We start from the raw sequence: 55699 nt of genomic DNA on the forward strand, positions 1-55699 counted from the left end.
GAGGCGGTGCCGGTCGGCTACGTGTTCCTGCTTGCCATCAACGACAAGGACAAGCAGATAGATATGCTTCAGGAAATCATGGACACCATCCAGAGCGAGGCGGCACTTGCCAGCCTCAGCAACGCCAGGTCGATCGAAGACATCGGCGCAGTGCTCGGCTAGCCATAGGAAGGGATTTACTCGATGGCCAAACAGAAGACCGTTCTCTTTGCCTGTGGCACCGGCGTCGCCACCTCGACGGCGGTCAACGCCACCGTCACCGAAGCCATGAAATCGCGCGGGCTGATCTTCAACGCCATGCAGTGCAAGGCGACCGAAGTGCCGAGCCTCGCCGACAATGTCGACCTCATCGTGTCGACCACGCCCATTTCGGCGTCGGTGACTGTCCCTGTCATCAAGGGGCTCGCCTTCCTGACCGGCATCGGCAAGGACAAGGCGCTCGACGACATCGAGGCCGAGCTGCGCAAGTAGCTCCACCTCCGCGAGCAAGCAAAAAGGGCGCCTCGCGGCGCCCTTTTCGTTTTCCGGCAACGCGTTCAGCGGACCAGGATGTTGCGGAACTGCCAGGGGTCTTCCTTGTCGAGATCCTCCTCGAACAGGCCGGGGCGGCCTTCAAGCGGCGTCCAGTCGGTGTAGTAGCCGTTGACCGGTCCGAGATACTGCTTCTGCACGTCGAGGCAACGCTTGTAGTCGACGTCGTCGGCTTCGACGATGCCGGCTTCCGGGTTTTCGAGCGCCCAGACCATGCCGGCGAGCACGGCTGACGAGACCTGCAGGCCAGTGGCATTCTGGTAAGGCGCAAGCTTGCGCGCCTGTTCGAGCGTCAGCTGCGAGCCGTACCAGTAGGCATTCTTGTCGTGGCCGTAGAGCAGCACGCCGAGTTCGTCCGAGCCGTCGACAAGTTCGTTTTCGTCAAGCACGTGATGGACGGGCTGTGCCTTGCCGGCTGCGCCGAACATCTCGTGCAGCGACAGCACCGCGTCGTTGCAGGGATGGTAGGCGTAGTGGCAGGTCGGGCGGTAGGTCACCTTGCCCTTCTTCGAGCGCACGGTGAAGAAGTCGGAGATCGAGATCGCCTCGTTGTGGGTGACCAGGAAACCGTATTGCGGGCCGGGTGTCGGGCACCAGGTGCGAACGCGGGTGTTGGCGCCGGGCTGCTCGAGATAGATCGCCGCCTTGTTGCCCTTCTTGAACTTCTTGGCGTTCTTGGGCTTCCAGGTCTCGTGGGTGCCCCAGCCGAGCTCTGCCGGCTGCAAACCTTCCGAAATGAAGCCTTCGACCGACCAGGTGTTCCAGAACACGTTCATCGGCTTGGGATTCTTGGTGCGCTGGGTGTCGCGCTCGGCGATGTGGATGCCCTTGACGCCGGCCTTCTTCATCAGCGCGGCCCAACCGTCACGGTCGTTGGTCGCCGGTTCCTCGAAGTCGAGGCCGAGATCCCTGGACAGGTTGACCAGCGCCTGCTTGACGAACCACGAGACCATGCCGGGATTGGCGCCGCAGGTCGAAACGGCTGTCGTTCCGCCCGGGTGCTTGCGCCGCTCTTCAAGCAGCGTCTCGCGCAGCGCGTAGTTGGTGCGCTCGCCATTGTCGGCGCTGTTGTCGAAGTAGAAGCCGAGCCACGGCTCGATGACGGTGTCGACGTAGAGCGTGCCGAGCTTGCGGCACAGATGCATGAGCTCCACGGAACCGGTGTCGACCGAGAGGTTGACACAGAAGCCCTGGCCACCGCCATTGGTCAGCAGCGGCGTCAAAAGCGCCTTGAAATTGTCCTTGGTTACCGCCTCCTGGATGAATTTGATGCCACGCTCATCCGCGAGTTTTCGGTTTTCGTCGCTGGGATCGATAATCACCATGCGCGACTTGTCGAACTTGAAATGGCGTTCAATGAGGGGGAGCGTTCCGCGGCCGATCGAACCAAAGCCGATCATCACAACAGGACCAGTAATCTCACCGTAAACGGGCCATTTTTCATTCGCCATTTTTTATGGCACTCCTTCTCACACTACCAGAGCCGGGCCCCGATTGACCCGGCTTCAACGGCTAAACCATACATGCTTGTCACAATAAAGCGAATCCAGTTCCCACATCCTGTAGGAACCGGACGTTATGCCGCTATTCTTAGCCGGCGGAGGCGATGCCGTTGAGGAAACCGACCAACCTGTCGCGGTCGGCGGTCAGGCCCTTGTAGTCGAGCTGATCCCGGTCGAGGCTCATCAGTTGTCCGGCGAAAGACGGGGCCAGTTGGGCCCTGTCGGGATTGCGCGCAAGCACCGCCAGCGGGTCGAGATAGATGCGGATGGTGAAAAGGATATCACTTGAGATGGGCAGCTTGCGCAGGGTCTGGCGTTCGACGCGGATGAAGGCGTGGGCGGCGACGTCGGCACAGGGAAAGGTCGAATCCGTTTCCGCCGAGCGGGCTAAACGCTGACGATCGGACAGCGGGTGATAGAGCTCGCCATTGGCCTGAACCGACCAGTTGAAGCGCTCGACCAAGACCGCGAGCTTGTCGAACATGCGGGCGATCAGCTCGTTCATGCGAGTGCCCGGCCCGAATCCGGGGACGGGGCCGTGAATGTCGTGGATCGCCTTGCCGAACTTCTCGGTCAGCCGCCACGACGAGGGAAAGCACAGCGAACCGGCGGCCAGCCTCCAGCCATTTTCACCCTGCCGCATCAGGATCAGGTCTTCCTGGACGAGTTTTGACGCGGCAATCAACGGGTTGTCGCCAGCGTTGGTGACGTCGACGGAGCGGCCGGAGCCTGCGATCACACAGCGCCCGCCTTCGAGGCGATAGGTCTCCGGATAGCGCTCGACCAAGTGCGCGACCAGAAGGTCAAGCACCTCCTGCTGGGCCGCACGCGTCTCAGGCTCGGCGACGAAGACCTTGTCGGGGATCTCGGCGTAGAGCCGGTCCTTCTCCGCGAGATAGGCTTCGAGATGCTCGTCCAGCTCGATCCAGTCGCGCGCTTCGGCCTGTTTCAGTCCGATGGCGAAAGGTTTGGAGGTGCCGTCGTAAGGCGTATGCGCAGGGATCACAGGGTGGTCGGCCACTGCGGCGGGCGATTGCGCCTGGTGTGGTAGACACGCAGCACTTCTATGTTGCCGTCCTTGACGCGGTACGGAATGAAGTAGGGCAGGTCGGGCACCGCACATTCGCGTACGGACTCGCGACCGGCGGTCGGGCGCCCGATGTCGGGCCGCTCCTCGATCAGCCGCAGCGCCTTGATGATGCGCTCGCCGACCTTCTGCGCCATTTCTGGGTCATCAGCGGCAATGGTCGTGCGGAGCTCGGCGAGATAACGGACGGCGCGGGGAAGGATGCGTAGCGTCATGTCTCGGCGGCGCCTGCTTCTGGAGCTGGCAGTTCACTCTCGGATCCCCATGACGCCAGCCAATCCGTCACGGTTTCTCCCAGCACGAATGTGCCTTCGTCGGCCTCGCGTTCGGCCTCGCGCACGCTGGCGAGATAGGCCTGCTGGTCTCCGACATAAGCGGCCACTGCTTCCTTGATGATGAAGGCGCGCGAACGTCTCGTCAGCGTTGCATAATCGTCTACTTCGCAGCGCAGATCGTCGGGCAGGCTGATAGAGAATTTGGATTCGCTGGCCATGTTCAGGCTCTACAAATGCACCTGGGAACAATGTAGTCGACTATCGCGGTGAGTCAAACCTAACCTCGCACCAGCTTTGCCGGTATCAACCCGCGTAGCGAATTCCCGACCCATAGTCTTGATGCCCCGCCAAGGTCATCTAAGCTCAAAATGGTCTCGACGGCTTCGCCGCGCTCAAGCATTTCGCCGCGCAAAACCCCGGCAAGCAGGCCGCAAGCAAGTGCAGGCGTCCTGAGTGGTCCACCCTCGCCAAGATCAACAAAGATGCTGGTGATGGTGCCTTCGCAGACGTTTCCCGCCTGGTTGAGCAGGATCATCTCGTCGGCTTTTTCGCGGGAAAACTCGGCGCGGGCACGGTCATAGGCTTCGCGGCGCGTGGTCTTGTGGCGCAGCAGCAGATTTGAGCTGTCGAGACGAGTCGCAGCGATGCGTATCGTCCACATGGCATCAGGCGCAAGCGCTGCGAATGGCTGGGTGGTGACGTCTGTGCTGCCGTCGGCGGCAAGGGCGAGCCGGACCCGCAAGGCAGCGTCGCCGGTGGCTGCACGTTTCAGGTTTTGCCCGACAATTTCGCGGTCGAAGCCGAAGCCAAGGGCTCGCGCTGAAGCTTCGAGCCGGCCGAGGTGCAGATCGCCGCGGAGGAAACCGCCAGCCGGCTCCCAGCGCATCGTCTCGATCAGGTCGAAGCCGGAACCGTGCCCGTGGCGAAGCGTGCTTTCAGAAGACATTCCGCATACTCCGCTTCCGCAGTCGAATCGAACACCACGCCGCCGCCGACATTGTAGACGGCCTCGCCGTCCTCATGCAGCGTGATGGTGCGGATCGCCACCGAAAAGCGCATCGTGCCGCCGGGCGCTATCCAGCCGATGGCGCCGCAATAGACGTCACGTGGGGTGCTCTCCAGTTCGCGCAGGATTTCCATCGCGCGGATTTTCGGAGCTCCGGTGATCGAGCCACACGGAAACAGAGCCGCGAAGACCTGCTCGATGCTGAGATCGGGCAACAGCTTCGCCCGCACGGTGCTGACCATCTGGTGCACCGTCGGGTAGCTCTCGATGCGAAACAGCTCGGGAACGTCGAGTGTACCGACTTCGCTGATCAGCGAGATGTCGTTGCGCAGCAGATCGACGATCATGCGGTTTTCCGCCTGGTTCTTCTCGTCGTTGTGCAGGAATTCCCTGAGGGCGGCATCCTCTTCCGGCGTCTTGCCGCGCGGAGCGGTGCCTTTCATCGGATGGGTCTCTATCCAGCCGTCGCTGTCGATCTCGAAGAAAAGTTCGGGCGAGCGCGACAGCACCGTGGGGCCGCCGAGCGAGACCAGCGCGCCATATTTCACCGGCTGCCGGGCAATCAAGGCGTCGAAGGCGTCTAGCGGGGTGCCCGACCACTGCGCCTGGACCGGAAAGGTCAGGTTGGCCTGGTAGCAGTCGCCCTGGCGCAGGTGCTGGTGCAGCTTGTTGAAGCGGCGCTCATAGTCCGCTTCCGACCATGTCGCCCGTGCATCGAAGATCGGCCCGTTGGTGACGGCCGCGCGCGATGCCGGACGGTCGTTGTCCGACGGCTGGTCGAACACGCCGAGGCAGACCAGCGGCGCGCGTCGGCTCCCGGGAAGCAGCGGCCGCAGCTTCGGTTCGAGCAGGTAGCCGGCCTCGTAGGAGAAGTAGCCGGCGAGCCACTTGCCCTGTTCGTGCGCCTTCTGGGCTGCCTGCAATGCCGGGAAAAAATCCGCAGCGTCCTGGGCAACGATGATCTCGCGCGGTGCCTCGAACAGCACCTCGCGGCCGGCGGGGTCGTCCCTGAACAGGACGAAGGGGGAGTGGGGACCAGTCATGACAGTTGCCTGGGGACGCGATCAGTCCAGCGCTTCCAGTTCGTCGATGAGGCTGCTGATGACGGCAAGCCCCTTCTGCCAGAAGGCGGGATCGGTGGCGTCGAGCCCGAACGGTTTCAGCAGCTCCGAATGATGCTTGGTGCCGCCGGCGCGCAGCATCTCGAAATACTTGTCCTGAAAGCCGCGCTCGGCATTCTGGTAGACGGCATAGAGCGAATTCACCAGGCAGTCGCCGAAGGCATAGGCATAGACGTAGAAGGGCGAGTGGATGAAGTGCGGGATGTAGGACCAGAACACCTCGTAGCCTTCGCGCAGCTTGATCGCCGGCCCCAGGCTCTCGGCCTGAACCTCGAGCCAGAACTGGCCGAGCTGGTCCGAGGTCAGCTCGCCGTTCTTGCGTTCGGAATGGACCTTGCGCTCGAATTCGTAGAAGGCGATCTGGCGCACGACCGTATTGATCATGTCCTCGACCTTCTGCGCCAGCATCGCCTTGCGCTCGCGCTTGTCCGTGGTGCGGTCGAGCAGCGAGCGGAAAGTCAGCATCTCGCCGAACACGCTTGCCGTTTCGGCAAGCGTCAGCGGCGTCGAGGCCATCAGGGCGCCCTGGCCGGCTGCAAGGACCTGGTGCACGCCGTGGCCGAGTTCGTGGGCAAGGGTCATCACGTCGCGCGGCTTGCCCATGTAGTTGAGCAGCACGTAGGGGTGCGCCGACGGCACCGTCGGGTGGGCAAAGGCGCCCGGCGCCTTGCCGGGGCGGACCGGGGCGTCGATCCAGCGGCGGTCGAAGAAGTCACGCGCGATTTCGGCCATTTCGGGCGAGAAGCGCTGGTAGGCGGTCAGCACCGTATCCTTGGCGTCGTCCCAGCCGATCGTCGCCTGCGGCGTCTCGGGCAGCGGCGCGTTGCGGTCCCAGTGGTTCATCACCTCCATGCCGAGCCACTTGGCCTTCATCTTGTAGTAGCGATGCGACAGGCGCGGGTAGGCGGCGCGGACGGCTGCCGCGAGCGCGTCGACGACCTCGCGCTCGACGCGGTTGGCGAGGTGGCGCGAGTCGGCGATGTCCTCGAAGCCGCGCCAGCGGTCGGAGATTTCCTTGTCCTTGGACAAAGTGTTGGTGATCAGCGTAAAGACGCGCTGATTCTTGCGGAAGGTCGCGGCAAGCGCGTCCGATGCCGCCTTGCGAACCTCGCCATCGGGATCCTGGAGCATGTTCAGCGCCGGCTCGAGCGCCAGCTCCTCGCCACCGATGTTGAAGCGCAGGTCGGTCATGGTCTCGTCGAACAGCCGGTTCCAGGCGCCGCGCCCGGTGATCGACTTTTCATGGAACAGCTGCTCGACGCGGTCTTCGAGTTGGTAGGGCTTGTCCTTGCGGAGGTCGAGCACCCAGGGACGGTAATGGCCGAAAGCCGGGTCGGCATCGAGCGCCTTGAGGATGAGGTCGTCATCGACCAGGTTCAGCTCGAGCGCGAAGAACAGAAGATGCGCGCTGGCATCCGTCATCTTTTCCTGCACGTCGCCATAGAGCTTCGAGCGCTTGGGGTCGGAGGTGTCGCCGGCATAGACGAGCCCGGCGTAGGAAACGACGCGGCCGACCAGCTCTTCCAGCGCCTCATAGGTGCGCATCGCCTCGCCGAGCTTGCCGGCGCCCCCGCGCCCGGCCTCGATGGCAAGCGTACCTTTCCAGCGCGCCTCGAAGGCAACGGCATCGGCCGAGGCTTTCTCGAGGTCGCGGGCAAGCTCCGGCGCGTCCATGCTGGAATAGAGGTCGGCAAGGTTCCATTCGGGCAGTTCGCCCAGCCCTGCCGCGCTCCCGGCGGAGGCAGTGGCCGACATCTGTTGCCCGGAATTCCAACGCATTGCGTCTTCCTTTTCACTGACTTTGACCGGTTGGATTCAATCCTAAGGGATTCGTTCACCGGCTTTCTTGAAACCTTATTTAGAACCCTGTGCCAGGATGATCCACATCCAATCAGCAGCTGCGAGCATATTGCGGACATTCATGGCAGGTTCGATTCTCATAGTCGATGACGATCCCGTACAACGTCGCCTCGTCGACGCCGCGGTGACGAAATTCGGCCACACCGCCATAACTGTCGACGGCGGCGAAGCCGCGCTGCGCATGCTCGACGGACCCCGCGCGGGCGAGATCTGCGTGATCATCCTCGACCTGTCGATGCCCGGGCTCGACGGCATCGGCGTGCTCAAGGCGATGCGCGAGCGCGGCATCGCCCTTCCGGTCATCGTCCAGACCGCCCAAGGCGGCATCGAAACCGTGGTTTTGGCGATGCGCAACGGCGCCTTCGACTTTGTCGTCAAGCCGGCCTCGCCGGACAGGCTGGCGGCGGCAATCGACAACGCGCTCAAGGTCGAAGCGGTCGAGGACCAGGTGCGCCGTACGGCACGCCGCGGCAGCGGCTTGCTCACCTTCCGCGACATGGTCACCCGCAGCCCGGCCATGGACCGTGTCATCCGACTCGGCCAGAAGGCCGCAGCTTCCAACATCCCGATCCTGATCGAGGGCGAATCGGGTGTCGGCAAGGAGCTCGTGGCGCGCGCCATCCAGGGCTCCGGCGACCGCCGCTCGAAACCCTTCGTCACCGTCAATTGCGGCGCCATTCCCGACAATCTCGTCGAGAGCATCCTGTTCGGCCATGAGAAAGGCTCGTTCACCGGTGCGACGGAGAAACATCCGGGCAAGTTCGTCGAGGCCAACCACGGCACGCTGTTCCTCGACGAGATTGGCGACCTGCCGCTCGACGTGCAGGTCAAGCTGTTGCGCGCGGTGCAGGAGGGCGAGGTCGACCCGGTCGGTGGGCGCGCCACGGTCAAGGTCGACATCAGGCTGATTTCGGCGACGCACCGCAATCTTCTGCAGCAGGTCAAGGACAGCAAGTTCCGCGAGGACCTTTTCTACCGCCTCAACGTCTATCCGATCTTCGTGCCGCCGCTGCGCGACCGTCGCGACGACATCCCGCTTTTGGTCAGCCATTTCATCTCGCGTGTCGCGCCCGCCAGTCCGCATGGCCGCATACCGATGATCTCGGAAGGTGCGCTGGCGCTGCTTCAGGCCTATGACTGGCCGGGCAACATCCGGCAGCTCGAAAACGCGGTGTTCCGCGCCTGCGTGCTGTCCGAGGGCGATATCCTTACCGAGGACGAGTTCCCGCAGATTCGCGCCCAGGTCGAAGGCGTGGTCGATCTTGGCGGCAAAGCCGTGCCCGCGGCAGCCAAGATCGTCGTGGACAGGCCGACGTCTGCCGCAGCCCTTCAGCCGCCGGCACCGGAGCGGCTTCGGCCGGGAATGCTGCGTGCGCTCGACGAGCGCGGCAATGTCCGGGCGCTTGCCGATGTCGAGTTGGAGATGATCCGGCTCGCCATCGATCACTACAACGGCCAGATGAGCGAGGTCGCTCGGCGGCTGGGAATCGGCCGCTCGACGCTGTATCGTAAACTCAAGGAATACGGCATCGATCCCGAGACCGGTCGCAGCGAGCGGTTGGCCTCTTGAAATTTTGTTGCCGCTGATTTTGATTTAAAGCTTGCGTGTCGCTTGCGGGGCGCAGCGCACTGCAGTTTCGTGCGTATTTGCTCAGTAGTGTTTTTGTGGTTTAAACCAGTGGTTTACCATGAAAAGGTGCGATTCCTTTTTGCTGGGATATCGCCATGGTGTTACCGCATTTCGCCTTCAATAAGCAGTGATTAACCATTAGGATCGATATTCGGACGCGAATCCGTAAGCGTGTCCGGGCTTCAAATCCGGGGACAGATGGCAGCCTAACAGGGCCTTTTGATTTGAATAGGATCGAGAACACCGAAGGGCGTCGCTCGAAATCGAATGGTTGGCAGAAGTGGCTTACAGCCGCGATGCTAACGTTTGGTTTCCTGACAGCCTCTCAGGCGACAGCCTCCGCCGAAACGCGGACACTCAAGCTGTACTACACCCACACGGGTGAGCGGGCTGAGATCACGTTCAAGCGCAATGGCCGCTATGATCAGGCTGGCCTCAAGAAGCTCAATCAGTTCCTGCGCGACTGGCGCCGCAACGAGCCGACCAAGATGGACCCGCGTCTGTTCGACGTGGTCTGGGAGGCCTATCGTTCCTCCGGTGCCCGCGACTACATCCACGTCGTCTCCGCCTATCGCTCGCCGGCGACCAATTCGCTGCTGCGCAGCCGCTCCAGCGGCGTTGCGGAAAAAAGTCAGCACATGCTCGGCAAGGCGATGGACTTCTTCATTCCGGGCGTGCCGTTGAAGAAACTGCGTGACGCGGGCCTGCGTGTCCAGGCCGGCGGCGTTGGCTATTATCCGCGTTCCGGTTCGCCCTTCGTCCACATGGACGTCGGCAATGTGCGCCACTGGCCACGCATGAGCCGCAAGGAACTCGTCGCGGTGTTCCCATCGGGCAAGACCTTGCACGTGCCGAGCGACGGCAAGCCGCTGCCCGGCTTCGAGCAGGCTTTGGCCTCCTATCAGTCGCGCAAGGCGAGCGGTGACTTCGTGCTTGCCAGTGCGACGCCTGCCAAGCGTAGCGGCGGCCTGTTTGCCGCGCTGTTCGGCGGTGGCGCAGACGAGGAAGAGGATACCGGCGAAATCGCAGTGGCCGCCGTTCAGCCCAAGAAGGCGCCGACCAAGGCCATATCAGCGGAGGCACCGGTTCAGAAGTCGCTGCCCGGCATCCAGATCGTGGCGCCCGAGAATGCGCAGCGCGCCGAGATCCCACAGATGGCCGAAGAGGCACCTGACCAGCAGGCGCCCGAGACCATCATCGCGGCCTTGCCGGCGCGCAGCGTTCCACTGCCTGGTGTAGCCCCGCGGCCGCAGGCCGAGGTTGGCATGGCGACCGCCGAGAACGTGCCGTTCGGTGCTGCTTCGGCACCGCTGGCCGAAGGTGAGCAGCCGACCGCCGTCGAGCAGCAGATCGCAGCCAATGTGCCGCTGCCGACCTGGCGCCCGAACCACACTCCGCCGGCCGAGCTCAAGCCCGAGAGCCAGAACGTGCTGATGGCGTTGGCCTCGACGGATGACGCGCCTGCAATTGCCAGAGACGTCAACGCACCGCTGCCGTCGGCCCGTCCGCAGGACATGACCGTTGAAGCTGCCCTGGCCGCTGCGAACGACATTCCCGCCGAAGACGAGTCCGCCCAGGACGAACTTGAGATCGCCTCGCTTGCGCCGCAGCCGGAGCCGCGTTCGGTCTTCGACCAGCCCGAGGCAATTGCAACCGCAACTCCTGCAGCTGCAACGCCCAAGAACGCGATCACCACCGCCTCGGCCGGCACCGACCCTGCCGCGGCCGTCGGTGGCAACGTCAAGACGACGCGCAAGTCGGCCCGCCCGTTGGCTCAGGAAGCCAAGCCGGATCCCAAGGCCGTGGTCGTTGCCGCTGCGCCCGACGCCGCACGCTGGGCACTGCGCAGCGGCACGCAGGTGACGACGGTCACGACCAACACCAAGGCACCCGGCTTTGCCTACAACATGGTTCGGACGGCTCCGACCGAGGTTTACACGGCGGGCTTCCAGCAGGGCGACCAGTCGGCAAGTGCCCACAAGTTCTCCGGCACAGCCGTGAAATTCCTCTCGGTGGCCCGGTTCTCGACGAACTGATCGACATCCAGACAATCAAAAAGCCGCGCGGAGAAACCTGCGCGGCTTTTTTGTTTTTGGTCTCACCTTTTCCCGCTGGGGGCTAGAGCGTTTCCGCGTTTCTTCGAATCGTGGAATCTCTCTATCTTCTTGTTTTTGTGCATTGCGGACGGAAAACCGCTGCACACTTTTCCTGGAATTGCTCCAAGGCAAGAAACTCAGTTCTTGCGCAGCTTGTTCGCTTCGGCGGCAAGCGCCTCGATGCCGGCCCAGTCGCCTGCCTTGACCATGTCGTCGGGGGCGACCCACGAGCCGCCGACGCAGACGACGTTCGGCAGGCTGAGATAATCCCTGGCGTTCTTGGCCGAGATGCCACCGGTCGGGCAGAATTTTACTCCGGCAATGGGCGAGGCCAGTGCCTTGAGGAACGATGCGCCGCCGGCCTGCTCGGCGGGGAAGAACTTCAGGAAGTCGAGCCCGGCTTCAAGCGCGCCCATGATTTCGCCCGGCGTGATGGTGCCCGGCAACAGCGGCACGTCACTTTGCGCGGCGTGTGCTGCCAGCTCGCGCGTCAGGCCGGGGCTGACGATGAATTTCGAGCCGACGGCGACGGCTTCGTCGAAATGGCGCGCGCTGAGGATTGTACCGGCGCCGACGATGCAGTCCTCGACCTCGGCGGCGACACGGCGGATGCATTCCAGTGCTTCATCGGTCCTGAGCGTGATCTCGATCGCCCGGAGACCGCCTCGCGCCAGCGCGCGGGCCAGCGGCACGGCGTCGGCGGCGCGCTCGATCTTCAGCACAGGAATGACCGGCTGGCCATCCAGCAGCGCAAGCAGTTTCTGGGTTTTGCTGGTCATGGCATCTCACTCCGCTGTCAATTTTCAACCGATTTAACAGACCCGCCATTCCAAGTCCACGAAGCCTTTGGCGACATGGTGTTGCGCCCCGAATGAGCGCGGTGGGTCGAAGGCCGTCGCTGTCGCCGAAGCCCTACGCCTTAGAGCGCAAGCAGTCTATGCCTGGCGGAAAATGCCGGCCAACCAGCGCTTGAGGCTCGACCACAAGTGGCGGTTGCCAAGAGACAGAGCCTGGATGATGGCTGCCTGGGTACGCTGACCGGCGATGCCATCGGCGCCCAGGCCATGATCAGCCTGGAAACGCTTGACCTGGGCTGCAGTGCCCTGGCCGTAGATGCCGTCCGTGTCGACGGGATAGCCCAGGGCAACCAACGCTTCCTGCAGTTCGGTGACCAACTCACCGCGCGTTCCGACCATCATGGTGAGGTCGCCGGGGGCAGGGCCGTCGATCTGCCGCTTGTAGGCCTCCGCCAGCTTGAGATGGTAGCCGTTCTTGCGGAAGCCGGGTCCGTTGTAGCCATGGCCGACCGCTTCCCAGTCGTGATCGTTCAGCGCACTTGTCAGCCCCGCCTTGTCGAGATAGCGCGTCATCAGCCGGGCCTGGCCGGCGGCGCCTGAACGTGCCTCGGTCACAAGCGCATCGACATCGTCAAAGCCGAGCCATTGCCAATGCGACCCCATCACCTGACCGAGCCCCCAGGACGTCGATTCATAGGCGGCCTGGTGGTCGATGGCGGCTGCCCGTTCGAGCATCTGCCACCGCGCTGCCTGGGCGCGCGGGTTGGCGACTGCACCCGCATTCGGTGAGGCCAGCCCTTCGGCGCGGGCACGCTCCTGCGCTGCGCCGGAAAGCCTGCGGTCGAAATAGTGCCCCTCGAAACGGATCAGCGGTTCGTTGCGGCCGTCGATCTTGGCGAATACCTGGCCGGCGCTCTCGATCTCGGCGATGGCCAGCAGCGCCGCCGGCTCCAGTCCGAACTCGCTGGCCGCCTTTTCGATTTCCGTTGCCGTTTGCCTGCTGAACATGCGCGGTCTTCTCCATATCCAGGCGTCCGGTGGAAAAAGATATTACCGCTGGGCGCAGGGCGAATCGACAACAGACTGTAATCGTTCCGCTTTCAGCTGCACGTTGAAAAAAAATGGCCAAAGCGTTAGTGGCTCGGCGATGAACCTGTCTACACCGCAGTCTCTTTTCCGCGTTGCCGCCCTCTACCGCTTCTGCCGGCTCGAGGGTTACGAGGCTTTGCGCGCGCCGCTCGCCGCCTTCTGCTGCGGCCGTGGCATCAAGGGGACGCTGCTGCTCGCACGCGAAGGCATCAACGGCACCGTCGCCGGCACCGCAGAGGCGATCGCCGAGCTGATCGCCCATCTCGAGGCCATGCCGGAATTTTCCGGTCTTGAGGTCAAGTACAGCACGGCTGGGGAGATGCCGTTCCACCGCATGAAGGTGCGGCTGAAGAGCGAAATCGTCACCATGGGCGTCGAGGGTATCGATCCGCTCGCCAGCGTCGGCGCCTATGTCGAGGCGAGCGACTGGAACGCGCTGATTTCCGATCCCGACACGATCGTCGTCGACACCCGCAACGATTATGAAGTGTCGATCGGCACCTTTTCCGGCGCTGTCGATCCGCGGACAAAGAGTTTCCGCGAGTTCCCGGCCTGGGTCGAAAACCATCGCGGCGAGCTCGAAGGCAAGAAGGTGGCGATGTTCTGCACCGGCGGCATTCGCTGCGAGAAGGCCACGGCATACGTCAAGTCGATCGGCCTTGATGATGTCTTCCACCTCAAGGGCGGCATCCTTAAATATCTCGAGGACGTGCCGGCCGAAGAGAGCCTTTGGAAGGGCGAGTGCTTCGTCTTCGACGAGCGTGTGTCGGTGTCGCACGGGCTTGTCGTAGGGGAGGCCGAGCTGTGCCGCGCCTGCCGGCATCCGCTGATGCCGGAAGAGCTTCTGTCGCCGGCATTCGAGGCGGGCGTGTCCTGCCCGCATTGCCATGATGCCCGCACGGACGAAGACCGCGCGCGCTATGCCGAGCGCCATCGCCAGGTGGAATTGGCGGAAAAGCGTGGCTCCAGCCCTCATATCGGCAGTTAGCCCTCCGCTTCCGGCCGATCTCGCCAAATTGACGGCCGTGCCAAATTGACGGGCGTCATTGTAATGTCTTGATCGTCCGCCTACCTCTCGGCGACCGATATTCCAACCGGAGGCATCCATGTTCGACCCCAAAAAGCTGCTCGACGATCTCCTCGGCTCCAAGATCCCGGGAACCGGCTCCACCGTGCGCGACAAGGCCGGGCAGGCGACCCAACTCGCCAAGGACAATCCGCTTGCGGCCGGCGCGCTGGTTGCCGTGCTGCTCGGCACCGGTGCCGGCCGCCAGGTTGCGGGCACGGCGCTTAAGGTCGGCGGTCTCGCGGCCATTGGCGGCCTGGCCTACAAGGCCTACCAGAACTACAAGGCCGGCAATGCGCCCGAGCAGGCAACTGCCGCCCCCGATGCCGAGCCGCAGCTTTTGCCGCCGCCGTCCGACAATTCCTTCCACCCATCGCAGGCGCCACAGGGCGAGACCGAGTTCGTGCTGACGCTGATCCGCGCCATGATCGCCGCCGCCAAGGCTGACGGCCATATCGACGATGACGAGCGCAAGAAGATCGGCGACAAGCTCAGCCTGTCGGGCATCGGCTCCGACGCCGAGCAGTTCCTGATGGAGGAGCTCAATTCGCCGCTCGATCTCGACGCGATCGTCGCTGCGGCCCAGACCGAGGCACAGAAGGTCGAGCTCTACACCGCCTCACGCCTGGCCATCGATCCTGACACCCGCGCCGAGCGCGGCTATCTCGACCTGCTCGCCGGCCGGCTGCAGCTGCCGGACGCGCTTGTCGACCACATCGAGGCGACGGTTTCGAGCGTCAAGGTGCCGGTCGTCGAGGCATCGGCCAATCCGCAAGTCAACCCGCGCTGGTAACAGACCGGGAGGCGCCGGGCGGTGCCTAAAAGGCGTTTTTTCGCGTTAAGGATTTGTTAACCGCCCGGGCGCATCATTTTCTTACTCGGATCGGCTCTCCTCCTCCCAAGCACGGTTCGATCAAAGACTGGGCGGTCGCCAATGACCGCCCTTTTTGTGTGTCTTCTCCTCACCAACGCACCCAATCCTCGATGACCGACGCGCAGGTCCGTTCTGGCCCTTTGCCAACGGCGCGCCGTCTATTTCGATTTTCGGGGCCGTGCTTTAGACTGCTCGCGCTACCAATGATCTGCCGCCGGCGATCGGTCATGCGCAGGGAGGAGCTTCATCATGGCAAGCAACAGGGTTGCGGTGGTTACGGGCGCCGGCAAGGGCATCGGCAAGGCTGTGGCGACGGCCTTGCTCAAGGAGGGCTGGAACACCGTCTTCTGCGGCCGCAGCAAGCATGCGCTCGATGAAGCGATCCGAGACGCCGGCAAGACAGACGCCAAGGCGCTGGCCATCGTCTGCGACGTGACCAGGCCCGACCAGGTCGACGACATGTTCGAGACCATCACCGAGGCCTTCGGCCGCGTCGACCTGCTCTTCAACAATGCCGGCATGGGCTACAAGGCGTCGACCATCGACGAAATCCCGGTCGAGGCCTGGAACGAGGTCGTGTCCGTCAATCTCACCGGCACCTTCCTGTGCTCGCGGGCAGCCTTCGCGGCGATGCGACGACAGGAGCCGATGGGCGGACGCATCGTCAACAACGGCTCGGTCTCTGCCCATGCACCGCGCCCCGGCTCTGTGCCCTACACCGCGACCAAGCACGCCATCACGGGTCTCACCAAGACGCTGGCGCTCGACGGCCGCCCGTTCGACATCGCCTGCGGCCAGATCGACATCGGCAATGCGTTGACCGAGATGGCCGTGCCGATGTCCGTGGGCGTGCAGCAGGCCAATGGCTCGATCGCTGCGGAAGCCGTGATGGACGTCGCCCGTGTCGCCGAGGCCGTCGTCTACATGGCCAGCCTGCCGCTTGACGCGAACGTGTTGTTCATGACCGTCATGGCAACCAAAATGCCCTATGTCGGACGCGGCTGAGGCGGCCGGTCAAATCCCGACAATCCCCCGGTCCGTCGCAAACAGCCGTTAACCCAGAAGTAGTACACAACGGTGCTTACGCGTCGAAGTGGCTTCTGAAGGCGGATTTTGGCATGCAATTGAGCGATCTGGTGGATCTGAAGGCGCTTCTCATCATCGCGCTGATCTTCATCCCCCTCGAGCAACTGGTCCCGCATCACGAGGAGCAGAAGACGCTGCGCCGCCATTGGCTCAACGACGTCTTCTACCTCCTGTTCAACGGCATCGTCATCAAGATCGGCCTGCTGTCGGTGATCGCACTCATGATGGTCGGCCTTGGCTACATCGTGCCGGGTAGCGTAGGCGCGGCAGTCCGCAGCCAACCAATCTGGCTCCAGACGATCGAGGTGATCATCCTCGCCGATATCGGCTTCTATCTCGCCCACCGCACCTTCCATGCCGTGCCGTTCCTGTGGCGGTTTCATGCCGTCCATCACAGCATCGAGGAGATGGACTGGCTTGCTGGGCACCGGGTGCATCCGGTCGACCAGATCCTCACCAAGTCGGCGTCCTATCTGCCGCTGTTCGCGCTCGGCTTCTCGCCTGCGGCCATCGTCATCTATGCGGTGATCTACCAATGGCAGTCGGTGCTGGTTCATTCCAACACCCGCATCGGCTTCGGCCCGTTGAAGTGGATCTTTGCGTCGCCGAAGTTCCATCATTGGCACCACGCCAATGAGCGCCAGGCTTATGACAAGAACTTCGCCGGCCAGTTGCCGTTCCTCGACGTGATCGGCGGCACGCTCTACATGCCCGACCGCATGCCGTCGAAATACGGCACCGACGATCCGGTGCCTCAGCTCTATCACGAGCAGCTGGCCTACCCGTTTGTGGCCGGAAAGCCGCTCGACGACGTCAGCCTGCCTTCCGCAATCGGAGAGACCCAGAAATGAACAGCCGCCTGGAAGATGTGGCCGGCAAGGGCCTGATGATTTCGATCTTTCTGTACCTGGCGATCATGCAGGCGGTTTCGATCATCGCGACCGTCCATATGCGGGAGCAGATCGATCTCTGGGGCTTCGTGCTCGCGTCGCGCGTCGCGGGCCTGGTCTTCCTTGCCCTGATCGTGTTCCTCACCGTCATCCGGCACGCGCCGAAGAACGTATCATCGGGCATCGAACCTCGCCTGACGGCGATCGCCGGCACGTTCTGCCTGATGTTCCTCGTCGTCCTGCCGACCGGAAGCCCAGGCATCGGCCTGCGCATCTTTGCCTCATGCCTGATGGTTGCGGGTACTGTCTTGTCGATCTGGTGCGTGATCTATCTCGGACGTTCGTTCTCGATCATGGCCGCCGCCCGCCAACTGGTCGTCCAGGGGCCGTATGCGATCGTCCGGCACCCGCTTTACGCTGCCGAAGCCGTCACGACGCTCGGCGCGGTTGTCGCCGGCTGGTCGATCTGGTCTGCCCTGCTCTTCATCCTGTGGTGGGCATTGCAGTACCGCCGCATGGTCAACGAGGAACGCATCCTCCGCGCGACGTTCCCCGAGTATGAAGACTATGCCCGCCACGTTCCGATGGTCATCCCGACGCTGACGCCGTACCGGCCCGGCACGGCAGCGACGCCTACGCTGCCGGCCGAGTAAGGCGTAGATCGAAACGCCCGGCTATTTCGCCAGGAACGCCTCGATGCGTTCCAGCGCCCGCAGGATATTCTCTTCCGAGTTGGCGTAGGACAGCCTGATGTAGCCTTCACCCAATATGCCGAAGTCCGGCCCGCCGATCAGCGCTACGCCGGCGTCCTCGAGCAGGGCCGAAGCCAGTTTCTTGGCCTTCCAGCCGGTCTGGCTGATGTTGGGGAAGGCGTAGAAGGCGCCTTTCGGCGTGACGCAGGAAATGCCCGGTATGGCGTTCAGGCCTTCGACGACGATACGGCGCCTGTTGTCGAAGGCGCGCATCATGCGCTCGACGTCGTCCTGAGGGCCGTCGATGGCGGCAATGCCGGCGAACTGGCTCGGCGCGTTGACGCAGGACCAGCAATTGACGGCGAGCTTGCGCACCTTGTCGTAGAGGCGGCCGCCTACGGTCGCATTCGGCCAGATCGACCAGCCCATGCGCCAGCCGGTCATCGCCCAGGTCTTGGACCAGCCGTTGAGCACGATCAGCCGGTCGCGGATTTCAGGGAAGGTCAGCAGCGAGACGTGGCGTTCTCCGTCATAGGTCATGACGTCGTAGATCTCGTCCGACATGATTGCGACATGCGGATGGGCTTCGAGGCCCTTGACCAGCTTGGCGATCTCGACGCGCGGCGTCACCCCGCCGGTTGGATTGGCCGGCGAATTGAGGATCAGGAGCCGCGTCTTTGGCGTGATCAGTGCAAGCGTCTCCTCGGCCGAGAAGGCAAAGCCGTTGGCCTCGCGCATCGGCACCGGCACCGGTGTTGCGCCGGTGAACTCGATCATCGAGCGGTAGATCGGGAAACCCGGGTCGGGATAGAGGATTTCAGCCCCCGGTTCGCCGAACAGCAGGATCGCGGCGAACATCGTCGGCTTGCCGCCGGGCATGATCATGACGCTCTCCGGCGACACCTCGACGCCTGTCGTGGCAAGGGTGCGCCGCACCACCGCCTCGCGCGTCGCCAACAGGCCGTTGGCCGGCGTGTAGCCGTGATGGCCATCACGCAAGGCCTTGATCGCGGCCTCGACGATATGCTCGGGCGTGCGGAAGTCGGGCTGGCCTATGCCCAGGTTGACGATATCGCGCCCCTCATGGAGCAGGGCCGTGGCGCGGGCCAATACGGCAAAGGCATTTTCTTCGCCGAGGCGGTCGAAGGCGGCAATCGTGTGGAGCATTCCGGCTATCCGTCTGGTTCTGTTGGGGGCACCGGATTTTTGCGAGAGTTGGGGCGACCATGTCAAACGAATTGGAGACGTCCTTGTCCGAGAACCTGCAGGACTGGAAGCCGCGGCCGCGCCCCGAGCGCATAAATCTCGAGGGACGGTATGTCCGCCTGGAGCCGCTAGACGCCGCAAGACACGGCGAACGCCTGTACGAAATGGCGACCGCCGAAGATGCCGAGGGCCGCTTCCGCTGGCTCTTCGACACCAAGCCGCAGACCCGCGCCGATTTCCAACCCTGGCTCGAAAAATCGGCGGCGAGCGAGGACCCGCTGTTTTTCGTCGTCATCGACAAGGCCAGCGGCAAGATGGCCGGGCGGCAGACCCTGATGCGCATCGACCCGAATTTCGGCGTCATCGAGATCGGCAACATCTACTGGAGCGACATCGTCTCGCGCAAGCCGGCGGCAACCGAGGCCCAGTTCCTGTTTGCGCGCCACATCTTCGAGCTCGGCTATCGGCGCTACGAGTGGAAGTGCAACAATCGCAACGAACCGTCCAAGCGGGCGGCCGAACGTTTCGGCTTCAAGTTCGAGGGCATCTTCCGCCAGCACATGGTGACCAAGGGCGAGAACCGTGACACCGCCTGGTATTCGATCATCGACAAGGAATGGCCGGCCTTGCTCAAGGCCTACGACGCCTGGCTCGATCCGGCCAATTTCGATGCCGCAGGCCAGCAGAAGCGCAAGCTTGAGGATTTCCGCGCCGAGTTCGGCGCCTGAAGGTGCCCACGGGCGCCTTTGGGCCCCAACAGCTATGCGTGCGACAATCGAACCGGTGATGGCGCGTTGGCTGAAACGGCAACGGGCGCTATGTAGCTGAACTTGCCGGCATCGGTCCGGACGCAACGAGATGTTAGGGCCACGCCGATGGACACCAAGACCCGCCATGCCGCCGTCGCCGCCGCATGGATCATGATCATCTTCGGCGTCGCGGCGTTTTTCCTGCCCAAGGTGATGCTCGCCGTCGGCAACTATTCGACCGCCGCCGCCGGTGTCATCGCGGTATGCTTCGTTCTTGCCTTCTTCGGCGTGTTCTGGCTGCGCGGCCGCAGCCAGCGCAAGAACGGCAACTGAAACAAGTTGATCCTATCCGACCGCTGCGGCCTTCACGGTTCCGGCCAGCGGTATCTTAAGCTCGGCGCGCAAGCCGCCGCCGCTGCGGTTCTTGAGGACAACGTCGCCGTCAAAGCGGCGGGCAATGTTGCGGGCAATCGTCAGGCCGAGCCCGAAGCCGCCGGTCTGGCGGTTGCGCGAACCTTCGATACGGATGAACGGGCGGAAGATGGTTTCCATCTTTGTCTCCGGAATGCCCGGGCCGGAATCGTCGATGGTGAGCAGCACGTGCCCGTCGACCTGCGACAAGGCCAGGCGGGCCTTGCCGCCATACTTCACCGCATTGTCGACGAGATTGGCCACGCATCGGCGCAGCGCGATCGCCTGGCCTTGGCAGACGAGCCCACGGGCGTGGTGGCGAGCGCCGTCGAAGACGACATGCGGATTGCCGTCGGCGATCGAATCGACGAGCGACCAGAAGTCGATCCGTTCCAACGCCTCGTCCCTGGCCTCGTAGGTGGCGAAGTCGAGTACGGAGGCCGAGATCGCCTCGATGTCGGCCAGATTGTGCATAAGCGCGGTGCGAAGCGGCGAGTTGCGCAGCAATTCCAGGCGCAGGCGAATGCGCGTCAGCGGCGTCCTGAGATCATGCGCGAGCGCGGCCGCCAGCAATTCGCGGTCCTCGACATATTCCTTCAGCCGCGCCTGCATGGTGTTCACCGCCCGTGCCGCCGACTTGTATTCACTGCTGCCGCGTTCATCCAGAGGCGGGCTTTTCAGGTCTGCGCCGATCCGTCGGACGGCACTTTCGAGCGCGCGATAAGGTGCCGTCAGCCGGCGCAGCGACCAGATCGACAGCGCCACCACCAGGGCTGCCACCGATCCGTAGAGCGGCAGACTGTCGCTGTTGAGGACCGGACTGGGTGGCGTCGCCTTCATGGTGAAATTGAGCCACTGGCTGTCCTTGAACTCGATCGACGCCACCAGCGTGTCGCTGTTGGTGATGTCGGATGACAGGTCGAGCAGTTCGCGTTCGACGCTGCCCACGCTCTGGTCGGGTTCCGCTGAATTCTGGCTCGGCCGTGCCTTCGGCATTTCGCGGCGCACGCGAGCTTCCTGGATGCCGTATTTCGACAGCCTGCCCACGATGATGTCCTCGAGCTCTGCCATTTCGTCATCCGCGGGAATGACCGAGCTGACGGCAGGCGCATCCGAAGTGGTCAGCACATGCGGCGGAACGGAGAGGCCGGCGGCGATGCGGGTGCGATCGAGTGGCTGTTCCGCATACATCAGCTTTGCCAGCGACAAAGCCCGGTCGTTGAGGCGAAACAGGTCGAGGATATTGTTGGAGGCAACGCGTTCGCGCGAGACGATGGAGAGCGTCGAGACCTGGATGGACAGCAGCCCGGCGATGACGATCAGAAGCACCCAGGCCGGCAGCGACCGTGGCAGGAGCCATCTCATTCGGCTGATACCTCGGGCACGAACTGATAGCCGCCGCCGCGCACGGTCAGCACCAGCTTCGGCGCGCGCGGATTGTCTTCCATCTTGCGGCGCAGGCGGCTCACCAGGATGTCGACGCTGCGGTCATAGCTGTAGTCGCCGTTCTGGTTGGAGAGTTCGACCAGCTGCTCGCGGCTGAGCACGCGCTGGGCGCTGCGCACCAGCGTGTGCAGCAGGTTGAACTCGGCGGTCGTCAGCTCGACCCGGATATCGTCGGGCCTGAGCAGCCGGCGGCGGGAGGCATCGAGCGTCCAGCCGGCGAATTTGTAGACTTGCGGCACCGGCCGGTGCGTCGTTCCCGCGGCACTCGGCCGGCGCAGCACGGCGCGTGCCCGGGCCAGCAGCTCGCGTGGGTCAAAGGGTTTTGGCACGTAGTCGTCGGCGCCCATCTCCAGGCCGACGACGCGGTCGATGGTTTCGGTGACCGCCGTCAGCATGATGATCGGGATCCTCGAATGCGTGCGCAGGTCGCGGCAGATGTCGAGGCCGCTTTTGCCGGGCAGCATCACGTCGAGGATGATCAGGTCGACAGGGGCGCGGCGCAGGGCTGCCTGCATCTCGTCATCGTCGCGCGCGCCCGAGACGCGCATGCCGTGCTTGACGAAGAATTCCTGGAGCAGGTCGCGGATTTCCCTGTCGTCGTCAACGATCAGGACATGGGCATCGGTCTTCACTTTTCGCACCTCAGGTCGATGCGAGCGGCATCGGCGCGGACCTTGGCGAAATGAGGTCGAACCAAGGTTTTGACCAGAGAACACGAGAACTTGAGCGCCTGAGGCGGCAGTTACAATCCAGAAACAAAACACTGCAAACCAGAAAGAAACCCGACAAGTCGGTCGGCGATAACAACCGTGCTGCTTCAACCACGGGTGCTGGAACCGACATGCGAAAGTTAGTGACCAGTTCGATGATCGTACTGCTCGCCGCACTTTCAATTGGCGGAGCCAGCACCCAGCCGCAGGCAAAGGGAACAGTCACGAGGACCGATCGCTGCAACAGGCTGCAGCAGCAATTCACCGATGAAATCGCTGAACATGCCGAGGCGAAACGGGCCGCCGAAGCGAAAGCCCTTCAGAAAAAGGCGATGAAATTCTGTGCCGGCAACCAACAGGCCCAGGGCATCCGCGCCTATGCGACAGCACTGAAGATGCTTGGAGCGCAACCGATCGAACCCTGATCGGCAAGCTCAAGAAGGCCCCCAACAATGCACTTGTGCAAAGGAAACTGATCATGAACGTCAACAAGACCCTGCTGACCGCTCTCGGCATGACCGTCGCCATGGCCTTCTCGGCCCCGGTGCTCACCGCCAGCTCGGCCAACGCTGCCGGCTACACGGTAGCGCCGGCCGCTGACGCCACGACCACAACCAAGACGGTCACTCCGCTGGTGAAGAAGGTCGCGAGCAAGAAGCCGACGCACAAGAAGGTCAAGAAGCACAAGAAGCACGTCGCGCCGGCCGCCACGACCAAGAAGACCACGATGTAAGCACCCGACGCCACGCAGGTCGTGGTTCATAAGAAATCCGCCCTGGCAGCCGCAACTCCAGGGCGGATTTCTTTTGCGCGCAGATTGGCAGTTCAGGACGTCGCGGGCGCCAAGCCCGCTCAGGCCTTCAGGCTAGCGGCCAGCAACACCAAGCCAAGCAGCATGACGAGTGCCGCGCCGCCGATCTCGATGGCATTGTGGACGCGATTTCCCGCGCGGCCGTCGCCGGCAATCGCAACGGCCCAGTTCTTCGCCGTCACTGCCATGATGGCAAGTGACGAGACGGTGATGGCGGTTCCGAGCGCCATGGCGAAGACCGACAGGATGCCGCCGGCCCAAAGTCCGTTGAGGAAGGCGAAGCTGAGCACGATCAGCGCGCCGGAGCAGGGGCGGATACCGACCGCTGCAACCGCCGACCATGCGGTGCGCCAGTCGAAATGCTTGCCTTCGAGCATCCTGGGATCCGGCGCGTGCGAGTGGCCGCAGGTCGAGCAGACTTCACCCACGGCGTGAGCGTGATGGGCGTGAGCATGCTGGCTGTGCCCGTGTTCATGATGCGCGTGGTTGTGGGCTTGGTGAGCGTGATCGTGATTATCGTGCGCATGATCGTGGCTGCACGTGGCGTGGTCATGATGGTCGTGCGAATGGTCATGGCCTGAGGTGGCGTGGTCGTGATCATGATGACCATGCGCATGGACATGGGCTGCCGACAGGCTGTGTACCGGAGCCGCACCTGCCAGGAACGCCATCGGCTTGAGTTTCTTCCACAGCAGCCAGGCGCCGAAGGCGGCGATCAGGGCGTAGCTCACCGTTTCCAGGAACCAGGTTGCGTTGGTCATCGACACCGATGTACCGCGCAGGACGAGGAACACCAGCGTCATCAGCACAACGGCAGTCGCCCCCTGGAGGAAGGCCGAGACGAAGGACAGCATCACGCCGCGGCGCAACGCCACTTCGTTGGCGAGCATATAGGACGAGATCACGGCCTTGCCGTGGCCGGGGCCGGCGGCGTGGAAGATGCCATAGGCGAAGGACAAGCCGACGAGCAGCCAGATGCCGCCGCTGTCGCCGTCGCGCATCGCCTTAAGCGAGCCGGTCAGCGAGCGGTAGAACTGCTGCTGATGAACGTTGATCCAGTTGAGCAGCTCGGAGAAGAGGCCGGTCGACGGCACCATCGCTTCGTTGGTGCCGATGCCGAGTGAACTCTGGGCATGCGCCCGGACCGCGAAATGGCTGAGCACATAGCTGAGCGCCAGAAGCGCGAAAATCACTCGGATGGTCGTCTTCTTCACTGCATCACCCCTTGGCTGGGCAGTTCAATTCCAGGCGCGTGGCAAAAATCTTGCTCATGTCGGTGCCCGACGGGTCGTTGAAGAACGCATCGGTCAGCTTCGACTGGTTCTGCGCGATTGCTTCGTCCGGGTCGGGCCGGACCACTGTCTTGGTACAGATCGGGGGGAGGTCCGCGACGCTCAGATTGGCATCTTCGGTGAAATCGATCGCCGTGTAGAAGGTCGGATCGTAGACGCCGAAATCGATCTTGCCGGCAAGCTTCAGCGGCTCCTTCGGCTCGGTCTCGAACAGGATGATGAGCTGCTGGTCCTCGAAATTGGCGACGAGATTGGCCGGCGGCTTCATGGCGATGTCCTTGCCGTCGACTGTCACGACCTGGAAGTAATTGTACTCGCCGATCGATTCGAACACCGTCTTGGAGACCTCGGCCAGTTCGCTGTCGTCGAGCTTGAGGTCGGAGTTCTTGTCGAACTCCATCAGCACCGTGCTGGAAAACAGGTCGTCGAAGCGCCAGAGATGCCTGAGCGATTTCACGGTCTTGTCGGGATTGAGCACGACGTCGAGCCGCGCTTCGGCGAAGACGTGCGGGTGAACGCTCGCCGGCACCGTCATGGTCAGCAAGGCCACTGCCGCGGTGGCCAGCGTCGTCTTGGAAATCTTCAGAATCATTGCTCCGGCGGCCCGACATGTTGGGTGATGCCGACAATTATCAGAAACCGGGCGAAAGTGGGACGGCGGCCGTTCAACTAAACGGCATGATTGCAGGGGTTGGTCTTGAACCATTGCACCAGGAAGTCGACGAAGACCCGGATCTTCGCCGGCAGGTAGCGCCGGTGCGGGTAGACGGCGAAGATGCCGCCGCCGCCGAGGCGGCGGTCGTCGAGCACCGGTACCAGCCGGCCGGAATCGAGATCGGGGGCGGCGATGAAATCGGGCAGGATGGCAAAGCCGAGTCCGGCAACGGCCGCGGCCCGCGCCGCCATCGGGCTGTTGACCTCCATCGGACCTGAGACCGATACGGTCATGACGTCACCGGTCTCGCCGGAGAATGGCCAGTTCGACATGTATCGGCCATTGGTGTCGATGATGCAGGGCACGTTGGCGAGATCCGCCGGTTTTGTCGGCATGCCGTATTTTTCGATCAGCTCGGGCGAGGCGCAGACCCGGATGCCGAACGGCGCCAAGCGCCGGGCGATCAGCGACGAGTTCTCCAGCCTGGAGATGCGGATGGCGAGGTCGAAGCCTTCCTCGACAAGATCGACGAAGCGGTCGTCGAGATGAATCTCGAGCACGATATCAGGATGTGCCTTGGCGAATTCGATCAGCGAGCGGCCGATCGGCGCGTCGGCAAAGGTGCGCGGCGCCGACAGCTTGACCCGGCCGCGCACGTCGCCCGAGGATTCGCGCACAGCATCGGCCAGGCTGTCGACCTCGCGGATGATCTCGGAGGCGCGCCTGTAATAGGTATGGCCTGCCTCGGTCAGCGAAAACTGCCGTGTCGTGCGGTTGAGCAGCAGCGCGCCGAGTTCGTCCTCGAGCTCGCGCACATATTTGGACAGCAGCGCCTTGGAGCGGCCGATCTTGCGCGCGGCGGCGGAAAAGCCTTCGGCCTCGACCACGTCGATGAAGGCGCGCATGCGGGTGAGTGTGTCCATGGCATCAGTCCTTTGTGCCGGCAGTGTCGAGCACGCGGCGTCCCAACCGGATCAGCGCGAGATCGCTGCCGGCCGGGCCGAGCAGCGACAGCCCGAACGGCGCGCCGTCGACCGTGCCGATCGGCAGCGTTATCTGGGGGAAGCCCGACAGGCCGGACAGGCAGAGCAGCATCAAAGCGCGCTCGCGATAGGCGAGAAGTTCGTCATGGCTGCCGCTGGCCAGGGGCGCGGCTCCCGGTACCGTCGGCAGGACCAGAATGCCGTCCGTGCCGAGCAGCACGCCCAGCTCCTGGCGAAACGCGTCGCGCCTTTCGATCTCGGCGGCATAGTCTGACGCGGAAATGGTGGCGCCGAACTCAAAACGCTCCTTGACGCCCGGTCCGAGGCCACGATCTCCGGAAGCGATCCAGGCTCCATGCTCTTGCCAGGCCTCGAAGGCCTGGACCTTGCGGAAGCACCAATAGAGCTCGTCTGATGAAAAAGAGAGAGGGCCAGCCTTGGCGATCAGGCCAAGGGCGGTTCCGGCATGCCGGCGCATCCGCTGGTACTCTGCCGCTTCATCCGGGCCGGTCGGCAGGCTGTCGAGCCAGTCGAGCGCCACGGGCCTTTTCAGCTGGCCGCGATGGGCGTCCTCGCCGATGAGCAGCTTCGCCACGGTCTCATAGACGTCGATATCGGGTGCGAACCAGCCGAATGTGTCGAGGCTCGGCGCCAGCTTCATCGCGCCGTCGAGCGAAATCAGCCCATGTGTGGTGCGCAGGCCGATCAGCCCGCAGAAGCTCGCCGGTGCCCGGATCGAGCCGCCGGTGTCGGAGCCTATGGCGATGTCGGCGAGCATGCCGGCGACCGCCGCAGCCGAGCCCGACGACGAACCGCCGGTGACGCGGTCCGGCGCGGCGGGATTGATCGGGTGCGGGAAGTGCGCGTTCTGGCCCATCAGCGAGAAGGCAAGTTCGTCGGTCTGGGTCTTGCCGACGAATCGCGCGCCGGCATCAAGCAGGATCTGTATCGCAGGCGCGGTTCTTGTGGCTGTTTCGGCGCTTGCAGCCTTTGCCGGGTTGCCGCAGCCGGTTTTGTAGCCGGCGACGTCATAGATATCCTTGACTGCCAGCCGAAGCCTCGCCAAAGACCCGGTTTCCGCATTTAAAACAGGTGCTTGCGGCACATCGAGAAAAGCGTTGAAGCGGTCGGATGTGCCGGTCATCGTTCGAAGCCTGTTTACGATGTCTCCAACATTGTTCGATGTTTGAATTTTTTCAACCCGCCATGAGATTTTAATTGATTGTGACGGTGACGAGCCATATATCCGCGCTTGCCCAAAGTCGCACGTGCCTGTGGGTGTCCGCCGATCCCTCGAATGGCGAGGAAATCGGTAAGGTAACTGGAGCTAACCCCTCCAGTCGATTTGGCGGCCAACCGCAAAATCGAGGACACCTTGAAGCAACGACGGTGCGGGCCTTTCTGGTTCTCTTCCGGCTGTCCAAAAGCCGGGGTTACTGAAGAGGCACACCTTCATTGCCGGCAGTGCGGAACGGGTCTTCCCATTTCCAAGCCAAGGCAGACAAAGCGAACCGAAGCCGGGCTGGCTCAGGTTCATCGCCGCGTGAAGCGCATTTGTGGTTCCAGGGTCTCCACAGGCTGGATCCATCAAATAGCGGTCATGTCTTTGTCCACCGTGGGATTCCGCGGCCGGGAACGGCCGTCCCGCAGCTTGATGATTTTTGCGCGGCAGGACCGCGCGATGGAGAGACCTATGGCCACTCAGCGCATCCTCGACTTCCTCGCCACCCGACGTCCGTCCGGCCCTTGCCTGGTCGTCGACCTCGATGTCGTGCGCGACAATTTCCGCGCCTTCGAGAAGGCGATGCCTGAGTCCAAGGTCTACTACGCTGTCAAGGCAAACCCGGCGCCTGAGATCCTGCGCCTGCTCGCCGGCATGGGCTCGTCCTTCGACACCGCTTCGGTCGCCGAAATCGAGATGGCTATGGATGCCGGCGCCCCGGCCGAGCGCATCTCCTTCGGCAACACCATCAAGAAGGAGCGTGACATCGCACGTGCCTTCGAACTCGGCATCCGCCTGTTCGCCGTCGACTCTGTCGAAGAGGTCGAGAAGGTGGCGCGTGCCGCTCCCGGCTCCCGCGTGTTCTGCCGCGTGCTCACCGACGGCGAAGGCGCCGAATGGCCGCTGTCGCGCAAGTTCGGCTGTGTGCCCGCAATGGCCGTCGACGTGCTGCGCGTTGCCAAGTCGCTCGGCCTCGATGCCTTTGGCGTGTCGTTCCATGTCGGCTCGCAGCAGACCGACCTGACGGCCTGGGATCGTGCGCTTGCTGACGCCAAGAAGGTGTTCGCCAAGCTCGCCGAAGAAGGCATCATGCTCGGCATGGTCAACATGGGCGGCGGCTTCCCGACGCGCTACCTGCGCGACGTGCCGGCGGCCCAGGCCTATGGCCAGGCGATCTTCGAGGCGCTGTCCAAGCACTTCGGCAACAACATCCCGGAGACCATCATCGAGCCGGGTCGCGGCATGGTCGGTAACGCCGGCGTCATCAAGTCGGAAGTCGTGCTGATCTCCAAGAAGGCCGACAACGACAATGTGCGCTGGGTGTTCCTCGACATCGGCAAGTTCGGCGGTCTCGCCGAGACGATGGACGAGGCGATCCGCTACCCGATCGTGACTGACCGCGACGGCGACGAGGTGGCACCTTGCGTGCTCGCCGGCCCAACCTGCGACTCGGCCGACGTGATGTATGAAAAGACACCGTACCCGCTGCCCCTGTCGCTGACCATCGGCGACGAGGTGCTGATCGAGGGTACCGGCGCCTACACCACGACCTACTCGTCTGTCGCCTTCAACGGCTTCGAGCCTCTCCGATCCTACGTGATCTGACGGCTCGAAACGGCGCCTGGCGCCGGAGCCGTTCAGATCACCCCGGCGGGCGTGCCTCTGCACGCCCGATTGGGTTCGCTTGTGGAACAGATCTCCGCTCGTGAAGGATCGCGGAAATGAACGTTGAAGAAATTGCCAAAATCTTGCCCGACATCGTGATCGTGGCTGAAACCCGGGCCGACATCGCCGCGCGCGAGGTACTGCTTGACCGTGCCATGGGCCCGAAGCGGCGCAAGAAGTCGTCGGAGAAGCTGCGCCGCGGTCGCCGCCCATCCGAGGGCCTGGCGCTGGTCGCGCGCGATGCCAAGGGCTCGGTCGTTGGCACCGTGCGGCTGTGGGACGTGCGGCTGGGCGAGGGCGGTCCTGCTGCGCTGCTGCTCGGCCCGCTCGCCGTCGATCCGGCGGCAAAGGGCGCCGGCATCGGCTCGGCGCTGATGCGCCTGGCTATCGCCGAAGCCTCCCGCCTTGGCCACCGCGTCATCCTGCTCGTTGGCGACGCGCCATACTATGCGCGTTTCGGCTTCTCCGCCGCGAAGACCGGCCAGCTTGCCATGCCCGGCCCCTATGAGCGCGACCGCTTCCTCGCGCTGGAACTCGTTTCCGGTGCGCTCGACGGCGCCAAAGGCGTGCTCAAGGCGGCCGGGCGCAAGCTCGGCGCCCCGGCGCGCAGGGCGGACTCGACGTTCGGTAAGGGCGGTGCGGGATCGGAAAACGCGGGCGTGTCCTTTGCGCGTCCGACGGGCCGTGCCGCACTCTAGCTGGAGTGTCCGCCGGGCTGCCTGAGGTGAGCCGGAACGCGTTATCTCCAGGCCGAAATACGGCCTGGCGCAGCCGGGAAACAGGTCGGCGACGGCGTTCTCTCCTTGACGCAGGCGATTGACGGCTGCGGCGATTGCGGCAACAGCGAGGGCCGCTGTTGGCTTGTGGTGTGCTCGTCACTCAACTCGACTGCCGAGACAAGGTAGCCGCAGCCCGACAGCGGCATAACGCAAGCCATGACCATTGCCACTGCTGTAAGGCGGTTTCGACGCACTTTCGACTCCACGTCGGCTATGGGACGGGCAAAGCGCCGTGCCTCGACGAGGCACGGCGCCGTCGCTCACTGGTTGGTGGTGTAGTACTGGTCGCCGCCACGGTGTGGCCGCCGCCTGTCGTCGCAATCGGAATGCCGCGGGCGACCATATTCCTGGGTGCAGAAGATCGGCTCCGAGAATGGCGGGCGTGGCGCACGGCGTGGGCGTGGCGGCATTGGCGGCACAGGTGGGCGGGGGTGATAGCGCGGCTGATCTCCGCCATGACGCGGCGGATACCACGTGTAGTCGTCGCCATGGCGCGGCGGGTAGCGAGTGTATCGCCGCCGTGGCGCGGCGGATAGCGCGTGTCGTCCCAGCGCGGCGGGCCGTAGCGATCGTCCACGCAGCCTGCAAGCGTAAGCACGCTCAGGGTCGCAGCCAGGGCAATCAGTCGATTTCGATTCACAGGACACTCCGGCTGGAATTGACCGGGGCGATGTGGGCTTCAATTGTTGTGGGGACATTACCGGGCCGCCGGGGTCGGACCTTTGTCCCTCACGAATGAGAAAGGCCGGGTGAGCCCGGCCCTTGCAGTCAGTCGTTGGAGAAGCGGCGCGGTCGCGGCCGGTCGATGCAATCGGGCGACGGCGTCGTTGCCGGTCCGCCTCGGCAGTCGAGCGGTTCACTGCTGGGACGCGGCGGCGGGCCATGCCTGGGGTATTCGCGCGGCACATCCCATTTGCGCGGCCCGCGCGGGCCATCCCAGCTACGGGGCCCGCCTCTGGGGGCGTCCCAGCTGCGCGGCCCGTGCCTGGGACCGTCCCAGTCGCGGCCATAGTGGTCGTCCACGCAGCCGGCGAGGGCGACGACGCACAGGGTCGCGGCCAATGCGGCCAGTCGATTTCGGGTCATATGATACTCCACGTCGCAAAATCGTCCCTGGCGAGCGATGTGGACCACGTGCATTACGGTTGCATTGCGTGTGTGCCGGAAGTGCGTGGGTTGCATAGAAAAAGCCCGGCGTCACCGCCGGGCTTTTCCAATTCCGATGGTCTTGTCGGCTTAGAGCAGCTGGCTCAGGCCCATGGCCACCGACATGTCGCCCTCGACCTTGATCTTGCCGGTCATGAACGCCATCGTCGGGTTGAGCTCGCCTGCGATCAGCGACTCGAGATCGTCGAGCGACAGCCTGATGGTGCAGTCGGCCGGGCCGTCGGTCGTCGACAGGGTGGTGCCATCGATGACGATGACGCCGTCGCTGCCGGTGTCGAACTTGATCGAGCGGCCAAAGCCGGCGCTCTCCACCTTCGCCTTGATCTTGTCTGCGACTGCCTGAATGCTCATGGCTCTCTCCTGGTCTTTCCTGAAAGGCGCTTTGCGCCCGGCCTCCCCGGACCAATCCGGACGAGCCGGCCATGTCACAGGACTGCAATTCCTATAACTGGCATCTTACGTTTACGTCAACGTAGAATTGGCTGGCGATGGTCACGCGACGCGGCGCGAAAGGCAGCCAAATTGGCTGCCTTTCGGGTTCAATGTGCTTTGGCCGGGCTTGCTTCGGCTGGCTTTGCCGCTTCGGCCTCTGCTGCGGCAGCAGCCGATTCACGCTGGCGCACGGCATTGTCGCGGACATCGTCGGGGGTCAGGAAGTCGATCTGCTCGACCATTACCTCGTGGATCAGCTTCGAACCGACACGGGCGTTGATGGCGTCGCGGATGCCGTTGCGAAAGCCGTCCAGATCGAGCTTCTCATATGCGGTGAAGTCGATCTGCGGATTGCCGTAGAGATAGGAATAGACCTGATCGACAAGCAGCGAGGCCATCGGCACCGATAGCTTGCCGACTTCCTTGGGTTCGACCGTGTACACGAGGCGCGTCAGGAAATAGCCGTGCACGCGCTCACCTTTGAGCAACGGCACCGAAATGACGTCGGTCTTGACATAGTCGAGACCGCCGAGCAGCGGCATCTGCTCTTCGGTCGCCGGCAGGTTGGCGGCGGCCTGGAACGAATAGAAGACCGAGCCGAGGGTCACGGCGACAATCCACAGCGCCGCCGCGATGAACTTGATCACCGCGCCCACCCGAATTCGTTTGCCGAATAGGTGCCGTCCGCTTCGGAGCGCTGGATGGCGTCGCGGAGCAGGGAGGCGACTTCACTGACGGCGCTGAGATGAGCGAGGATCGCACGTTCATTGGCGACGAGCTTGTCGCGCAGGCGTTCGACACCGACCTTGAGCTCGCTCGGGTAGTCGCCCTCGACCAGGCCCTTGGTGGCGCGGGTCAGTTCGTAGAGATAGCGGCTCTTGCGGGCGTTCGATGCCTTGATGTCGAAATGGACGTCGGTGCGGATCGCAGCGGTCTCTTCTTCGACCGCATCCTCGATCCGGCTGATGATGGCCGCGACGTTGCCCGGGCGGGCAGCGTCGATGAGATCGGCCGTCACCGGCAGGTTCGTCCTGTATTCGGAGAGATCCGACATATCTTATCCTCTACGATTTTGTGTCAGTGGCGGAGGCGGCATCGTCGCTTCCCAGCGAGCGCACCATCTTCCGCTGCAATTCCTGAATGAGCGCAGTGGCCTGGCTCATTTGTTCATCGAGTGCCGCCTTTTCAGGCCCGCTAGCGACGCCGCTGACCGGCACCACCTGCTCGTCCTTGATGTAGTGGTCGCGCATAACGGTCTTGGCGATACCGATGCCGCCGGCTTCGGCGGTCTGGTTGGCGAGATGCTCGGCCATCATCGACTTCCACATGTCGCCGGCCATGCCCTTGCCGTACACGCTTTCGGTGTTCTTCGGCATCATGTTGCCGATGAAGGTTTGCAGGACCATTGCCTCGAACTTCTTCATCGACGCATCGGCCGGGGTCTTGTCCGGCTGGCGCGTGACACCGCCGGTGACGGCGGCTTCGGTGAGCGAAAATGTTCCGGCCGGGGCCGCGCTGGCGGTCCGGTTGGCAAGCGCCGCGCGCGCAGCCTGGATGCCTGATGGCTCGACGGCCTTGGCTACATCCAGAATGATGTCGCTGGGTGGGGAGATGGCCAAAGCGGCTCGCCTTTCCGGGTTTACGTTACTGCTGATTGTGGAGGGTCAAGCTTGCGGCAACCTTACTTGTCTTCAGCCGACTTTCTTTCAATGATTTCGAGACGTTCGCGGTCGGCGCTGTCACGCTCATCCTGACGGCGGACCTCGCGGTAGGCGCGCTCGACCATGTTGGTGCGGGCGGTGGCAGTGGCGATCTTGCCGACCTCGACATTGGCGAGGCCGAGATTGAGCTGCTTCTTGTCGATCGCCTCCTTGATGCGGCGATGGTAGAGCTCAGGGAACAGCTGGGAGATGCCTTCGGTGCTGTCGAAGCTGTCCGACAGCGATTGCGCCTCGGCTTCGGCGGCAATCGCATTGGCGACAAAACCGGCATGGCGCGTCTCGTGCAGCGCCTTGAGCTGCTCCTGCACGGCTACCAGCTTCTTCAGGCGATCCCTGCGCGACGCGGCCATTCCTTACCTTCCCACGGTGACGTCGACGAAGCCGTCGGCAAACAGGCTGAGCATGGTGGCGATGCCGAAATACATCAACACCAGGCCACCGGCGACGACGAAGGGCAGCGAGATGAAGTAGACCGGGATCTGCGGCGTCAGCTTGTTGACGAAGCCGATCGTCAGGTTGATCAGGATGGCATAGGCGACGAAGGGGCTGCCCAGCCTCAGCACCACCATGAAGCTTTCCGACAGCGTGTCGGTGACGTCGACGAGGGCTGCCTGCGGATTGAAGAACATGTTGACCGGCGCGACCTGGTAGGAGGCGACCAGTGCGCGGATGATCTCGTGGTGGAAATTGAAGGCAAACAGCAGGATCAGCGCCGCGATCGAGATGATCGAGGCAAGCGCTGCCTGGGGCTCGTTTTCCTCGATCGCGTGGCCGCCGACACCGCCGAAGCCGATCAGCATGGCGATCGCCGAGCCCATGAACATCAGCGCCAGGATGTAGAGCCTGGCCATCAGCCCGATCAGGCCGCCGATCAGAAGCTCGGATGCGATCATCGGCATCAGCACGCCGGGACGAGCGTCGACGAACGGGAAGATCTGGTCCCAGAGGTGGATCAGCAGCCCGCCGGTGGCGGCGACGGCGACGAACAGCCTGACATGCATCGGTACGCGCACGCTGGAGATTCCGGGCATCAGCATGAAACAGGCGCCGATGCGACAGAAGGCCAGGAACGCCGCAAGGACCATGCCTTGCGCGGCGGCATTCATGAGACGGTACCGAGCACGCGCAGTTCGACGCCCTTGGCGATCTCGACATGGCTGAGCACCGGCAGGGTCGGAAACAGCCTTTCGATGATCATGCGGACATAGGGACGTGCGTCGGGTGCGGTGACGATCACGAAACGCTCACCGGTTTCGAGATGCGTGCGGATCGCCTTGGAGGCTTCCTGGCCGAATTCCTCGAGCTGGCGCGGATCGATGTCGAACTCGCGCACTTCGCCCTTGGCGTCGCGCTTGAGGCTCTGGTGGAAAGCGAGATCCCAGCGGTTGCCGAGGCGCAGCACCTTGAGCACGCCGCCTTCGCTCAAGTCGCCGCAGATCTGCTGCGCCATGCGGATTCGGACGTGCTCGACGATCTGCTCGGTGCGGCGGACATGCGGCGAGATCTCGGCGATTGCCTCGATGATGAGGTGCAGGTTGCGGATCGAGACGCGCTCGGCGAGCAGAAGCTTGAGCACCGCCTGCAGGCCGGGATAGGTGATGTGCGAGGTGCAGATCTCGTCGGCGAGCTTGCGGTATTCGGGGTCCTGGCGCTCGAGCAGCGCCTTCATGTCCTTGTAGGACAGGAGCTGCGGCAGGTTGTTGCGGATCACCTCGGAGAGATGGGTGAGCAGCACCGACATGTTGTCGGCGAAGGTGAACTGCTCGCGCTTCAGGTCCTCGGCGAAGGAATCGAGCACCGAGAAGGCGCGCATACCGAAAGCCGGTTCGCGCACTTCCTCGCCCGGAATGTCTGGCAGATCCCGCGAGCCGAGCAGCACCATGATTTCGCCGACGCGCATCTGGTATTCGGCGACGACGGTGCCGTGCACCTTGATCTGGTAGCTCTTGGGCGGAATCGAGAAGTCGTCGGTCATGCGCACTTCCGGCACGACGAAGCCGTACTGGGTGGCGAACTTCTTGCGCATCTTCGACATGCGGAAGGCGAGTTCCTGATGGGTAGCGAGCAGGCGCGTCGACAGCTGCTTGCCGATCAGCAGCTCGATCTCGGCGGTGGCGAGCGATGCCTTGACCGAGTTCTTTTCCTCTTCGACCTTGTCGGCCTCGACCTGCTCCCTTTCAGCGTCGACCTCGGCCATGCGGCGCTTGTGCTGCATCGGGATGAAGTAGCCGAGTGCTGCCATGGCAACGGCAAGCGAGAGGAACGGCAACATCGGCAGACCGGGCACGAGCGAGAGCAGAAACAGCAGGCCGGCGGCGACATAGAGCGCGCGTGGATAGGCGCCGAGCTGGCCGAACACCGCCTGGTCGGCCGATCCACGGGTGCCGCCCTTGGAGACGAGCAGGCCGGCGGCGAGCGAGACGATGAGCGCCGGGATCTGGGTGACGAGGCCGTCGCCCACCGACAGCTTGATGAACACGTCAGCGGCTTCGCCCATGCCCATGTCGTGGCGGAAATAGCCGATGGCGATACCACCGACGATGTTGATGGCGGTGATCATCAGGCCGGCGATGGCGTCGCCTCGGACGAATTTCGAGGCACCGTCCATCGAGCCGAAGAAGGAGCTTTCTTCTTCCAGTTCGCGGCGGCGCAACTGCGCTGTCTTGTCGTCGATCATGCCGGCCGACAGGTCGGCGTCGATCGACATCTGCTTGCCGGGAATGGCGTCGAGGGTGAAGCGGGCGCCGACTTCGGCGATACGCGTCGCACCCTTGGTGATGACGATGAAGTTCACCACGATCAGAATCAGGAACACGATCAGGCCGATGACGAAGTCGCCGGACATGACGAGGTTCGAGAAGCCCGAAATGACGTAGCCGGCGGCATGCGTGCCTTCATTGCCATGCGACAGAATCATGCGCGTGGTGGCGATGTTGAGCGACAGGCGCAGCATCGTGGCGATCAGCAGGATGGTCGGGAACGACGAGAAGTCGAGCGGGCGCTGGATCCACAGCGCGACCATCAGGATCAGCACCGAAATGGCGATCGAGAAGGCAAGGCCGACGTCGATCAGGAAGGCCGGGATCGGCAGGAACAGGACGGCGAGGATGATGACGATGCCGACGGCGAAAAAGACGTCGCGTCCGTTCCTGGCTGGAACGCCTGCGCCTGAAATGGTTTCGCTGATCGCCATTGATGCTTCCGATCGAATCCCGCCGCGCGCCAATGCCACGGCTTCCTGACCCTATTGCGCCAAGCTTGCGCGAGGGTGGGAGGCAGGCGAAAAGATGCGGCAGCTGGCACGCAACGGAGCTTCGACGGGCGCCTTTTTATGCCAATCTTCGGCGTCGAAGGACCGCGCGATGGAGCTGGCAAGGAGGGCAGGCTTCGCGACGGTCGCTGCGGCCTTACGCCTAATGCAGCTCGATATGCCCCTTGTGACTGCCGAGGGCTGCCGCCAGGCTGGTGGGGCGTTCGATCAGGCGGTGGACGCGGGGTGGCTGGGGGCCGCTGTGCAAGGCGCGCAGCTTGTCGCCGATGACGGCGTCGGCGTGGGTGGCGCGCTGGTTGTGGCGGATGTATTCGAGCCAGGTCGGGGTGTGGTAGGTTTCGACCCAGATCTCGGGGTTTTCAAGGTCGCGCGCCAGCACCCAGTTGCGGGCGCCGTCACGGCGGCGGACACGGCGGCGCTCGGTCATGGCGTCGAGGAAGGCCGGTACATCTTCTTCGCGGATGATGAATTCGATCGAGATGACGATGGGCCCCGAACGCGGCCGGACGTCGAGCGCCAGGTGTGGTTCGCGGAAGCGGTTGAGCGGGTCGAGGTTGAGCGCTGTGTGCTCGGGCAGCGGCAGCAGGAAGCCGATCGCCGCACCGACCAGCATGACGATGCCGGCAACGATCAGGGCGGTGGCCGCGCCGTTGCTTTCGGCGACGAGACCCCAGATCCAACTGCCCAGCGCCATGCCGCCGAAGGTTGCCATCTGGTAGATCGACAGCGCCCGGCCGACGACCCAGCGTGGGGTCGACATCTGCACGGTGATGTTGAAGTGCGAAAGCGCAAGCACCCAGCAGGCGCCGCCGACGAGCAGGCCGGCCGAGGTGAGCCAGGCATTGGAGCTGAAGGCGGCGATCCAGCTGCAGAGGGCGAAGCCGAGAAAGGCCGAGCGCACGATTGTTTCGCTCGTCATGCTGCTGCGGATGCGGCCGCTGATCAGCGCGCCGCCGACCGCGCCGACACCGAAGGCGCCGAGCATGATGCCGTAGGTCAGCGGGCCGCCGGCGACGAGGTCGCGGGCAACCAGCGGCAGCAGTGCCTGGATGACGACGGCGGTGAAGCCGAAGGCGAAGCTGCGCAGCAGCACCTTGCCGATGTTGGGCGACATGGCGACGTAGCGCAGGCCTGCACCCATGGCCTGGCCGAGCGTTTCGCGTGGCAGCGGGTTTGCCGGATATTGCGGGCGCCAGCGAAACAGTACGAAGATGATGGCGAAGTAGCTCAGCGTGTTGACGGCGAAGGCGGCCGCAGCACCTGCGGTGGCGACGATGATGCCGCCGATGGCCGGGCCGACGCTGCGCGTCATGTTGAAGCCCATCGAGTTGAGCGCGACGGCCGCCGGCATCACCGTGCGAGGCACCATGTCGCCGACGGAGGCCTGCCAGGACGGGTTGTTAAGTGCGGTGCCGCAACCGATGAGGAAGGTGAAGGTGAGCAGCAGCCAGGGCGTGATCAGGCCGAGATAGGCAAACAGCGTCAGCGCCGCCGAGACGGCGAACATGAAGCACTGCGCGGTCAGCATGACGCGGCGGCGGTCGTAGCTGTCGGCGAGTGCGCCCGACGCGAGCGAAAACAGCATGATCGGCAGGGAGATCGAGGCCTGGACCAGCGCCACCATGTCGGACGAGGTGGCGATCGAGGTCATCAACCAGGCGGCTCCGACAGACTGGATCAGACTGCCGAAATTCGAAGCCAGGCTGGCGAACCAGACGGAACGGAAAATGCCGTGCTTGAAGGGCGCGAGCGCCGAACCTTGCTCGTACTGGTGGTCGTCGTCCATGCGCCAAGCCGGCTGAGCCGGGTGCCCTCGTGTGATTTGCCGCTACGGCGCCAAGCCTCCTTCGGGAGGCGCAAAGGACGCCGTGGCCCTCCTGTGGATGCACGACCTGCTCGGGGAATCGATTTCGATCATGCAGGAATGACTAGACCATGATCGGCTGGCCGGGTGAACCCATTTGTACGATGCCGGCATGGTCCAGTGGCGGCGCGGCTAAGGTCCACAGGGACGGTCTCAGGTCGCGGTGCGCGAACAGGCTTGCCACGCAGCCATCAGAAGCCGTTTTCGATGCGCTCGAAGATGACGTTGGTGAAGCTGGAAATCTGGGCGCCGATAAACGGGCCGGTCAGCGCCACCACCAGGAAGATGGCGACGATCTTGGGCACGAAGGTGAGCGTGATTTCCTGGATCTGGGTCAGGGCCTGGATCAGGGCGATGCCGACGCCAACCAGCATGGCTGCCGCCACCGCGGGCGCGGAGGCAGTCAGCACCGTCCAGATGGCGAACTGGACAAGGTCGAGGGCATCGGCTTCGTTCACGCGGCAGCCTTGACCTTGACGCCCGCGACGACCGCGACGGTCTTGCCGTCGGACAGCACGGCGGTGACGCCGTCCTTGGCGAGACGGACCTCGGTGACCGTGCCCGACGTCTTGCCGTCGGCCGAAGTGATGTTGCGGCCGATCAGGGCGTCTGCCTGGGCGAGCGCCGAGGACTGCAGGATCTGGTCGAGGCGCGCATTCATCTGCACCGACTGCTCGACCTGCGAGAAGGTGGCGAGCTGCGCCACATATTCGGTCGATTCCATCGGCTTGGTCGGGTCCTGGTTCTTCATCTGCGCCATGAGCAGCTTGAGGAAGGACTGGTAGTCGACCTGCGTCTTGGAGCCGGTCGACTTGTTGGCGCCGGTGTTGGAGCCGACAGGCGGCGTCACGGAGAAATCGATGGGCATCAGAATCTGCCTCCGGCTGCGCGGGCGGGTTGCACCGTTTCGGTCTCTTCGCCGGCGATGATGCGCTGTTCGAGTGGATAGAGGGAGCGGATGGTCTTCAGCGCCTCGTAGACATGATCCTCGGCAACGAGGCGGTCGACATGCTTCAGGCTGGAGAGTATTTCCGCATTGTCGAAGGTGGCGAGCAGCAGCGGCAGCGAGCGGCGGAACATGTCGCGCGCCTGGACCGCGCCGATCGGATCGACCAGCATGACCTGCAGGATGAAGTAGAGCTGGCGCAGCGGCGTCGAGGCCTGCTCGGGTTGCAGCACATGGCTTTCGAGCAGGAACTGCACGTCGTTGAGCAGTTCGAGCGAGACCTTGCGGTCGGCGCGCACCACGGCACCGTTGATGTAGATCTTCTCGTTGGCCTTCAGCGAGATCTTGAGCGTGTTTTTCATTGGATGCCGTCGCGGATGATTTGCGAGACCTCGATCAGGCCCTCGAAGCTTTCGGAGCGGCCCTGGCGGATGTCTTCCGACTCGCGCAGCAGCCACAGGCCGATGGAAATGAGGTTGGCGCGGAGCTCCTTGGGGAGGGCATTCTCGGGGTTGCCGAGATCGTCCATCAGGGAGGTCCAGACGCGGTTGGTGAAGTTCAGCGCGGCGATCGCCTCGTTGGAATTGGCTCCGGCTTCGCTGGCCTTTATCAGCATGTCGATCGAGCGGCTGAGAAGCTGACGTTCTCGATCCCGCGCATCGGCGACGGAGTCGGTCTGAATGTCGGCATAGGAGAATTGATACATATGCGTCCCGTTTGTTGCCGTTCAGGTCAGAGGTAATTCATCAGGCTGAGCTTCTGGATACGTGCCGTCAATGCGTAGGATCTCTCGATCATCGAGATCAGGTCGCTGACGCGTGTCGCCGCCTTTTCGGGGTTGACGCCCTCGGTGTTGATGATGTGGCGCTCGAACAGATCCATCTGCATCTTGATGCGATCGGTGGCGTTGGTGACGCGCTGCTCGATGATACCGGTCTGCGATTCCAGCTGGCCTATGTCGCTGATGGCGGTGCCGATGATCGACACGGCGCGGGTGACCAGCGCGCCGCGGGCCGCAGCGCCCACATTGGAATCGAGCAGGTCGCTGACCATGGCGGCGGCCATGGCGACCTTACGGATGCCGGCATTGTTGGCGCTGACCGAGGACTCGGTGGTTTCGTTGAGCGTGATGCGGCTGGTGATGCCCTGGTCGGTGGCATTGGAGAAATTGGCCTGCCAGCCGGCGCCGAGGAACATCGGCTCGACGACCGAGGTCATGAAGGTGTCCATCTGGGTGGCCGAGATGGACTGCGCCGCCGGATCGTTCTGCGTGAAGCCGAAATGTGTCTGGAAGGCAGTGTCGAATGCCGCCTTGGCCGGCGAGCCGGCCTTGAATTCGTTGATCGGCTTGACGTCGGTGTTGGTGCCGGCAAACAGATATTCGCCGTTGAGGCTGGTGTTGAGCACCGAGGTCAACGTGTCGAGCGTGCCGCGCGCCGCCTTCTGGGTCAGCGCGTAGGCGGCATCACCGGAGGAACTGCTGGTCAGGCTGGCAAGGAAGGTCTGTGCGGCCTTGCCGACCTCGTTGAGCGACTTCTGCGTCGCTGACAGGCGCGACGACACCAGGCCGTTGCTGTCGACAATGCCATCGAGGCGCTCGAGGTCGCGATGGAGCGTGACCGACTGCGCGGTGCGGGCGCCAAGCGCCAAGCCGGTGTCGGCGACAAAGCCGGAGCTGGCCTCCTTCTGCGCCTTGATGAGCTCGGACTGCTGGCGCAGCATCGAGTAGCGCAGGGCGCTGGTGACCGCGGAGGAGGAGACGAACGTCGCTTTCATCGCACTATCTCACCGCGCCCAGGAGGGCAGCCAGCATGTCGTCGACCGCCTTCAACAGCCGGGCTGTGGCCTGATAGGACTGCTCGAGTTCCAGCATCTTCGACATCTCGATGTCGACATTGACAGCGGTATCGTTTGACAGGGCCTCGGCGGTGCGGATAGCCAGCGCTTCCTTGGTCTGGGCGGCGGTGTCCGCCTGCTTGCGCATGCCCTCGAACCAGCCGATCGAATTGGTCGAGAAGGTGCTGAGGCTCGAGCTTGTGGCGATACCCGCGGCCGGATCGAAAGTCATCGTCTGGTCGATGCGGTTGCCATAGGAGATCAGCAGGTCGGCATAAGAAGCGTTGCTGGCGGGATTCTTGACATAGGCCGCGCCGTTGATGCCGCCATCGCGCAACAGCTTGGGATTGCCGCCGATCTGCGGGTCGACCGCCGGATTGATCTTGATCGAGCGCGCAAGGCCATTGACCAGTACGCCGGCCGGCGGGACCGCCGGGCCGCCGGACCAGGTGAACAGGCCGGCCTGGTCGGCAAGGGCTGGTGCCGTCTCCGAGAAGGCGGTGATCAGTCCGCGCGCCATCTCGTCGAGCTGCGCCTGCATCGTGGTGGTGACACTGTCGCGGAGCTGTATCATGCCGGCGAGCTTGCCGCCGGCGTTGGTGTTGGCGCCGACGCCTGGCTGAAGCGGCACGCCGTCGATGAGAATCTTGTTGCCGGTCACGCCGGCGGAGTAACCCGCCAGCGGCTGGAAGGTGACCGCGCGTGGGACGGTCTCGAACAGGGTGGTGCCATCACCTGTGGTGATGACCATGTCGTTGTCGCCGCGCTTGAAGGTCGAGATCGGCACGATCTCGGAAATCTTCTTCAGGATGGCGTCGCGCTGGTCGAGGGAGTCGTTGACGTCGCGGCCGGCGCGGGTGCCCTGGATGATCGTCTTGTTGGCCTGCTCGAAATCGGCGAGCAGCCGGTTGAGATCATCGACGGTGGTCGCGATCTCGCTGTCGGTCTCGGTGCGGATGCGCTGAATGGCATCGCTGCCGTCGTTGAGCGAGCGCACCACCTGGCGGGCGGCGTCGATCGCCGCCGTGCCGAGGTTCTGGTTGGAGGGGGCTGCCGCGTAAAGCTGCAGCGCTTGCTGGAACTTGCCGAGCTGGGTTGCGACCGAGCCCTTGTTTTCCGAGCCGTTGACGTCGAGCGAAAGTTTCTGCAGCCCCTCCAGGAGGGTGTTCTGGCCGGTGAAGTCGGCCAGGGCAGACAGGTTCTGGCGAAACAGCTGCTCGTTGGTCGCACGCTGGATTTCGACCACGCGCGCCCCGGGGCCGGTGCTGGCGAGCACGGCTGTGCGGCGCACGTAGTCAGGATTTGATGCATCCGCGACGTTGCGGGAAACAGTGCTTGTCTGGCGCGACGTGTTGCGAAGCGCAGATTGGGCTATGCTAATGGCAGACGACAGCGACATGCTATGTTTTTCCAGCGGGCGATAAGCCCGTCAGTCCTATCTCTTCAGGTTGACGAGGATATCCATCAGGTCCGCTCCGGTTTGGAAGACCTTGGAATTGGCAGTGTAGTTACGCTGGGACTCGATCATCGCGGTGAGTTCCTCGGCGATGTCGACGTTGGAGTTTTCGAGCGCGCCCGAGATCATCTTGCCGAGGCCGCCCGAGTCGGCGAAGCCGATCTGGACCGGGCCGGAGTCGGCGCTCTCGCGGAACACGTTACCCGAAAGGCTGTTGAGACGGTCGGGGCTTGCCACGTCGGCCAGAGGAATCTTGAACAGAGGCTTCATCGAACCGTCCGCGTACTGGGCGTACATGGTGCCGTCGGTGTCGATCTCGACACGTTCGATGGTGCTCGGTCCGTTGCCGTCGGCAACGGCCTTGGTCACGGTATAGGGCGATGCCAGCTGCGTCATCTTGGAGATGTCGAGGGTCACCGGCGCACCGTTCGGGACGGTGAAGCTGAGGCTGCCGGCACTGGTCAGCTTGCCGGTGGTACCGTCGAAGGTCATGGTGCTGTTGGTCAGCAGACCGCCTGCGGCATAGGGGAATGAGGTTCCGGCCGCCGCCTTGGACTGGTCGTACACGGCGACGTCCCAGGTGTTGGCGCCGGTCTTGGTGTAGTAGATGTCGACGATCTTCTTGGCGCCCAGATTGTCGTACATGACCATCGACGATTTCGACGTATAGGTCGCGCCGGCGGCATTCGTGCTCGGGAGCGGGCCGGCGGAGACGGCAGCGTCGCTCTGAAGGTTGGCCGTGAAGGTGGCGTTCTTGGTCGGCAGCGCGGTGAGCTCGGAGCTCGAGATCTGGACGGGCACCAGGCCATCGAAGCCGTTGGCGGTGGCGGCCGGAATGCCATTTGCGTAGCTGTAGCCCATCAGCTGGTAGCCGGCGGCATTGATGAGGCGACCCTGGCCGTCGGGCACGAACGAACCGGCGCGGGTGAGGTAGGGAGAACCGGAGGAATCCTGGACGACGAAGAAACCGTTGCCCTGGACCGCGAGATCGGTGCCTGACGTCGTGTACTGAAGCGTGCCGTCCTTGGCGATGGCGTTCAGCACCTTGGTGGTGACGCCGCCGGAATTATAGGCGCCGGGCGTGCTGGGCAGCACCAGCGACGAGAATTCGGTATAGGCGCGCTTGTAGCCGGTCGTGCTCGAGTTAGCGATGTTGTCGGCGACCGTCGACAGCCGGTTCGCCTGGGCATTCATGCCCGAAACGCCGGTTCGCATCATTCCGTAAAGGCTCATCGGTGGTCTCCTCAAATCTCATGCCACGCTGGTGAAGTTACGTGGCATGTCTTGCGCGAGGCTGGTCAGACGATCAGCCGGTAGCCGAGGAAACGCTTCGAATCGATCGGGTCGTGGCCAAGACGCTCACGCAATTTCTTGCGCAGCTTCGAGATGTGGCTTTCGACGACATTTTCTTCGACTTCTTCGTCGAAGACACCGTAGATCGCGTTGAAGACCTGGGTCTTGGTGACGCGACGGCCGCTGTTGCTTGCCAAATACTCAAGGATGCGACGCTCACGGCGCGGCAGCGGCATCGGCTCGCCGTCGATCTCGGGGTCGCGGCCGTCCATGAAGATGCGCATTGCGCCGATCTGGGTGAAGCCGGTGTCTTCCTGGGCGCGACGGCGGATGGCCGAGATGCGGGCAAGGATCTCACGAATGTGGACGGGTTTGCGGATGACGTCGTCGACACCCGACTCGAAAAGCTTGAGCGTGTTTTCGAGATTGTTCTGTTCGCTGAGGGCGATGACCGGGGCTTTGGTACGGTCTCGCAGCTGACGCGGCGAGATCGAACCCTCGTTGCAGTCGCCGATGAGGAAGGCGCGAACGGAACGCAGATCCTCGTCGGGAGCGCTGGAAACCCATTCGCCGAATTCGGTCGAACGGAAGCCTGCGCACGCCACACCTTCCCGGTCGAAGAGTGAATTATATCCGTTGGTGACGAGCTCTCGCTCGTCCACGATTACGATCATGATTCCGCCCCCGAATCAGTAAAAATGCCCCTGTTAACCAATCGGTAATGGGTCGGGACCAAGGCGACCAATCGTGAATTCTTGCCGCTATTTTTTAGGGAGTCTGGAATCGCATGGGTTGAACAGGTTGCACGATATGCGTGCATCCTTGCGCAAGCCTGTAATGAGGGGCGGGGTAACGGCCGGTGTCCGGTTCGGTTCGGCTGGAAACGCCTATGGGTTGCAGAAGGTCCGGGCGTTTTCCGTCCAGCGGCCGAAGCCGGTGGCGACCATGTTGGCGATGACGCGACAGACGTAGCGTTTTTGTGCAGGGTCGTTGTTGGGGCCGGCATGATAACGCGCGACCGCCATCGACCAGGACTCATGACGCGAGTGCAGGCTGACGAGAAAGCGCGCGGCATAGTCGACATTGAGGCGCGGATTGAGCATGTCGCGCACCGAGCGGAATTCGGTTGCGTGGTATCGGTGGTTGATCTGCATGCAGCCGAGATCGATCAGTGTCTTGCCTTCGCGACGCGCAGTCTCGAAGGCCGCAACGGCTTCGGCCTCATTCCTGGGAAAGACGGCTTTTCCCTCTATGTTCAAGGCGTTAGGCTGCAAGCTGCCCTTCTTTCCGGTTTCGGTCAGACCAACGGCATAGAGGATGCCGACCGGCACGCCGTAGCGGTCGGCGGCGCGCAGGATCTCAGGCTCGCACGGATTGGCCGCAGCTGCAGCGATCGTGGTGGCGGCGCTAGATGTAGCGGCTGCTGCCAGGGCGATCAGCGCCAGACGACGAGATGTTGCGCGAATTGCTTTCGTCATTTGCAGCGTTCCCACTCTGACGTCCATTGCTGGAATTGCCACCTTCACCACCTGTCCCGCCCGACTGGGCGGATGCCTGGTCACGGCCTGCGAAGCCGTTGGCAGCGCCGCCGTCAGCGCGGGCATTCGTCGACTGCGGCTGCAGGATGGTGACGCGGTCAACGTCGAAACCGAGGCCGCGCAGGGCGCTGTTGATCGCCTCGCGGTCGGACGAAAGCCTGTTGTAGGCCTCGGTGTTCTCAACCTCGATTTCAACCGAAAGTTGCTCGCCGGCGAGATGAAGATTGGCTGTGACCATGCCCAGTTCGACGGGGCGCAGTTGGATCTTGAGAGCCTGTGCGCCGGGTGTGCTGGATGCGCTGTTTTGGAGCTGCTGGACCGAGGATACGGCAGCGACATGGCGCGGTGCCGCGGAGGCGATGTCGAGCGCCAGCGCACCCGCGGTGCTGCCCGCGCCAGTGCTCGCCGGTGCCGGGATCGACTGCTCCGACATGACGGTGACGGTGTTGCCGACGGAGGGTTGTTCGGCTTGCCTGACAGGTGTCGGTCGTGCCGGTTTGTCGGCCCTGGCTGCGACGTCGCTGGCGGTTTCCGGCGCGCCGGATTGTGCTGCCTGCTGCGTCTCGGGCGTGGAGCCTGTCGCGGGTGCCGAAACAGGTGCCGCGGACTGCGGCGCGGCTCCGGTAGTAGCCTGGCGCGCGGTCTTGCCGCTCGTGACGAGGGCTGCGAGTTCCGGCTCAGACGTATCGCCTGCAGCCTCCGGCTGTGCGCTGGCCTTGCTCTCCTCGACTTCGGCCGCGTCGGCGGAACCAGCCTTTGCCGGCTGGGAGCCCGCCTTGCGTAATTCGCTCAGTGCAAGCACCAGCGGCAATGCAGGCTCTTCGGTCTTTTCTGCTTTGACGTCCTTCGTCGCGGCATCCGGCTGCGGCTCGGGTATTTCGGGTGTCGCGTCCTCGGCAGCTTCGCCGACCCTGGGTGTTTTGCCCTCGGCTTCGGCGAGCGCGTCACGTGCGGCAAGCCGCTCTGCGAGCTTGTTCAGGCCCTTTTGGCGCGGGGCATCGTGATCGGCGGCATGACCTTTCGATTTCGGCTCGCCCTTGTTCGGTGAGCCCAGCGCCTGGCCGAAATCAGGCTGGTCGTCATTGCTGGCGAGGGCATTGCGCTCATGGCCGGATGAATGGCGCGCGAGCGGGCTCACCAGGGCCGCGCTGATGGCGTCGGTCATTTGGGGGAGCCTCCTAGCAGTTCGTCAATGGATTCAAGCGTGCGGCGCGCTTCAGTGATCTTGGGATCTTCCGGTTCCGCTGGTTCCGGTTGTTGTTGCGCTGTCAGTGGCACGACCCTGGGCGCCGCGACCGTTGCCGGCTGCTCAGCCGGAGGCGACGCGGGTGCTGCTGCCGGGACCTCGGGGGCCGCCGACTGGGCGGGCGCAGCCTCTGCAGATGCCTCGACGGCGTCGGGGATCATCGGATCCGCCGGTGGCGGCGTGATCTCGATCGCCGCCGGCGGCAGATCGCCGATATCCAGCGGTTTCGATGCGCTTGCGGGTGCCGCCGGAACAGCCGACGTCAGCTCCGAGGCAACGGCCTCGACGGCGTCGAGCAAGGCGCGGTCGCCCTTGGACAGCTTGTCGCGATCGATGCCGCCGAGCTTGCCAAGTATGTCTGCGGCGGTGCCGGAAGTGACCGACGACAGGCCGGAATAAAGCTGGGCGCGCGGGTCAGCACCGCCGGGTGCACCGTCACGACTCTTCACGGCCCTGGCAGCGGCAAAGGTGGACAGTTCGGTCAGGCCGTCGATGGCGGCACGGCGGGCGATACGGAGATAGACGACCCGTTCCTGCTCGGCGTCCATCATCGCGGTGATTTCGGCGAGCGTGTCGAGATTGATCGACTTGTGCAGGGCAACGACGCCGCCAACGAAGGCATCGGCAAACTGGCTGGCATAAGGCGAGCGCAGGTAGCTGCGAACATATTGCGTCGAGTTGCGCAGGAAGCGGCCGCCATCTTCAAGCCGGGTGGCGAGCGCAACCGAGCGGCGCAGGGCGGCTTCCTCGACCAGCGTGCCGGGGCTGAGCAGTCTGGCCTGGTCCAACAGCTTCATCGCCTGCTCGGGCTGTTCGGCGATGCTGACCGAACCCTTGACCAGCGCCAGAAAGGCACCGAGTTCAGAAATCTGCGTCAGCGGGTCGATCGCGGCCAGCGCCTCCACCGTGCCCTTGGGCTTGCCTCGGAGATAATCGATGACGCCTTGCGCCAGCTTCTGGTCGGCCTCTTCAAGCTCCAGCCGCGAAACCACCTGCTCGATGGTCAGCGGGTTGCCGCCGCTCATCGCATAGATCAGCAGGGCGCGAAAATTCTTGGGATCTTTGAATGCGTCGACATCGGCGGTTCGCATGCGCTCGTCGGTCATTTCGAGCAGCCGGCGCTGCAACGGCAGCGAAGCCTGATCGCCGGAGGCGATGCGGTCCTGCAACAGCTGCAGGCAGCGCACCAGCTGGTAAGGCTCGAGCGCCGGCGCCTCGCTGGCCACGGCACGGCCGGGTACGCCCGCGACCAGCAGGGCGATCAGCGCGGCACCGGACAGGGTTGCCGCCAGCCTCATTCGGCGCGCTCCAGCAGGATTTCGATACGCCGATTGGTGGCCGAGAACGGTTCGGCCTTATCCTTCAGCTTGCGGTCGGCGAAACCGGCGACCTCGACGATACGCTTTTCGTCAAGCCCGGCGCGGGCGAGCATGTAGTAGGCTGAGTGGGCGCGCGAGGTGGACAGGCGCCAGTTGTCATAGCCGCCGCCACGGAACGGACGCGCGTCGGTGTGTCCGTTGATCGAGATGTTGCCCTCGTGGGTAGCAAGCGTCTTGGCGATCTTTTCCATGGCGAGCACAAGCTGCTTGCGCGGCACGGCGGAGCCGATTTCGAACATGCCGAAATCGAACTGCTCGGTGACCGAGATGACGACGCCCTTGTCTGTGGCGACGACCGAGAGACCGTCGGGCAGGGCCCCGCCCGACTTGATCGCCTCGGCGAGTTCGCGGCGGATGGCGTCGGCATCGTTGACGGTTTCGCGTGTCGGTGCCTCGTCCCTGGGCTTTGGCGCCTCGGCCAATTCTCCAGCTTCGTTGGTGTCGCGCTCGGGAGCATCGCCCGGCTTGGCGGCGGTTTCGCGCGCTGCGGGAGCCGGTGCTGCCTGGACTGGTGGCGCCTGCTCGGCGGGCTTGGCTTGTTGTTCTTCGGCCTTCACCGGATCGGTCTTGGCCGAACGCTCGGTCTTGTCGCCGGGCTTTGCCGGTTCGCCTTCGATCGCGGCGCGCTCGGCACTTGCTTCGGCGGCAGGCGTTGCCACCTGCTCGGTCCAGAAATCGGGTGCGAACGGATCGCGATAGGCTTCTCCGCCAGAGGCGCCGCTGGCCGGACCGGCATTCTGGGCACCGCCTTCGTTGCGTTCCGAGATGTTGGCCTTGGCGCCGGTGTCCTGGGCGATTTCGGCGAGCACAGCGTAGGGGTCGGCAAACAGGTGCTCGTCGGAGCGGTTGGCGGCAGGGCTGGCGTCAGCGGAGTTTTTCTCCGTCGACGGGCCGGCATTGCCGCGGCCATCGGAGCCTGCCTTGGCGCTGGCTTCCTGCGGGTTCTCGGCAGTCAGGCCGACCGAATTGGGACCGTCACCGAGTTCTTCGAGGCCCTTGCGGCTGGCATTGCGGTCGACCAGCTTGACGGGGTTGAAGTAGCTGGCGACAGCCGCCTTGGTCTGCTCGTTGGCGGCACTGATCAGCCACATGACGAGGAAGAAGCACATCATCGCCGTCATGAAGTCGGCGAAGGCGATCTTCCAGGCGCCGCCATGGTGGCCGTCGTCATGGTCGGAATGGGCTCGCCTGACGATGACGATCTCGTGGCGTGGCTCGGCGCCGTCAGGACCGTTCATGGCAAGGTCTCGGAAAGCGCCGAAGACCATTCGCCGAGGCGGGTCTCGAACAGGTTGTCGTCGATCGCGACGCTGAGATCGAAGCCGACTGCTTCGATGAAGTCGACATTGTCGATGCGATGGCCGATGGCTGCAGCGAGCGCGTCGAACAGGAACTGCGGGCCGCTGACCTTGATGCGCACCGCTTCGCGGTCGGCACAGGCGGCAATGATGGCGCTGGACAGGGCATCGATCGAGCGCTGGCGGATGTCGTCACTGACCAGCGTCGCGACAACGCGGGCGGCGGCGTCGGTGGTGAGGTGGACGATACGCGTCTCCATCTCGGCGATGCGCTTGGCGATGACCTCGCCGGCCTCGCTGCCGAAGCGGGCGCCAAGCGCGGCGACCTCCTCGGCGTGGCGCTGGCGCTCGGCCTCGAGCACCAGCTCGTACTCCTCGCTCAGGCGTGTGGTCAGATCGGCCTCGGCCTGGGCGACGGCTTCGGCGACGATTGCCGGGATATCCAGATCCGGAACCGCCTTGGGATATTCCGTGGCCGAGGTCTCGGGCTGGCCGGCATGCGGATGCGGATTTGGCGCGAGCGGTGCGAAATCGGTCAGCCGTTCAAAAAGCGCTGCGATCGACATTACGCGGCAACCTCGTTACCGGCCCATTTGCGCAGGATCAGTGCGGTGCGCTCTTCATTGATGTCGACCATGCGGGCGAGGCGGTCCTGCGGGGCAGGGCGCAGCTTGTTGCGCAGGTCGTCCATGGCGTGCGGCCGCTGGTCGGACAATGCGGCGGGCTCTTCCTCGAACGAGGCCATGCCCTCTGCATTCGGCAAGGCGCGCTGCATCTCCTCGAAGCTCGGCCCGGCGAAGGTGGGCAGGGCAGGGGCTGCGGACGAACCGGACAGTGCTGCTGCCATCGGCCTCAGACCGAAGAAGGCGACGAGGAAAACGACGACGATGAAGGCTGCAGCGTTGATCATCGTTCCTGCGTGCTGGCCGATCGAGGCCATGATGCCGGGGCTCTCGATGACCTCGCCGTCGAGGCCGTCGATGAACTCGACCGCCGAGACGTTGATCAGGTCGCCGCGCTTTTCGTCGAAGCCGGTGGCCGAGGTCACCATCTTCTGGATGTCGGCGACGCGGGCTGCGATGGCCTCGGGCGTCGCGTCCTTGCCGAGGATGGCTGCCAGGCGCTGCTGGTTGACAACCACGGCGATCGACATCTTGGTTACCGAATAGCCATTCGACACCGTGGCGATGCGCTTGGAGTTCATCTCGTAATTGGTGATCTCTTCCTTGCGGTCGCTGGCCGAGGTCGACTGCGGGCCGTCGGTGGCAGCGGCCTCGGCATCGGGCAGGTTCTGCTCGACGGTGGCAGGTGTCGACGACTGCTTCTGGTTGGAATTCTCGTTGGCGCGGACAACCTGGACGGAGCGCTCGACGCGTGATTCCGGATCGAAGATCGTCTCTTCGGTCTGGCGCGAGTCGGTGTTGACGTCAGCCTTGACGCTGGCGCGGAAATTGTCCGGCCCGAGATAGGCTGCCAGCGCACGGCGGATGTTGTCCTCGATCTGGGTTTCGACGGTGCGCTCGACGCCGATGGAGCGGGCGGCGCTCGAATTGTTGGGGTCGTCGCCGGCGGCGAGCAAATTGCCGCTCGAATCGAGAACCGTCACACGCTCGGCATCGAGGCCGGGGACGGCTGCGGCAACGAGATGGCGGATCGACATGGCGCTCTTGTCGGCATCCATGCTGGCGGCGCGGATGACGACCGAGGCCGACGGCTTCTGCTCGTCGCGGCGGAAATTGGCGCGCTCGGACATGACGATGTGAACACGGGCGGCCTTGATGCCTGATATCGACTGGATGGTGCGGGCGATCTCGCCTTCCAATGCGCGGACACGAGTGACCTGCTGCATGAAGGAGGTGAGGCCGAGCGAGCCGACATTGTCGAACAGCTCGTAGCCGGCATTGGCGCTGGTGGGCAGGCCTTTTTCGGCGAGCAGCATGCGGGCTTGCGCGGTGCTGCCGGCTGGGACCAGCACGGTGGTGCCGTCGGAGGCGACGTCGAAGCCGATGCCCGCTTCGCCCAGCACCATGCCGATCTGGTTCACGTCGGAGCGTTCGAGGCCGACATAGAGCGTCTCGTAGGCAGGACGGTTGAGATAGACGGATGCCACGCCGACGATGGCGATCACCAGTGCTGCGATACCACCCAGCATGGCGAGACGGCGTGGGCCGAAACTCCTGAGATTGGCGACGATGCTCTGTAGCTGTTCGGGCACGTGCGTAAGTTCCCCGCAATACTTTCCGGAGAGACCCTAGCCCGCGAAGCTTGTGCGAAAATGTTATGGGCCGCGCAAGTTGCGCGGCCCATGGCATTTCGTCGGGATTGTTGTTGCCGAAGTGCAACCTGGATTCAGGTGTCTCCAAACGCCTAAACCGGCTTTCGGGGCCGAGGCGTCAGCTCTTGAACAGCGACAGGATGTTCTGCGAGTTCGAATTGGCGATCGACAACGCCTGGATGCCGAGCTGCTGCTGGACCTGAAGGGCCTGCAGGCGGGTCGATTCCTTGTTCATGTCTGCGTCGACGAGCTGACCGACGCCGCGGTCGATGGAGTCCATCAGGCTGGTGGTGAAGGTCTTCTGAAGGTCGATCTGGCTCTTGGCCGCACCGAGCGTGGTGGCGGCGTCGGTCATCTCGGCGAGGGTCGTTTCGGTGACCTTCACCATCTGCAGGATCTGGTCGAAGCTGAAGCCCTTCACCGAAAGGGTCGCAACGGCGTAGCCGTCTGTGGCGGCAACCGCTGCACCCGGGGTCGTCGGGTTGACGGCGGTGTTGTCGCGCACGCCCGTGGTGCCGAGGCGAAGGCCTTCGAGGATGCCTTTGTTGACGTTGTTGGTGGCTGCGGCGTCGTAGAGCTTCACGCTCTGGACCTTGATGTCGATCGTTGCCAGCGTGACTGTGCCCGAGTTGTCGCGGATAAAGCCCGAAACGATCTTGGCGTCATTGTGGACGCCGGCCGCCGAATGGCCGGCAGCTGTCGTCGAATTGACCGAAAGCCAGTTGGCACCGGAGAAGCTGGCGCTGTCGGCATAGCTCTTGAGCTGTGCCTGCAGCGCCTTGATCTCGACGTCGATCTTGTTCTTGTCGGCGTCCGAGCCATTGGCGGCGGCGACAAGCTTGACCTTGATGTCGTTGAGAGTGTCGATCGACTTGTGCATCGCGGTATATGCGGTGTCGACCTTCGAGGCGCCGAGGCCGAGCGCGTCCTGGACCGTCGAGAGTGCCCTGTTGTCGGAGCGCATGGTGGTGGCGATCGACCAGTAGGCGGCGTTGTCGGAGGCTTCCGCGACGCGGAAGCCGGTCGAGATGCGGGCCTGGGTGGTGTTCAAAGCCTTGTTCGTGGTGTTGAGGCTCTGAAGCGCCGTCAACGCCGAAGCATTGGTCATAATACTGGACATCGAAATAAACCCCTCTGTCAGAGCCGCGCGATCTGCCGCCGCGAACCGGTTGCGGATGCCGTACGTTCTGCCCGTGGCAGCCGAACCGTCATAGCAATTGGTTAACCATAACTACGAACTTATGGTTAACGGCAGATTAAAGACCACACGACGACAGGCCTTCGCATTTACCGTTACGTGGCGGAATCTATGCTCGCCGTAACTTGCGCGAAGCTATCCGGCGCCGCCAGGCGAGGAGAAGGCGGCGGACAGGGCAAAATGAAATCGGGCCCCACCCATGGGGTACGGCCCGATTACACGACTGGAGATGTTTTGGCGCCGGGGCATCAGCCCTTGAACAGCGACATGATCGACTGCGAGTTGCCATTCGCAATCGACAGCGCCTGAATACCGAGCTGCTGCTGGACCTGGAGGGCCTGCAGACGGGTCGATTCCTTGTTCATGTCGGCATCGACGAGCTGGCCCACACCGCGGTCGATGGAGTCCATCAGGCTGGAGGTGAAGGCCTTCTGCAGTTCGATGCGGCTCTTGGCAGCGCCGAGGTTGGTAGCGGCCGTCGTCATTTCCTTGAGTGCTGCTTCGACAACGCCAAGCTGCTTGATGAGCTGCGCATCGGAGTAGCCTTTGACCGAAACTGTCATGACCGAGTAGGTGTCGGTTGCGGCATCGGTGCCGGGGGTCGGGGCGGACAGGGCGGCACGGACGCCGGTGGTGCCGAGACGCTGGCCATCCAGGATGCCGGTCTTGATGGCGGCAGCACCGCCGGTCTCGAACAGCTTGATGTCATCGACCTTGACGTCGATGGTCGACACAGAAGCGGAGCCGGCGCCGTCGCGGTTGAAGGCGGAGACGATCTTGACGTCGTCGGCTGCGGTTGCCGCAGCACCGCTCTTGACCGAGAGCATGTTGGTACCGGAGAAGGTGGCGCCGTCGGAATAGGCCTGGAGCTGCTTCTGGAGGGCCTTGATCTCGGTGTCGATCTTTTCCTTGTCGGCAGCCGATGCGCCGTTGGCGGCGACCAGCTTGACCTTGATGTCGTTGAGCGTGTCGATGGCCTTGTTCATGCCGGTATAGGCGGTGTCGACCTTCGAAGCGCCGAGGCCAAGCGAATCCTGCACGGTCGAGAGCGCCTTGTTGTCCGAACGCATGGTGGTTGCGATCGACCAATAGGCCGCGTTGTCGGAAGCTTCAGCAACGCGCAGACCTGTGGCGATGCGGCCCTGGGTGGTGCTCAGCGACTTGTTGGTGGCGGAAAGCGTCTGCAGCGCCGTCATTGCTGACGCGTTGGTGTTGATGCTGGACATGGGAATTACGCCCCTAGGAAAAAGCAATACTGGAACATACCGGATCGACCGGTATGGCGGCGTGGCATCATGCCTATGATCGCCAAGAAGGGGTCACCCGCCATGCCAAGGACTATCGCATCTTAACCTTACCGAACTGCTAAAAACCGTATGAGGTTCTTTTGTTAGAACATTGAAATATTTAGAGTTTCCTCGATCTTTCAGCGCGACAACACGGGTGCGGACCCAAACGCAAGCGGGCCGCACTGAGGTGCGGCCCGCTCTGATGCAAAATGCCAGAGACGATTCGATCAGCCGCGGAACAGCGACATGATCGACTGCGAGTTGCCGTTGGCGATCGACAGCGCCTGGATGCCGAGCTGCTGCTGGACCTGGAGGGCCTGCAGACGAGTCGATTCCTTGTTCATGTCGGCATCGACGAGCTGGCCGACGCCGCGATCGATGGAGTCCATCAAGCTCGAGGTGAACGACTTCTGCAGCTCGATGCGGCTCTTGGCGGCGCCGAGGTCGGTGGCGGCCGTGTTCATGTCCTTGAGCGCGCTTTCGACAACGCCGAGCATCTGGGTCAGCTGCTGGTCGTTGGCGAACAGCGTGCCGTCCGTCAGCTTCATCGTGGCGACCTGGAAGGTGTCGGCGGCATCGTAAGTGCCGAGGGTGACGGCATTGGCCGCGCCTTCGACGCCAGCAGAGGTGCGCTCGGAGTCGAGAATGCCCTTGCCGGTGGTGGCGACGCCAGTGCCGGCTTCATAAAGCTTGATGCTCTCGACCTTGATGTCGATGGTCGAGATCGAGGCCGTGCCCGATGCATCGCGGTTGAAGGCCGAAACGACCTTGACGTCGGGAGAAGCGGCGGCGCCGCTGTTGACCGACAGCATGTTGGTGCCGGAGAAGGTCGCGCCGTCAGCATAGGACTTGAGCTGGTCCTGCAGGGCCTTCACTTCGGTCTGGATCTTGGCCTTGTCGGCGTTCGACGCGCCATTGGCGGCGACGAGCTTGACCTTGATCTCGTTGAGCGTGTCGATGGCCTTGTTCATGCCGGTGTAGGCGGTGTCGACCTTCGACGCGCCGAGGCCGAGCGAATCCTGGACCGTCGACAGGGCCTTGTTGTCCGAACGCATGGTGGTGGCGATCGACCAGTAAGCGGCGTTGTCGGAAGCTTCCGCGACGCGGAGACCCGTTGCGATACGGCCCTGGGTGGTGTTGAGAGCTTTGTTGGTGGCAGACAGGGTCTGCAGCGCGGTCATTGCCGACGCGTTGGTATTGATGCTGGACATGGGAAAATACGCCCCGAAAAAACAACAAAAAACAGGGACATACCGGACCGACCGGTATGGCGGAGCGGCATCATGCCCATGATCGTTGTCGATCACCCGCCATGAAGCATCAATGTCGTATAGACATTTCTAAAACTCTAACTTTCGAGAAAATGGCCGATTAACCAACGCCGATTTGTAGAATATTGACTGACCGGGCTGCCCGGTGGCGTGTCCAGCGGAAGAAGATCCGAAATAAAAATGGGCCGCACCGAAGTGCAGCCCATTTTCCCAAGATGTGCCTGAGACGGTTCGATCAGCCGCGGAACAGCGACATGATCGACTGCGAGTTGCCATTGGCAATCGACAGCGCCTGGATACCGAGCTGCTGCTGGACCTGGAGGGCCTGCAGACGGGTCGATTCCTTGTTCATGTCGGCATCGACGAGCTGGCCGACGCCGCGATCGATGGAGTCCATCAGGCTCGAGGTGAAGGCCTTCTGCAGCTCGATGCGGCTCTTGGCAGCGCCGAGGTTGGTTGCAGCGGTCGTCATCGATTTGAGCGCGCCTTCGACCTTGCTCAGCATCGAGCCGATGAAGGCGTCGGTGACGCCGGCAGCGGTGATGTCGAGGTTGGCGACGGAGACGCCAGCGATGGACGTAGCCGTGCCGTCCGCGGTCGTGGCAGCGGTGGTTGCAAGGCCGGCGGCCGTCGTATCAGAAGCGCCACCTGCTACGGAGGCAGAGTAAGCGCTGTCGTAGGCAGTCTG

Annotated in this window: 58 protein-coding genes (2 of these 58 cut by a window edge); 15 read left to right on the forward strand and 43 right to left on the reverse strand. The window is 63.5% G+C overall.

Going from position 1 to position 55699, the window contains the following annotated elements:
• On the forward strand, positions 1–162 hold the 3' end of the coding sequence (locus IG197_RS21105) for a PTS sugar transporter subunit IIA (protein ID WP_154387488.1). 300 nt of this gene lie to the left of the window's left edge; 162 of the gene's 462 nt are visible here — the last part of the coding sequence; the start codon falls outside the window, past its left edge; its stop codon occupies positions 160–162.
• 21 nt (positions 163–183) lie between these two features.
• Entirely contained in the window at positions 184–471 is a 288-nt protein-coding gene (locus IG197_RS21110; RefSeq protein WP_067958390.1) for a PTS sugar transporter subunit IIB, read from the forward strand.
• Between the two features lie 65 nt (positions 472–536).
• Here IG197_RS21110 and IG197_RS21115 read toward each other — a convergent pair whose 3' ends face one another.
• The 7 genes from IG197_RS21115 to IG197_RS21140 form a co-directional block, all read right to left on the reverse strand.
• Positions 537–1982, reverse strand: a complete 1446-nt coding sequence (locus IG197_RS21115) for a homospermidine synthase (protein ID WP_192314820.1) — start codon at positions 1980–1982, stop codon at positions 537–539.
• A gap of 139 nt (positions 1983–2121) precedes the next feature.
• Positions 2122–3039, reverse strand: a complete 918-nt coding sequence (locus tag IG197_RS21120; RefSeq protein ID WP_246765210.1) for a DUF3445 domain-containing protein — start codon at positions 3037–3039, stop codon at positions 2122–2124.
• Positions 3036–3335, reverse strand: a complete 300-nt coding sequence (locus tag IG197_RS36260; RefSeq protein WP_067958394.1) for a type II toxin-antitoxin system RelE/ParE family toxin — start codon at positions 3333–3335, stop codon at positions 3036–3038. The genes IG197_RS21120 and IG197_RS36260 overlap by 4 nt, the downstream gene beginning before the upstream one ends.
• Positions 3332–3613 carry a CopG family ribbon-helix-helix protein gene (locus tag IG197_RS21125; RefSeq protein WP_067958397.1) on the reverse strand — a complete coding sequence of 94 codons (282 nt, stop codon included), beginning with the start codon at positions 3611–3613 and terminating at the stop codon, positions 3332–3334. Before IG197_RS21125 ends, IG197_RS36260 begins: the two co-directional genes overlap by 4 nt.
• A 59-nt stretch (positions 3614–3672) precedes the next feature.
• Positions 3673–4341 (reverse strand): aminotransferase class IV family protein, encoded by a 669-nt coding sequence (locus IG197_RS21130; RefSeq protein WP_192314825.1) that lies wholly within the window; start codon positions 4339–4341, stop codon positions 3673–3675.
• On the reverse strand, positions 4290–5444 hold the full coding sequence (locus tag IG197_RS21135; protein WP_192314828.1) for an aminodeoxychorismate synthase component I: 1155 nt from the start codon (positions 5442–5444) through the stop codon (positions 4290–4292). The genes IG197_RS21130 and IG197_RS21135 overlap by 52 nt, the downstream gene beginning before the upstream one ends.
• Before the next feature lie 21 nt (positions 5445–5465).
• The gene (locus IG197_RS21140) at positions 5466–7301 is read right to left on the reverse strand and encodes a M3 family oligoendopeptidase (protein ID WP_067958406.1); all 1836 of its coding nucleotides are present in this window, start codon (positions 7299–7301) and stop codon (positions 5466–5468) included.
• A 142-nt stretch (positions 7302–7443) separates the two neighbouring features.
• On the opposite strand from IG197_RS21140, the gene IG197_RS21145 reads away from it, so the two are divergent.
• Positions 7444–8952 (forward strand): sigma-54 dependent transcriptional regulator, encoded by a 1509-nt coding sequence (locus IG197_RS21145; RefSeq protein ID WP_192314831.1) that lies wholly within the window; start codon positions 7444–7446, stop codon positions 8950–8952.
• Between the two features lie 356 nt (positions 8953–9308).
• Entirely contained in the window at positions 9309–11048 is a 1740-nt protein-coding gene (locus tag IG197_RS21150; protein WP_192314834.1) for a DUF882 domain-containing protein, read from the forward strand.
• 197 nt (positions 11049–11245) lie between these two features.
• Here the strand turns inward: IG197_RS21150 and IG197_RS21155 are convergent, their stop codons facing one another.
• Positions 11246–11887, reverse strand: coding sequence for a 2-dehydro-3-deoxy-phosphogluconate aldolase (locus IG197_RS21155; RefSeq protein WP_067958411.1), 642 nt, complete (start codon positions 11885–11887; stop codon positions 11246–11248).
• A gap of 156 nt (positions 11888–12043) precedes the next feature.
• Positions 12044–12913: an N-acetylmuramidase domain-containing protein gene (locus tag IG197_RS21160; protein WP_192314837.1), complete on the reverse strand. Its 870-nt coding sequence runs from the start codon at positions 12911–12913 to the stop codon at positions 12044–12046.
• Positions 12914–13052: 139 nt separating this feature from the next.
• Here IG197_RS21160 and IG197_RS21165 point away from each other — a divergent pair, with 139 nt between their 5' ends.
• The 5 genes from IG197_RS21165 (at position 13053) to IG197_RS21185 (ending at position 17563) form a co-directional block, all read left to right on the forward strand.
• The gene (locus IG197_RS21165) at positions 13053–13982 is read left to right on the forward strand and encodes a rhodanese-related sulfurtransferase (protein ID WP_192314840.1); all 930 of its coding nucleotides are present in this window, start codon (positions 13053–13055) and stop codon (positions 13980–13982) included.
• Positions 13983–14100: 118 nt separating this feature from the next.
• Positions 14101–14853 carry a tellurite resistance TerB family protein gene (locus IG197_RS21170; RefSeq protein ID WP_192314843.1) on the forward strand — a complete coding sequence of 251 codons (753 nt, stop codon included), beginning with the start codon at positions 14101–14103 and terminating at the stop codon, positions 14851–14853.
• A gap of 330 nt (positions 14854–15183) precedes the next feature.
• Complete coding sequence (locus tag IG197_RS21175; protein ID WP_067958423.1) at positions 15184–15939, forward strand: SDR family oxidoreductase; 756 nt, start codon at positions 15184–15186, stop codon at positions 15937–15939.
• 113 nt (positions 15940–16052) lie between these two features.
• Positions 16053–16871, forward strand: coding sequence for a sterol desaturase family protein (locus IG197_RS21180; RefSeq protein ID WP_246765211.1), 819 nt, complete (start codon positions 16053–16055; stop codon positions 16869–16871).
• Complete coding sequence (locus tag IG197_RS21185; RefSeq protein WP_192314846.1) at positions 16868–17563, forward strand: isoprenylcysteine carboxylmethyltransferase family protein; 696 nt, start codon at positions 16868–16870, stop codon at positions 17561–17563. The genes IG197_RS21180 and IG197_RS21185 overlap by 4 nt, the downstream gene beginning before the upstream one ends.
• A gap of 21 nt (positions 17564–17584) precedes the next feature.
• On the opposite strand, the gene IG197_RS21190 is transcribed toward IG197_RS21185, so the two are convergent.
• Complete coding sequence (locus tag IG197_RS21190; RefSeq protein WP_192314848.1) at positions 17585–18769, reverse strand: pyridoxal phosphate-dependent aminotransferase; 1185 nt, start codon at positions 18767–18769, stop codon at positions 17585–17587.
• A 59-nt stretch (positions 18770–18828) separates the two neighbouring features.
• On the opposite strand from IG197_RS21190, the gene IG197_RS21195 reads away from it, so the two are divergent.
• Both IG197_RS21195 and IG197_RS21200 read left to right on the forward strand, forming a co-directional pair.
• Entirely contained in the window at positions 18829–19536 is a 708-nt protein-coding gene (locus tag IG197_RS21195; protein ID WP_371746477.1) for a GNAT family N-acetyltransferase, read from the forward strand.
• Positions 19537–19683: 147 nt separating this feature from the next.
• Entirely contained in the window at positions 19684–19890 is a 207-nt protein-coding gene (locus IG197_RS21200; RefSeq protein ID WP_067958433.1) for a hypothetical protein, read from the forward strand.
• Positions 19891–19902: 12 nt separating this feature from the next.
• Here IG197_RS21200 and IG197_RS21205 read toward each other — a convergent pair whose 3' ends face one another.
• Both IG197_RS21205 and IG197_RS21210 read right to left on the reverse strand, forming a co-directional pair.
• Positions 19903–21333 (reverse strand): ATP-binding protein, encoded by a 1431-nt coding sequence (locus IG197_RS21205; protein ID WP_192314850.1) that lies wholly within the window; start codon positions 21331–21333, stop codon positions 19903–19905.
• Positions 21330–22046 carry a response regulator gene (locus IG197_RS21210; RefSeq protein ID WP_182576015.1) on the reverse strand — a complete coding sequence of 239 codons (717 nt, stop codon included), beginning with the start codon at positions 22044–22046 and terminating at the stop codon, positions 21330–21332. Before IG197_RS21210 ends, IG197_RS21205 begins: the two co-directional genes overlap by 4 nt.
• 50 nt (positions 22047–22096) lie before the next feature.
• On the opposite strand from IG197_RS21210, the gene IG197_RS36265 reads away from it, so the two are divergent.
• The gene (locus IG197_RS36265; RefSeq protein ID WP_246765212.1) at positions 22097–22549 is read left to right on the forward strand and encodes a hypothetical protein; all 453 of its coding nucleotides are present in this window, start codon (positions 22097–22099) and stop codon (positions 22547–22549) included.
• Between the two features lie 53 nt (positions 22550–22602).
• On the forward strand, positions 22603–22857 hold the full coding sequence (locus tag IG197_RS21220) for a hypothetical protein (protein WP_192314853.1): 255 nt from the start codon (positions 22603–22605) through the stop codon (positions 22855–22857).
• A 119-nt stretch (positions 22858–22976) separates the two neighbouring features.
• Here IG197_RS21220 and IG197_RS21225 read toward each other — a convergent pair whose 3' ends face one another.
• From IG197_RS21225 to IG197_RS21240, 4 genes are all read right to left on the reverse strand, one after another.
• Positions 22977–24149, reverse strand: coding sequence for a nickel/cobalt transporter (locus tag IG197_RS21225; RefSeq protein ID WP_192314855.1), 1173 nt, complete (start codon positions 24147–24149; stop codon positions 22977–22979).
• A 4-nt stretch (positions 24150–24153) separates the two neighbouring features.
• Entirely contained in the window at positions 24154–24819 is a 666-nt protein-coding gene (locus tag IG197_RS21230) for a DUF1007 family protein (protein WP_192314857.1), read from the reverse strand.
• 77 nt (positions 24820–24896) lie between these two features.
• Entirely contained in the window at positions 24897–25805 is a 909-nt protein-coding gene (locus IG197_RS21235) for a LysR family transcriptional regulator (protein ID WP_067958465.1), read from the reverse strand.
• Between the two features lie 4 nt (positions 25806–25809).
• Positions 25810–27009: an amidase gene (locus tag IG197_RS21240; RefSeq protein ID WP_192314860.1), complete on the reverse strand. Its 1200-nt coding sequence runs from the start codon at positions 27007–27009 to the stop codon at positions 25810–25812.
• Between the two features lie 549 nt (positions 27010–27558).
• On the opposite strand from IG197_RS21240, the gene odc2 reads away from it, so the two are divergent.
• Positions 27559–28692, forward strand: a complete 1134-nt coding sequence (gene odc2, locus IG197_RS21245; protein ID WP_154386463.1) for an ornithine/lysine decarboxylase — start codon at positions 27559–27561, stop codon at positions 28690–28692.
• Between the two features lie 116 nt (positions 28693–28808).
• Positions 28809–29450 (forward strand): GNAT family N-acetyltransferase, encoded by a 642-nt coding sequence (locus IG197_RS21250; protein WP_192314863.1) that lies wholly within the window; start codon positions 28809–28811, stop codon positions 29448–29450.
• An 849-nt stretch (positions 29451–30299) separates the two neighbouring features.
• Here the strand turns inward: IG197_RS21250 and IG197_RS21255 are convergent.
• The 27 genes from IG197_RS21255 to IG197_RS21385 all read right to left on the reverse strand — a co-directional run.
• Complete coding sequence (locus IG197_RS21255; protein WP_192314866.1) at positions 30300–30617, reverse strand: hypothetical protein; 318 nt, start codon at positions 30615–30617, stop codon at positions 30300–30302.
• 150 nt (positions 30618–30767) lie between these two features.
• A complete protein-coding gene (locus tag IG197_RS21260; protein WP_256441222.1) occupies positions 30768–31127 on the reverse strand; it encodes an SCP2 sterol-binding domain-containing protein in 360 nt (119 codons plus the stop codon).
• A gap of 110 nt (positions 31128–31237) precedes the next feature.
• Positions 31238–31777: a hypothetical protein gene (locus IG197_RS21265; RefSeq protein WP_192314871.1), complete on the reverse strand. Its 540-nt coding sequence runs from the start codon at positions 31775–31777 to the stop codon at positions 31238–31240.
• Positions 31774–32184, reverse strand: coding sequence for a hypothetical protein (locus IG197_RS21270; protein ID WP_154386460.1), 411 nt, complete (start codon positions 32182–32184; stop codon positions 31774–31776). The genes IG197_RS21265 and IG197_RS21270 overlap by 4 nt, the downstream gene beginning before the upstream one ends.
• 10 nt (positions 32185–32194) lie before the next feature.
• The gene (locus tag IG197_RS21275; protein WP_192314873.1) at positions 32195–32749 is read right to left on the reverse strand and encodes a rod-binding protein; all 555 of its coding nucleotides are present in this window, start codon (positions 32747–32749) and stop codon (positions 32195–32197) included.
• 62 nt (positions 32750–32811) lie between these two features.
• Entirely contained in the window at positions 32812–33201 is a 390-nt protein-coding gene (locus IG197_RS21280; protein ID WP_067958490.1) for a hypothetical protein, read from the reverse strand.
• A gap of 3 nt (positions 33202–33204) precedes the next feature.
• Entirely contained in the window at positions 33205–33957 is a 753-nt protein-coding gene (gene fliR / locus IG197_RS21285; RefSeq protein ID WP_192314875.1) for a flagellar biosynthetic protein FliR, read from the reverse strand.
• Entirely contained in the window at positions 33954–36044 is a 2091-nt protein-coding gene (flhA, locus tag IG197_RS21290; RefSeq protein ID WP_067958496.1) for a flagellar biosynthesis protein FlhA, read from the reverse strand. The genes fliR and flhA overlap by 4 nt, the downstream gene beginning before the upstream one ends.
• Before the next feature lie 220 nt (positions 36045–36264).
• A complete protein-coding gene (locus IG197_RS21295) occupies positions 36265–37908 on the reverse strand; it encodes an MFS transporter (protein ID WP_154386457.1) in 1644 nt (547 codons plus the stop codon).
• 269 nt (positions 37909–38177) lie between these two features.
• Positions 38178–38444: a flagellar biosynthesis protein FliQ gene (gene fliQ, locus IG197_RS21300; RefSeq protein ID WP_067958500.1), complete on the reverse strand. Its 267-nt coding sequence runs from the start codon at positions 38442–38444 to the stop codon at positions 38178–38180.
• Positions 38441–38854: a flagellar hook assembly protein FlgD gene (flgD, locus tag IG197_RS21305; protein WP_154386456.1), complete on the reverse strand. Its 414-nt coding sequence runs from the start codon at positions 38852–38854 to the stop codon at positions 38441–38443. The genes fliQ and flgD overlap by 4 nt, the downstream gene beginning before the upstream one ends.
• Positions 38854–39294 (reverse strand): flagellar biosynthesis repressor FlbT, encoded by a 441-nt coding sequence (flbT, locus tag IG197_RS21310; protein ID WP_192314876.1) that lies wholly within the window; start codon positions 39292–39294, stop codon positions 38854–38856. Before flbT ends, flgD begins: the two co-directional genes overlap by 1 nt.
• Positions 39291–39638: a flagellar biosynthesis regulator FlaF gene (gene flaF, locus IG197_RS21315; protein WP_067958507.1), complete on the reverse strand. Its 348-nt coding sequence runs from the start codon at positions 39636–39638 to the stop codon at positions 39291–39293. Before flaF ends, flbT begins: the two co-directional genes overlap by 4 nt.
• Before the next feature lie 26 nt (positions 39639–39664).
• Positions 39665–40708: a flagellar hook-associated family protein gene (locus IG197_RS21320; RefSeq protein ID WP_192314878.1), complete on the reverse strand. Its 1044-nt coding sequence runs from the start codon at positions 40706–40708 to the stop codon at positions 39665–39667.
• Positions 40709–40712: 4 nt separating this feature from the next.
• Positions 40713–42167, reverse strand: a complete 1455-nt coding sequence (gene flgK / locus IG197_RS21325) for a flagellar hook-associated protein FlgK (RefSeq protein ID WP_067958512.1) — start codon at positions 42165–42167, stop codon at positions 40713–40715.
• 36 nt (positions 42168–42203) lie between these two features.
• The gene (locus IG197_RS21330; protein ID WP_192314880.1) at positions 42204–43457 is read right to left on the reverse strand and encodes a flagellar hook protein FlgE; all 1254 of its coding nucleotides are present in this window, start codon (positions 43455–43457) and stop codon (positions 42204–42206) included.
• A gap of 65 nt (positions 43458–43522) precedes the next feature.
• Complete coding sequence (locus tag IG197_RS21335) at positions 43523–44191, reverse strand: response regulator transcription factor (RefSeq protein WP_067958516.1); 669 nt, start codon at positions 44189–44191, stop codon at positions 43523–43525.
• Between the two features lie 213 nt (positions 44192–44404).
• Positions 44405–44995 carry a transglycosylase SLT domain-containing protein gene (locus IG197_RS21340; RefSeq protein WP_154386454.1) on the reverse strand — a complete coding sequence of 197 codons (591 nt, stop codon included), beginning with the start codon at positions 44993–44995 and terminating at the stop codon, positions 44405–44407.
• Entirely contained in the window at positions 44925–46220 is a 1296-nt protein-coding gene (locus IG197_RS21345) for a flagellar hook-length control protein FliK (RefSeq protein WP_192314882.1), read from the reverse strand. Before IG197_RS21345 ends, IG197_RS21340 begins: the two co-directional genes overlap by 71 nt.
• Complete coding sequence (locus IG197_RS21350) at positions 46217–47599, reverse strand: chemotaxis protein MotC (RefSeq protein ID WP_192314883.1); 1383 nt, start codon at positions 47597–47599, stop codon at positions 46217–46219. The genes IG197_RS21345 and IG197_RS21350 overlap by 4 nt, the downstream gene beginning before the upstream one ends.
• Complete coding sequence (locus tag IG197_RS21355; RefSeq protein WP_067958526.1) at positions 47596–48918, reverse strand: MotB family protein; 1323 nt, start codon at positions 48916–48918, stop codon at positions 47596–47598. Before IG197_RS21355 ends, IG197_RS21350 begins: the two co-directional genes overlap by 4 nt.
• Complete coding sequence (locus tag IG197_RS21360) at positions 48915–49544, reverse strand: hypothetical protein (RefSeq protein WP_192314885.1); 630 nt, start codon at positions 49542–49544, stop codon at positions 48915–48917. Before IG197_RS21360 ends, IG197_RS21355 begins: the two co-directional genes overlap by 4 nt.
• Positions 49544–51193 carry a flagellar basal-body MS-ring/collar protein FliF gene (gene fliF / locus IG197_RS21365; RefSeq protein WP_067958533.1) on the reverse strand — a complete coding sequence of 550 codons (1650 nt, stop codon included), beginning with the start codon at positions 51191–51193 and terminating at the stop codon, positions 49544–49546. Before fliF ends, IG197_RS21360 begins: the two co-directional genes overlap by 1 nt.
• Positions 51194–51371: 178 nt before the next feature.
• Positions 51372–52373, reverse strand: a complete 1002-nt coding sequence (locus IG197_RS21370) for a flagellin (protein WP_067958535.1) — start codon at positions 52371–52373, stop codon at positions 51372–51374.
• Between the two features lie 326 nt (positions 52374–52699).
• Positions 52700–53677 carry a flagellin gene (locus IG197_RS21375; protein ID WP_192314887.1) on the reverse strand — a complete coding sequence of 326 codons (978 nt, stop codon included), beginning with the start codon at positions 53675–53677 and terminating at the stop codon, positions 52700–52702.
• A gap of 290 nt (positions 53678–53967) precedes the next feature.
• Positions 53968–54951: a flagellin gene (locus IG197_RS21380; protein ID WP_192314889.1), complete on the reverse strand. Its 984-nt coding sequence runs from the start codon at positions 54949–54951 to the stop codon at positions 53968–53970.
• Between the two features lie 295 nt (positions 54952–55246).
• Positions 55247–55699 carry the 3' end of a flagellin gene (locus IG197_RS21385; protein ID WP_192314891.1) on the reverse strand. It continues 645 nt past the right edge of the window, so 453 of the gene's 1098 nt are visible here — the last part of the coding sequence; its start codon lies beyond the right edge, outside the window; the stop codon is at positions 55247–55249.

The sequence above is a fragment of the Aminobacter sp. SR38 genome (assembly GCF_014843375.1).
In the GTDB taxonomy this organism is placed as follows: domain Bacteria; phylum Pseudomonadota; class Alphaproteobacteria; order Rhizobiales; family Rhizobiaceae; genus Aminobacter; species Aminobacter ciceronei.

Excerpts from the sequence above, each read along its gene's own strand:
- IG197_RS21380 (WP_192314889.1), bottom strand. The coding sequence starts at position 54,951 with ATGTCCAGCATCAATACCAACGCGTCGGCAATGACCGCGCTGCAGACC.
- flaF (WP_067958507.1), bottom strand. The coding sequence starts at position 39,638 with ATGTATCAATTCTCCTATGCCGACATTCAGACCGACTCCGTCGCCGAT.
- IG197_RS21160 (WP_192314837.1), bottom strand. The coding sequence starts at position 12,913 with ATGTTCAGCAGGCAAACGGCAACGGAAATCGAAAAGGCGGCCAGCGAG.
- IG197_RS21200 (WP_067958433.1), top strand. The coding sequence starts at position 19,684 with ATGGACACCAAGACCCGCCATGCCGCCGTCGCCGCCGCATGGATCATG.
- IG197_RS21370 (WP_067958535.1), bottom strand. The coding sequence starts at position 52,373 with ATGTCCAGTATTATGACCAATGCTTCGGCGTTGACGGCGCTTCAGAGC.
- IG197_RS21345 (WP_192314882.1), bottom strand. The coding sequence starts at position 46,220 with ATGACCGACGCCATCAGCGCGGCCCTGGTGAGCCCGCTCGCGCGCCAT.
- IG197_RS21235 (WP_067958465.1), bottom strand. The coding sequence starts at position 25,805 with ATGGACACACTCACCCGCATGCGCGCCTTCATCGACGTGGTCGAGGCC.
- IG197_RS21295 (WP_154386457.1), bottom strand. The coding sequence starts at position 37,908 with ATGGACGACGACCACCAGTACGAGCAAGGTTCGGCGCTCGCGCCCTTC.
- IG197_RS21280 (WP_067958490.1), bottom strand. The coding sequence starts at position 33,201 with ATGGCCGCGTCGCGCAGGGATCGCCTGAAGAAGCTGGTAGCCGTGCAG.
- IG197_RS21170 (WP_192314843.1), top strand. The coding sequence starts at position 14,101 with ATGTTCGACCCCAAAAAGCTGCTCGACGATCTCCTCGGCTCCAAGATC.
- IG197_RS21155 (WP_067958411.1), bottom strand. The coding sequence starts at position 11,887 with ATGACCAGCAAAACCCAGAAACTGCTTGCGCTGCTGGATGGCCAGCCG.
- IG197_RS21320 (WP_192314878.1), bottom strand. The coding sequence starts at position 40,708 with ATGAAAGCGACGTTCGTCTCCTCCTCCGCGGTCACCAGCGCCCTGCGC.
- odc2 (WP_154386463.1), top strand. The coding sequence starts at position 27,559 with ATGGCCACTCAGCGCATCCTCGACTTCCTCGCCACCCGACGTCCGTCC.
- IG197_RS21135 (WP_192314828.1), bottom strand. The coding sequence starts at position 5,444 with ATGACTGGTCCCCACTCCCCCTTCGTCCTGTTCAGGGACGACCCCGCC.
- IG197_RS21220 (WP_192314853.1), top strand. The coding sequence starts at position 22,603 with ATGAACGTCAACAAGACCCTGCTGACCGCTCTCGGCATGACCGTCGCC.
- IG197_RS21185 (WP_192314846.1), top strand. The coding sequence starts at position 16,868 with ATGAACAGCCGCCTGGAAGATGTGGCCGGCAAGGGCCTGATGATTTCG.
- flgK (WP_067958512.1), bottom strand. The coding sequence starts at position 42,167 with ATGTCGCTGTCGTCTGCCATTAGCATAGCCCAATCTGCGCTTCGCAAC.
- flhA (WP_067958496.1), bottom strand. The coding sequence starts at position 36,044 with ATGGCGATCAGCGAAACCATTTCAGGCGCAGGCGTTCCAGCCAGGAAC.
- IG197_RS21360 (WP_192314885.1), bottom strand. The coding sequence starts at position 49,544 with ATGTCGATCGCAGCGCTTTTTGAACGGCTGACCGATTTCGCACCGCTC.
- IG197_RS21355 (WP_067958526.1), bottom strand. The coding sequence starts at position 48,918 with ATGAACGGTCCTGACGGCGCCGAGCCACGCCACGAGATCGTCATCGTC.
- flgD (WP_154386456.1), bottom strand. The coding sequence starts at position 38,854 with ATGCCCATCGATTTCTCCGTGACGCCGCCTGTCGGCTCCAACACCGGC.
- IG197_RS21255 (WP_192314866.1), bottom strand. The coding sequence starts at position 30,617 with ATGACCCGAAATCGACTGGCCGCATTGGCCGCGACCCTGTGCGTCGTC.
- IG197_RS36265 (WP_246765212.1), top strand. The coding sequence starts at position 22,097 with ATGAGGTCGAACCAAGGTTTTGACCAGAGAACACGAGAACTTGAGCGC.
- IG197_RS21190 (WP_192314848.1), bottom strand. The coding sequence starts at position 18,769 with ATGCTCCACACGATTGCCGCCTTCGACCGCCTCGGCGAAGAAAATGCC.
- IG197_RS21350 (WP_192314883.1), bottom strand. The coding sequence starts at position 47,599 with ATGAGGCTGGCGGCAACCCTGTCCGGTGCCGCGCTGATCGCCCTGCTG.
- IG197_RS21145 (WP_192314831.1), top strand. The coding sequence starts at position 7,444 with ATGGCAGGTTCGATTCTCATAGTCGATGACGATCCCGTACAACGTCGC.
- IG197_RS21330 (WP_192314880.1), bottom strand. The coding sequence starts at position 43,457 with ATGAGCCTTTACGGAATGATGCGAACCGGCGTTTCGGGCATGAATGCC.
- IG197_RS36260 (WP_067958394.1), bottom strand. The coding sequence starts at position 3,335 with ATGACGCTACGCATCCTTCCCCGCGCCGTCCGTTATCTCGCCGAGCTC.
- IG197_RS21175 (WP_067958423.1), top strand. The coding sequence starts at position 15,184 with ATGGCAAGCAACAGGGTTGCGGTGGTTACGGGCGCCGGCAAGGGCATC.
- IG197_RS21375 (WP_192314887.1), bottom strand. The coding sequence starts at position 53,677 with ATGTCCAGCATCAACACCAACGCGTCAGCAATGACGGCGCTGCAGACG.
- IG197_RS21195 (WP_371746477.1), top strand. The coding sequence starts at position 18,829 with ATGTCAAACGAATTGGAGACGTCCTTGTCCGAGAACCTGCAGGACTGG.
- IG197_RS21340 (WP_154386454.1), bottom strand. The coding sequence starts at position 44,995 with ATGACGAAAGCAATTCGCGCAACATCTCGTCGTCTGGCGCTGATCGCC.
- IG197_RS21115 (WP_192314820.1), bottom strand. The coding sequence starts at position 1,982 with ATGGCGAATGAAAAATGGCCCGTTTACGGTGAGATTACTGGTCCTGTT.
- IG197_RS21250 (WP_192314863.1), top strand. The coding sequence starts at position 28,809 with ATGAACGTTGAAGAAATTGCCAAAATCTTGCCCGACATCGTGATCGTG.
- IG197_RS21205 (WP_192314850.1), bottom strand. The coding sequence starts at position 21,333 with ATGAGATGGCTCCTGCCACGGTCGCTGCCGGCCTGGGTGCTTCTGATC.
- IG197_RS21125 (WP_067958397.1), bottom strand. The coding sequence starts at position 3,613 with ATGGCCAGCGAATCCAAATTCTCTATCAGCCTGCCCGACGATCTGCGC.
- IG197_RS21240 (WP_192314860.1), bottom strand. The coding sequence starts at position 27,009 with ATGACCGGCACATCCGACCGCTTCAACGCTTTTCTCGATGTGCCGCAA.
- IG197_RS21335 (WP_067958516.1), bottom strand. The coding sequence starts at position 44,191 with ATGATCGTAATCGTGGACGAGCGAGAGCTCGTCACCAACGGATATAAT.
- IG197_RS21230 (WP_192314857.1), bottom strand. The coding sequence starts at position 24,819 with ATGATTCTGAAGATTTCCAAGACGACGCTGGCCACCGCGGCAGTGGCC.
- flbT (WP_192314876.1), bottom strand. The coding sequence starts at position 39,294 with ATGAAAAACACGCTCAAGATCTCGCTGAAGGCCAACGAGAAGATCTAC.
- IG197_RS21165 (WP_192314840.1), top strand. The coding sequence starts at position 13,053 with ATGAACCTGTCTACACCGCAGTCTCTTTTCCGCGTTGCCGCCCTCTAC.
- IG197_RS21150 (WP_192314834.1), top strand. The coding sequence starts at position 9,309 with ATGCTAACGTTTGGTTTCCTGACAGCCTCTCAGGCGACAGCCTCCGCC.
- IG197_RS21130 (WP_192314825.1), bottom strand. The coding sequence starts at position 4,341 with ATGTCTTCTGAAAGCACGCTTCGCCACGGGCACGGTTCCGGCTTCGAC.
- IG197_RS21140 (WP_067958406.1), bottom strand. The coding sequence starts at position 7,301 with ATGCGTTGGAATTCCGGGCAACAGATGTCGGCCACTGCCTCCGCCGGG.
- fliR (WP_192314875.1), bottom strand. The coding sequence starts at position 33,957 with ATGAATGCCGCCGCGCAAGGCATGGTCCTTGCGGCGTTCCTGGCCTTC.
- IG197_RS21110 (WP_067958390.1), top strand. The coding sequence starts at position 184 with ATGGCCAAACAGAAGACCGTTCTCTTTGCCTGTGGCACCGGCGTCGCC.
- IG197_RS21270 (WP_154386460.1), bottom strand. The coding sequence starts at position 32,184 with ATGTCGGATCTCTCCGAATACAGGACGAACCTGCCGGTGACGGCCGAT.
- IG197_RS21180 (WP_246765211.1), top strand. The coding sequence starts at position 16,053 with ATGCAATTGAGCGATCTGGTGGATCTGAAGGCGCTTCTCATCATCGCG.